Origin of the sequence: Paraburkholderia fungorum (assembly GCF_046027215.1) — a bacterium.
GTDB lineage: Bacteria > Pseudomonadota > Gammaproteobacteria > Burkholderiales > Burkholderiaceae > Paraburkholderia > Paraburkholderia fungorum_D.
In genome coordinates this window covers 1,206,802-1,264,472 of sequence record NZ_JAQQEN010000001.1, presented here as the reverse complement: position 1 = coordinate 1,264,472, position 57,671 = coordinate 1,206,802, and the positions used below count along the sequence as shown (strand labels likewise).

44 protein-coding genes (2 of these 44 only partly in view) are annotated in these 57,671 nt (G+C 62.0%); 9 read left to right on the top strand and 35 right to left on the bottom strand.

Translation table 11 applies throughout. The features are described 5' to 3' along the window. From PQR27_RS05685 to PQR27_RS05575, 23 genes are all read right to left on the bottom strand, one after another. Positions 1-300, bottom strand: the 5' end (the start) of a protein-coding gene (locus PQR27_RS05685; RefSeq protein WP_408522740.1) for a GlxA family transcriptional regulator. Its footprint begins 696 nt before the window's first position; the window shows 300 of its 996 coding nt (coding positions 1-300); its start codon is at positions 298-300; the stop codon falls past the left edge of the window. A gap of 739 nt (positions 301-1,039) precedes the next feature. Next, entirely contained in the window at positions 1,040-2,074 is a 1,035-nt protein-coding gene (locus tag PQR27_RS05680; protein ID WP_408522739.1) for an NAD(P)/FAD-dependent oxidoreductase, read from the bottom strand. Continuing rightward, complete coding sequence (locus tag PQR27_RS05675; RefSeq protein WP_408522738.1) at positions 2,044-4,563, bottom strand: hypothetical protein; 2,520 nt, start codon at positions 4,561-4,563, stop codon at positions 2,044-2,046. Before PQR27_RS05675 ends, PQR27_RS05680 begins: the two co-directional genes overlap by 31 nt. Before the next feature lie 435 nt (positions 4,564-4,998). Beyond that, on the bottom strand, positions 4,999-8,202 hold the full coding sequence (locus tag PQR27_RS05670; RefSeq protein ID WP_408522737.1) for a multidrug efflux RND transporter permease subunit: 3,204 nt from the start codon (positions 8,200-8,202) through the stop codon (positions 4,999-5,001). Between the two features lie 12 nt (positions 8,203-8,214). Continuing rightward, entirely contained in the window at positions 8,215-8,763 is a 549-nt protein-coding gene (locus tag PQR27_RS05665) for a GNAT family N-acetyltransferase (protein ID WP_408522736.1), read from the bottom strand. Between the two features lie 3 nt (positions 8,764-8,766). Continuing rightward, positions 8,767-9,348, bottom strand: coding sequence for a GNAT family N-acetyltransferase (locus PQR27_RS05660; RefSeq protein WP_408522735.1), 582 nt, complete (start codon positions 9,346-9,348; stop codon positions 8,767-8,769). A gap of 4 nt (positions 9,349-9,352) precedes the next feature. Further along, positions 9,353-10,714, bottom strand: coding sequence for a TldD/PmbA family protein (locus tag PQR27_RS05655; RefSeq protein ID WP_408525415.1), 1,362 nt, complete (start codon positions 10,712-10,714; stop codon positions 9,353-9,355). After that, positions 10,714-12,150 carry a TldD/PmbA family protein gene (locus PQR27_RS05650; protein WP_408522734.1) on the bottom strand — a complete coding sequence of 479 codons (1,437 nt, stop codon included), beginning with the start codon at positions 12,148-12,150 and terminating at the stop codon, positions 10,714-10,716. The genes PQR27_RS05655 and PQR27_RS05650 overlap by 1 nt, the downstream gene beginning before the upstream one ends. 25 nt (positions 12,151-12,175) lie before the next feature. After that, positions 12,176-13,804, bottom strand: a complete 1,629-nt coding sequence (locus PQR27_RS05645) for an ABC transporter ATP-binding protein (protein WP_408522733.1) — start codon at positions 13,802-13,804, stop codon at positions 12,176-12,178. Beyond that, a complete protein-coding gene (locus PQR27_RS05640) occupies positions 13,801-14,916 on the bottom strand; it encodes an ABC transporter permease (RefSeq protein WP_408522732.1) in 1,116 nt (371 codons plus the stop codon). The genes PQR27_RS05645 and PQR27_RS05640 overlap by 4 nt, the downstream gene beginning before the upstream one ends. Continuing rightward, complete coding sequence (locus PQR27_RS05635; protein WP_408522731.1) at positions 14,870-15,922, bottom strand: microcin C ABC transporter permease YejB; 1,053 nt, start codon at positions 15,920-15,922, stop codon at positions 14,870-14,872. The genes PQR27_RS05640 and PQR27_RS05635 overlap by 47 nt, the downstream gene beginning before the upstream one ends. Positions 15,923-15,930: 8 nt before the next feature. Continuing rightward, positions 15,931-17,856, bottom strand: a complete 1,926-nt coding sequence (locus PQR27_RS05630) for an extracellular solute-binding protein (protein WP_408522730.1) — start codon at positions 17,854-17,856, stop codon at positions 15,931-15,933. A gap of 253 nt (positions 17,857-18,109) precedes the next feature. Next, positions 18,110-20,851 carry a TonB-dependent receptor plug domain-containing protein gene (locus PQR27_RS05625; protein WP_408522729.1) on the bottom strand — a complete coding sequence of 914 codons (2,742 nt, stop codon included), beginning with the start codon at positions 20,849-20,851 and terminating at the stop codon, positions 18,110-18,112. Positions 20,852-21,146: 295 nt separating this feature from the next. Further along, positions 21,147-21,722, bottom strand: a complete 576-nt coding sequence (gene relB / locus PQR27_RS05620; RefSeq protein ID WP_408522728.1) for a type II toxin-antitoxin system RelB family anti-toxin — start codon at positions 21,720-21,722, stop codon at positions 21,147-21,149. Positions 21,723-22,033: 311 nt separating this feature from the next. Then, the gene (locus tag PQR27_RS05615) at positions 22,034-23,239 is read right to left on the bottom strand and encodes a tetratricopeptide repeat protein (RefSeq protein WP_408522727.1); all 1,206 of its coding nucleotides are present in this window, start codon (positions 23,237-23,239) and stop codon (positions 22,034-22,036) included. 9 nt (positions 23,240-23,248) lie between these two features. Next, positions 23,249-23,680, bottom strand: a complete 432-nt coding sequence (locus PQR27_RS05610; RefSeq protein ID WP_408522726.1) for an ExbD/TolR family protein — start codon at positions 23,678-23,680, stop codon at positions 23,249-23,251. Between the two features lie 9 nt (positions 23,681-23,689). Further along, the gene (locus tag PQR27_RS05605) at positions 23,690-24,112 is read right to left on the bottom strand and encodes an ExbD/TolR family protein (protein WP_408522725.1); all 423 of its coding nucleotides are present in this window, start codon (positions 24,110-24,112) and stop codon (positions 23,690-23,692) included. Between the two features lie 12 nt (positions 24,113-24,124). Next, positions 24,125-25,042: a MotA/TolQ/ExbB proton channel family protein gene (locus PQR27_RS05600; RefSeq protein ID WP_408522724.1), complete on the bottom strand. Its 918-nt coding sequence runs from the start codon at positions 25,040-25,042 to the stop codon at positions 24,125-24,127. A 77-nt stretch (positions 25,043-25,119) separates the two neighbouring features. Next, positions 25,120-25,782: an energy transducer TonB gene (locus PQR27_RS05595; protein WP_408525414.1), complete on the bottom strand. Its 663-nt coding sequence runs from the start codon at positions 25,780-25,782 to the stop codon at positions 25,120-25,122. Positions 25,783-26,788: 1,006 nt separating this feature from the next. After that, complete coding sequence (gene uvrA, locus PQR27_RS05590) at positions 26,789-32,695, bottom strand: excinuclease ABC subunit UvrA (RefSeq protein WP_408522722.1); 5,907 nt, start codon at positions 32,693-32,695, stop codon at positions 26,789-26,791. Between the two features lie 193 nt (positions 32,696-32,888). After that, a complete protein-coding gene (gene cuyB, locus PQR27_RS05585) occupies positions 32,889-34,400 on the bottom strand; it encodes a cysteate racemase (RefSeq protein WP_408522721.1) in 1,512 nt (503 codons plus the stop codon). A 964-nt stretch (positions 34,401-35,364) separates the two neighbouring features. Further along, positions 35,365-35,670 (bottom strand): single-stranded DNA-binding protein, encoded by a 306-nt coding sequence (locus tag PQR27_RS05580; protein WP_408522720.1) that lies wholly within the window; start codon positions 35,668-35,670, stop codon positions 35,365-35,367. A gap of 109 nt (positions 35,671-35,779) precedes the next feature. Next, the gene (locus PQR27_RS05575) at positions 35,780-36,703 is read right to left on the bottom strand and encodes a LysR family transcriptional regulator (protein ID WP_408522719.1); all 924 of its coding nucleotides are present in this window, start codon (positions 36,701-36,703) and stop codon (positions 35,780-35,782) included. A 198-nt stretch (positions 36,704-36,901) separates the two neighbouring features. Here PQR27_RS05575 and PQR27_RS05570 point away from each other — a divergent pair, with 198 nt between their 5' ends. After that, positions 36,902-37,585: a glutathione S-transferase family protein gene (locus PQR27_RS05570; protein WP_408522718.1), complete on the top strand. Its 684-nt coding sequence runs from the start codon at positions 36,902-36,904 to the stop codon at positions 37,583-37,585. A gap of 72 nt (positions 37,586-37,657) precedes the next feature. Then, complete coding sequence (locus PQR27_RS05565) at positions 37,658-38,107, top strand: VOC family protein (RefSeq protein ID WP_408522717.1); 450 nt, start codon at positions 37,658-37,660, stop codon at positions 38,105-38,107. 10 nt (positions 38,108-38,117) lie between these two features. Here PQR27_RS05565 and PQR27_RS05560 read toward each other — a convergent pair whose 3' ends face one another. Continuing rightward, on the bottom strand, positions 38,118-39,026 hold the full coding sequence (locus tag PQR27_RS05560; RefSeq protein ID WP_408522716.1) for a LysR family transcriptional regulator: 909 nt from the start codon (positions 39,024-39,026) through the stop codon (positions 38,118-38,120). 138 nt (positions 39,027-39,164) lie between these two features. On the opposite strand from PQR27_RS05560, the gene PQR27_RS05555 reads away from it, so the two are divergent. The 3 genes from PQR27_RS05555 to PQR27_RS05545 all read left to right on the top strand — a co-directional run bounded on the left by PQR27_RS05555 (position 39,165) and on the right by PQR27_RS05545 (position 41,496). Then, entirely contained in the window at positions 39,165-39,908 is a 744-nt protein-coding gene (locus PQR27_RS05555) for an SDR family oxidoreductase (protein WP_408522714.1), read from the top strand. Positions 39,909-39,975: 67 nt separating this feature from the next. Next, complete coding sequence (locus PQR27_RS05550; RefSeq protein ID WP_408522712.1) at positions 39,976-40,872, top strand: SDR family oxidoreductase; 897 nt, start codon at positions 39,976-39,978, stop codon at positions 40,870-40,872. Between the two features lie 78 nt (positions 40,873-40,950). Further along, on the top strand, positions 40,951-41,496 hold the full coding sequence (locus PQR27_RS05545; protein WP_408522711.1) for a cyclic nucleotide-binding domain-containing protein: 546 nt from the start codon (positions 40,951-40,953) through the stop codon (positions 41,494-41,496). A gap of 42 nt (positions 41,497-41,538) precedes the next feature. On the opposite strand, the gene PQR27_RS05540 is transcribed toward PQR27_RS05545, so the two are convergent. From PQR27_RS05540 to PQR27_RS05530, 3 genes are all read right to left on the bottom strand, one after another. Then, on the bottom strand, positions 41,539-42,564 hold the full coding sequence (locus tag PQR27_RS05540) for an aldo/keto reductase (RefSeq protein WP_408522710.1): 1,026 nt from the start codon (positions 42,562-42,564) through the stop codon (positions 41,539-41,541). Between the two features lie 91 nt (positions 42,565-42,655). Continuing rightward, positions 42,656-44,362: a tetratricopeptide repeat protein gene (locus tag PQR27_RS05535; protein ID WP_408522709.1), complete on the bottom strand. Its 1,707-nt coding sequence runs from the start codon at positions 44,360-44,362 to the stop codon at positions 42,656-42,658. 265 nt (positions 44,363-44,627) lie between these two features. Next, positions 44,628-45,185, bottom strand: coding sequence for a DUF4142 domain-containing protein (locus tag PQR27_RS05530; protein ID WP_408522708.1), 558 nt, complete (start codon positions 45,183-45,185; stop codon positions 44,628-44,630). Between the two features lie 414 nt (positions 45,186-45,599). On the opposite strand from PQR27_RS05530, the gene PQR27_RS05525 reads away from it, so the two are divergent. Together PQR27_RS05525 and PQR27_RS05520 are read left to right on the top strand one after the other, a co-directional pair. After that, on the top strand, positions 45,600-46,580 hold the full coding sequence (locus PQR27_RS05525) for a chemotaxis protein (protein ID WP_408522707.1): 981 nt from the start codon (positions 45,600-45,602) through the stop codon (positions 46,578-46,580). A 735-nt stretch (positions 46,581-47,315) separates the two neighbouring features. Continuing rightward, the gene (locus PQR27_RS05520; protein ID WP_408522706.1) at positions 47,316-48,095 is read left to right on the top strand and encodes a hypothetical protein; all 780 of its coding nucleotides are present in this window, start codon (positions 47,316-47,318) and stop codon (positions 48,093-48,095) included. Between the two features lie 33 nt (positions 48,096-48,128). On the opposite strand, the gene PQR27_RS05515 is transcribed toward PQR27_RS05520, so the two are convergent. Together PQR27_RS05515 and PQR27_RS05510 are read right to left on the bottom strand one after the other, a co-directional pair. Next, a complete protein-coding gene (locus PQR27_RS05515) occupies positions 48,129-49,202 on the bottom strand; it encodes an asparaginase (protein ID WP_408522705.1) in 1,074 nt (357 codons plus the stop codon). A 67-nt stretch (positions 49,203-49,269) separates the two neighbouring features. Continuing rightward, positions 49,270-50,190 (bottom strand): LysR family transcriptional regulator, encoded by a 921-nt coding sequence (locus tag PQR27_RS05510; protein WP_408522704.1) that lies wholly within the window; start codon positions 50,188-50,190, stop codon positions 49,270-49,272. A gap of 124 nt (positions 50,191-50,314) precedes the next feature. On the opposite strand from PQR27_RS05510, the gene PQR27_RS05505 reads away from it, so the two are divergent. Then, a complete protein-coding gene (locus PQR27_RS05505) occupies positions 50,315-51,226 on the top strand; it encodes a DMT family transporter (RefSeq protein ID WP_408522703.1) in 912 nt (303 codons plus the stop codon). An 82-nt stretch (positions 51,227-51,308) separates the two neighbouring features. Here the strand turns inward: PQR27_RS05505 and PQR27_RS05500 are convergent, their stop codons facing one another. The 6 genes from PQR27_RS05500 to PQR27_RS05475 form a co-directional block, all read right to left on the bottom strand. After that, the gene (locus PQR27_RS05500) at positions 51,309-51,932 is read right to left on the bottom strand and encodes a pyridoxamine 5'-phosphate oxidase family protein (RefSeq protein WP_408522702.1); all 624 of its coding nucleotides are present in this window, start codon (positions 51,930-51,932) and stop codon (positions 51,309-51,311) included. A 147-nt stretch (positions 51,933-52,079) separates the two neighbouring features. Next, positions 52,080-53,318, bottom strand: a complete 1,239-nt coding sequence (locus PQR27_RS05495) for an MFS transporter (protein ID WP_408522701.1) — start codon at positions 53,316-53,318, stop codon at positions 52,080-52,082. A gap of 427 nt (positions 53,319-53,745) precedes the next feature. Beyond that, positions 53,746-54,882: an acyltransferase family protein gene (locus tag PQR27_RS05490; protein WP_408522700.1), complete on the bottom strand. Its 1,137-nt coding sequence runs from the start codon at positions 54,880-54,882 to the stop codon at positions 53,746-53,748. 151 nt (positions 54,883-55,033) lie between these two features. Beyond that, entirely contained in the window at positions 55,034-55,303 is a 270-nt protein-coding gene (gene grxC, locus PQR27_RS05485) for a glutaredoxin 3 (RefSeq protein WP_408522699.1), read from the bottom strand. Positions 55,304-55,325: 22 nt separating this feature from the next. Then, a complete protein-coding gene (locus PQR27_RS05480) occupies positions 55,326-55,661 on the bottom strand; it encodes a DUF4148 domain-containing protein (protein ID WP_408522698.1) in 336 nt (111 codons plus the stop codon). Positions 55,662-55,937: 276 nt separating this feature from the next. Further along, entirely contained in the window at positions 55,938-56,918 is a 981-nt protein-coding gene (locus PQR27_RS05475; protein WP_408522697.1) for an AraC family transcriptional regulator, read from the bottom strand. Positions 56,919-57,082: 164 nt separating this feature from the next. Here PQR27_RS05475 and PQR27_RS05470 point away from each other — a divergent pair, with 164 nt between their 5' ends. Beyond that, on the top strand, positions 57,083-57,671 hold the 5' portion of the coding sequence (locus PQR27_RS05470; protein WP_408522696.1) for a dihydrolipoyl dehydrogenase. It continues 806 nt past the right edge of the window; only the first 589 of its 1,395 coding nucleotides appear in the window; its start codon is at positions 57,083-57,085; the stop codon falls past the right edge of the window.

Genomic DNA, 57,671 nt, shown 5'->3' with positions numbered 1-57,671 from the left:
CACGTCGAAGCCGCTGCCATAGCGCGCGTCGATGCGATCGGTCCAGATACGTGCTGACGAAGAACTGGCGACGCTGCCGCCGTCCATTGACAGGAACTGCACTTCATACGGAGGATCTTCGCCGGCCCGCGAACCCGAGAGTTCGTTGGCGGACTGGAACATCTCGACCACCGTGCCTGGCCCAAGCAGCCAGAAGCCGTCAAACAGCAACACGCCAATTCGCCGCGCTGCAGTACGCACGTTCAGATTCGGCGTATGTAACCAGGTGATCCTCGCAGTATCAAGGCGCATGTGCGGCATGATCTTTCCCCAAACTGTCGTAAGTTGTGGACCCCGCTGAACCGTCGGCCTGCCAATATGATTGAGATTGATTTATGACGGCTGAAAGCCGCTGGCAACATCGCTTAACGGATTAAGCCCGATGTTAGCGGAATACATCCCTATAGTAAATTTGAAAAACAAATCATTCCCGCGAAAATAGAATGTATGAAGAAATGGATTATGGTCTGTTTCATATGACAAGCCGCGCACACGCCGCTCGTGCGGTAGATCGTACCGGGCCCGTCGACCCACCAGGCCCGAAGTCCGCACACCACGCGGGTCTCAGGCCGGCGGTGCAGTAGCAGGAAGAACGCCGGCAGTGTCGGCATTGCCCGCGCCATTCTGCTCATCGACATCCGGAAGTGTTTCAAACCTGAACTTGAAACCTCGCAAATAATGAAAGTTCAATTCGGCTTTTATTCGCAAATTGGGAATTTACCGGCTCTGTCAATGTGGTGAACCGCACATTTATCGCAACGTTTTCCTTTCATGTATTTCGAACTGAAATCAATGAGAATTAGGAAATGTTTCCATATTGAAACATTATCGCGTTTTAACATATGACTTAATTAGTTCGGAGCGCGCAGGAATGCAATACATCAGATGATTGGGTCGCAATCCATCGCACCGCACGTCGCACGCCCCTTCTCGCGATCATTCACATCACCCAACCCGGAGTCTGTCACGCCGCGAGCACCGCGACGAACCCGACGTGCGACTACCCGAACCCACCTACACCAAGGTCCCGATAGAAGCGCGCCAATTGTGCGGCATCGGTACTGAACCAGTCGGCAAGCCAGTCGTGGTACGCGTGCGCGGCGGCGTCCGCAGAGGCCTTGTCGGCTAGCACGGCGGCGATCAGATGCGCTGCAGTCACGCCCGACAGAATCGCTTTCAGCACGCCATGTGATGACGCCGGGTCGAGTACCGCAGCGGCATCGCCGACCATGAACCAGCCCGGTCGCGCGACGTCGCCTGCGATCCGCCAGGTGACGTCAGCGCCGCGCGACCGCCCTTGCGGTGCGAGGTGGCGCAGTTCGTCTGGCACCCAGTCGGCGGGCAACTTCTCGCCGTTCAACGACACCCGCATCCATTGATACGTGCCAGGTCGAAGCATCGCGGTCCATATCCAGCCCGATGCATCGCCGTTCATTTGCGGCGCGGCATCGCGCTGCGGACACGAACCGTTGGCATATCCATACCGCGCGATCAGTTGCGGCGAACGCGGCGCTGCATCGATCCCCAGTTGCCGGCGCAGCCACTGCGCGCGGCCGCTCGCGTCGACCACGACGCGTGCCGTCACCGGGGCACCATTCACGAAAACCCCTTGAACTACCCCCTCCTGCATCAGTAGTCCGGAGACCGCGCAAGGCTGACGCACGATCGCGCCCGCTTCGGCAGCACGCGCCAGCAGCATCGCATCGAACGCGATTCGCTGCACCTGGAAGCCACGCCACGCTCCTTGCATGTCCTGCCCGAACATTTCGAATCGACGTGCACCGTTCCAGTCAATCCAGATTCCCTCATGACGCGCGCCGGTGACCGACGCGAGCCGTGCACCGCTGATACCCAACTGTTCCAGCACCGGCTCGATGCCAGGGTGCAACGTTTCGCCGGGACGCTCGCGCGTGAACCGTTCGCGCTCGAAAAGCAGCACCCGCAGCCCGCGCGCCACACAGGCGATTGCCGCCGCACTGCCCGCCGGGCCGCCGCCGACAATCACTACATCGGTATCGTATCGTCCAGTTTCCATTGCCCGCCGCGTTCGATGAGGACGAGTCTGCCGTCCGAATAAGCCGTTGCTTCTTCTTCGATATCCACCAGCACGTTGCGCAAGCACCCCGCATCCGCATGACGCTCACCCCAGCGGAACATCTCGAAGCGGTAATGGCGGCGTGCCAGGTCGATGCTAGCGCCGGTCTGCGCGGCGATGCGGACCAGTTCGGGATCGGCCGGCCCGACCGCAATAAACGAAAACACCGCCCATGCTGCCTTGTCCCGCAGCACGCGGTTCACGTCGCCAGCCACGCCAGGCTGAGGACGAACGCCGAGGCTCCAGTACACCGCGGCCATTGCCAACGCACGCGTCTGAAAATCGACGAGGTCGATGCGCGATGTCAGCAAGGCCGTCATCCGGTCTTGCAGATCGATATGGTCGATCCGGCGTTCGTCGTCGTAGACGACGACCGGCCGCCCCTGGAACGTGCCGCGGCGCGGTCCGCGCACGCCGTCCCACGGCAGGAAGCGATTCTTCAACGGTCCATCGGGGACCGGCACCATGCCGAGCTCCTCATCGGTCAGCGGAGCCGCGGACGGCCACGGATAGGAAATGCCGCTCAACTGCTTATCCGGCTGATATTGCCGGGTCGCATCCGGCGCGACGCCGGGCCAGTAGGCGCCGAGACCAGAGCACAGTTTGACGTCTTCGATGAACGGCGACCCGAGCCCATGACTCACAAGAAAACGCTTCAAGGTGCCGTCCGAACCGCGGCGCACGCCCATACTGGCGTCCCAACCCGGATCGAAGACGCCGACCGAGCCATCGGGCAAACCGACCTTGTCAAAACGAATCGCCCCATTGGTGGTTTGCCGTGTCGCGCTTTCGGGAGCATCGTCCAGGCGCTGCGGCATCGAAACGATCGCACTGACCGTGTCGTCGTCGATTCTGAATAGTCCGCCCTCCAGTTCGACGTTGCCGGCAATACGCGTTTGCGACAACGCGAGCGGCGGGATAGCCCACAATGCATCACGCAGCGGTGTGGGAACTTCATTAGTCCACCACAGCATCAGATCGCGCTGACTCAGCTGAGGCAGGAAGTCCGGCAAACCGATCATCGCGAACGCGGACGTCGACGCGAAAATACCGTGATAGGCGAGCTCCGGACAGGTCGACGCGACCCAGCCGTCACCGCTGAAGTCGACGTAGTGCTGTGCCTCGTAGTTGCCGCGGGCGATGATCTGCATCAAGTCAGGTTGATCGTTCAGATTGTCGATCCGGTCGTCGAGAACCCGATGGCGCACATTGACGAATTGCGGCGCGGGCCGCGCCGTCATCTGTTCCGCATCGTCGAGATATTGCGGAGAACTCAAACGCTGCGCGCCGGGCAGTATGAGCAGCGACGAGATCTGAAGATTGCCGGGATACGCCGAATAACGCGGATCGACCGGGAACGTGAGCCGCTCCCCCCGGTAGCGTGCTTCCTCGACCAACCTGTTCGGCCGCGGCATCAGCACGCCGGGGCCGTACTGCGCGCTCTTCGCCAGCGATGCGATCATCTCGTCGCGGATCGTAAACGGAAACTCGTCCAGGCAGTCACCCGACCAGTTGTTCTGCAGTCCTTGCGCATCGAGAAAGCGATGGAACGCCGCGAGTGTGTCGTTGCGCATGCGACACATTCGCAGGATCTGCAGATCCATCCCGACAATGCACTCCGGGCCGCTGAACAGCTTGTGCACCGGCACCCAGAAGTCACGGGCATCGTCGCCGTCGGCCGGGTCCTGCGGCCCGAACCGCGCCATCCCGCCCGGGTCGATCGTCCTACGGACCGCCAGGTAAGTCGAGAAGCGCCGCGGGACAACATGGACATCGAACGGACGGCTCTCGTCGTGGCCCACGAAACTGCGCAACGCCGGGTCATAGTGCGGTTCAAGATCGCCGATCCGGGCGACGCCCGTGCGCGAAAAGCACAATTGCGCGCGCAGACCGTTGACGCCCATCGGCGCATTCCGGTAATGCGTCGCGAAGGTCGATACGGCAATCGGCCATGCGCCGCATTCGGCGCGCAACTCGTTCAGCGAAACGCGGCGTGCCGCGAAAATATAGTTTTCGAGCGTATCGATGTCAGCAAGTGTCGGATACGCGGCGAGCGCAGCACTATCGCGCCCCACGACGACCGACGGCGCCGCAAGCGCGTGGTAGAGCAAACTGAAATCTGGCTGCCCCGGCACAATCGCAGCGCAGCCCGCCGCGGCGAAATCGCCGAAACCAGCAAAGCCACGGTCAATCGACGGCAACGGTTTCACGAGCTCCGCCTCCAGGTCGGACGCCATCAGGTCGAAAGCACCGCCGGTCACGTCGAGCAGCATCTCGCGCCATCCTGCCGCACTGAGACGCTGACACATCGACCGAACTCGGTCGATAAGCGGAGCGGCCGGCGCGGCCCGGGTCTGATAGTCAGGGGATCCCGCCAGCGCAAGCGGATCGCAAATCCCGGAATCCAGCCCATTTCGACGTGACTTCATAAATGTATATTCCTAAGTTTCAAGATGGAACAACCCGCTTTGAGCCGCTTTTCCCGTAGAACGAAGGTGCCGGACAACGCATGACATACGTCTCAAAATTATTGAGAATCATGCGTTGGCGACACACGCTACGCTATGCGGCAAGGCGACGCTGACCTTATGCTGCACAGATAGTCGATCCCCATTCCGGGAAAATGGCGCAGAGGAAAAATGGCACGGTACGCACGTGGCGGATCTCCTTGTTTTCGCAACGGAGAGCGACAGGGTCTACGCTAGACGCACGTGATACGAGGCAGAGAGAGGAAGAAGGGTTTGCGAGGTCAGCCGGCAGCGTGGTAGCGGCAACGACCTCTCTGTGACACAAATGTCATGCACTGACGTGCCGGGTGCTGAAAAACCGCCACCCGGCGTTCCAGCATCCCACGCGCCCGAATGTCAGGACGACTCCATGCTTCGATCGGAAAGAGTCTGCCCCTCCCTCGCCGACTTGCGCTCGCGCCGCTTGCGCTTCAATTGCGCGAGCCGCCGCCTGCCATGCGTGAGCGATACGATTGCATGGAACGCGACAGGGGCGAACACGAGCCCGAACAGCGTGGCAGCCAGCACCCCGCCGAACACGCCAGTACCGATCGAGCGGCGGCTTTCCGCGCCTGCGCCGCTGGACACCACCAGCGGCACCACGCCGAGCAGGAACGCCGCCGAGGTCATCACAATCGGCCGGAAGCGCGCCGCCGCGGCCTCGGTCACGGCGCGCGTCAACGGCAGGCCACGCTGATGCAGATCGCGCGCGAACTGCACGATCAGAATCGCGTTCTTCGCAGCAAGGCCAATGACGGTAATCATGCCGACCTTGAAGTACACGTCATTGGGCATGCCGCGCAGCAACACCGCGGCCACGGCACCGATCACGCCGAGCGGCACGACCATCAGAACGGACAGCGGAATCGTCCAGCTTTCGTATAAGGCAGCCAGCGCCATGAACACTGCGAGCAGCGACAAACCGACCAGCAAAGGCGTCAGTTTCGCGGCCACGGTTTCCTCGCGCGCGGCGTCGACCCACGCATAACCGACGCCGGCCGGCAGCGAAGCGGCGAGCCGCTCCATCTCGGCCATCGCGGCTCCGGAACTGTAGCCGGGCGCCGCGCGGCCGCTCACGTCGAGCGACGGATAGCCGTTGTAGCGTGTCAGCATCACCGGGCCGATGGTCCAGTGACGCGCGGCGATTGCCGAGAGCGGCACCATCCCGCCCGTCGAGTTCGGCACCGCGAGCGCCAGGAGATCGTCGTCCGTCATGCGCGTGGCGGCGTCGGCGGCGATCATCACACGGCGCATCCGGCCGCCCGTTGGGAAGTCGTCGATATAGGTCGAGCCGAAGGTGCTGCCCAGCACCTCGGCGACACGCTCGAACGGCACGCCGAGCGCGTAGGCTTTCGCGCGGTCGATTTCGAGTTCGACACGCGGCGCGTCGGGCAGATCTTCAGAATGCACGGAGGCCAGCACCGGGCTCGCCTTGCTCTGCGCGAACAGTTGCTCGCGCGCGGCCTTCAATGCATCGAGGCCGATCCCGCCACGATCTTCGAGCCGGAATACGAAGCCGTCGGAATGCCCGAGACCGGGCACCGAAGGCGGCAGTTGCGCTTGCACGTCGCCGTCAAGAATCTTGCCGAACTTCTCATTGATCCGGTCGCGCAACTGGAGCGCATTGGTCGCGCGCTTGCTCCAGTCTTTCAGTTCGACGAAGCCCATCGCCACGTTCTGCCCGCTTCCCGTAAAGCTCCAGCCGATCACGCTCGTCACGTTCGCGATAGCCGGTTCGGTGTGCAGCACCTGTTCCATGCGTTTGACCACCGCGAGCGTGCGCTCCTGGGTCGCGCCGGCCGGCAACTGCACCATCACCTGCAACTGGCCTTCGTCCTCGCTCGGCAGGAATCCGCCGGGCATGTGCCAATACATCAAACCGCACACGCCGACCAGCACCGCATAGATTGCCAGCATGGGACCGATGCGGCGCAGCGTGCGCGCGGTGAGCCCGCGATAGCCGCTCGCGGCGCGCTCGAAACCGCGGGCGAACCCGCTCGCGCCGCGCGCGGCGAGGCCGGGCAACCCACGGCGGGCGTCGCGTTCAGGAACCGAATGTTTGTGCGGCTTCAGCAGGTTCGCGCATAACGCGGGCGTCAGCGACAGTGCGAGGAACGACGACACCAGCATCGATGCAATCATCGCCACCGCGAACTGCCGGTAGATGCCGCCAACGCCGCCCGGGAAGAACGCCATCGGCACGAACACCGCCGTCAGCACCGCGGTCACGCCGATGATCGCGCCACCGATCTGCGACATTGCCTTGCGCGTGGCCTCGCGTGGCGGCAGGCCTTCGTCTTCCATCACGCGATGCACGCTCTCCACCACCACGATCGCATCGTCGACGAGAATGCCGATCGCGAGCACGAGGCCGAACATCGTGAACACGTTGATCGACAGGCCGCACGCATACATCGCGAGAAACGCGCCCATCAGCGTGACCGGAATCACCACCGTCGGCACCAGCGTATAGCGCAGATCGCGCAGGAACAGCCACATCACGAAGAACACCAGCACCACCGCTTCGGCCAGCGTAACCAGCACTTCGTGAATCGCGATCTGCACGAAATGGGCGTTGTCGAACGGAATCTCGACGGCGACGCCCGGTGGCAGACCTTTCGACAATTCAGCGAGGCGCGCGCGAATCGCATTCGAGGTCTCGAGCGCGTTGCCGCGCGGACCGAGTTGAATGCCGACGGTCGCCGCAGCCTTGCCGTTCAGGCGCGACCAGTACGAGTAATTATCGCGCCCGAGTTCGACCCGCGCGACGTCGCGCAGGCGCACCGCCGAGCCGTCGGGCCGCGCCTTGAGCACGATCTGGCCGAATTCGGCGGGCGAAATCAGTTGCCCCTTCACGCTCACCGAGGCAGTCAGTTGCTGCCCCGGCACGAACGGCGCATCGCCGAGCGTACCTGCGGTGACCGTGGCGTTCTGCGCGGCGATGGCCTTGTTGACTTCGGCTGCACCGAGCCCGTACTCGCGCAGTTTCATCGGATCGAGCCAGATCCGCAGCGCTTCGTCCGCATCCCACAGTTGCGCGGCGCCGACCCCAGGCGCGCGCTTCAGTTCGCGCAGCACGTAGCGGCTCAGATAGTCGCTCAGCTGCACGGAGTCGCGCGTGCCGTCGGTGGAGGTCAGCGTGACCAGCATCAAAAACGTGTTGGCTGCCTTGAATACCGTAATGCCCTGCTGCACGACCGGCTGCGGCAGGCGCGATTCGACCTGCTTGAGGCGGTTCTGGACGTCGACCAGCGCGAGGTCGGGATTCGTGCCGGGCGCGAAGGTGGCGGCGATTTCGAGTTCGCCGAGATTGTCGCTGGTGGTTTCGTAGTACAGCATGTTGTCGGCGCCATCGAGACTCTCTTCGATGATGCTGCCGACGTTCGCATCCACGACTTCAGTCGACGCCCCCGGATACGTTGCGCTGATCACGATGCGCGGCGGCGCAAGACGCGGATATTGCGCCACCGGCAGTTGCGGAATGGCGAGCGCGCCTGCCACGACAATGGCAAGCGCGACGATCCATGCGAAGACCGGGCGGTCGATAAAAAAGAATGGCACGCAAAAGTCCGTTCAGATTGCTTCGAAGCACGGCGCGTCGACGAGACGCGCCATATGGAGCGCGTCGGCCAGCACGCCGTCGCGCATCGCATAACCGCGCGAGCGGCCCTCTTCGACGAAGCCGAACTTGCGATAGAGCGCGATGGCCGGAGTATTGTCCACAAACACGGCGAGCTCGATACGGCGCAAACCGAGTGCGCCGTCGGCGCTTTCGGTCAGCGCCCGCAGGAGCGCGGAGCCGACGCCGCGCCCATGATACGCGTCATGCACCGCCAATCCTATCTCGGCACCGTGCGCGCGGCTCGGCCGAAAAACCGTCAGTCCGGCATGCCCCACCATGCGGCCATCCAGCCAGGCGCATACGCTCAGCGTGTCCTTGAGACGGCGCTCATGCCAGCCACGCAGCTTTTCAGCGGTACGGTAGCCAATTGCGAGCGTGCCGCGACGCACGCCAGGCTGAATCATGATGTCGGCAAACGCGTCGATGTCACCGGGTTCGAGCGCTCGTACGGTGATGCGGTTCTCCGCGACGGCGCCGCTCTGCAATGTGGGATCGCTCATGGTCTACTCCGTTGCACATTGGAGTGGCGGGTGCGCGGAGGCAAACGGCGGCGCGTCACTAAGCCGCGCCATCAAATAGCAGTCGATCAGCACGCCGCGACGCAACACCGCGCCACGCTGGCGCGCTTCGATCTCGAAGCCGAACTTGCGGTACAACGCGAGCGCCGCGTGGTTATCGGCGAATACGTGCAATTCGACACGGCGCAGGCCGAGCCAGTTGTTCGCCACATCGAGCAATTCGGTCATCAGCGCATGGCCGATACCGCGCCGATGCCACGCGTCATGCACGCAAATGCCGAGCGATGCGGCATGCGCGCGACGCCCCTTTGAAGGCGTGAGTTCCGCCTCACCCACCAACGTATCGCCGATTGCTGCTGCGATCACGATCTCGTTGGGCTCGAGTTTTTCAATGTACTCACGCGTGCTGGCGAGAGACTGGAACGGTGGGTGCGGATTGCCATTCACCACTGCAGGCAGTTGCTGCATCGCGTGAAACTGCTCGGCGTCGCTTGCGAGCAATGCGCGCAGTTTCAGCCCCTCGGGCCAGCTCCCAGTTTTATGGTTTGTTTTTCTGCCTTGATCCATAGGCTTATAGCGTCAATTCAAACGACCTCGCCAGAATGCCGGGCAATTGCACGCCGCCCGTTGCGCGCTCGCCCCACGTCGAGTCGCTCAGCAGCAACTCGGCTTGTGCGCCGAGTTGTTCGAGTTCGTCGCCGAGCAGGCGGTACAGACTATCGTCGAAACGCATTGCTTCGAGCGGCGCGACGATCTGCCCGTTCTCGACCCAGAAGGTCGCAAAGCGCGTCATGCCGGTCAGCCGGCAATTCATCCGGTCCGAGAAGTTCACGTACCAGAGATTGCCGATGTATAGACCTGTACCGAGCTTCGCCAGCACGTCCTCTTCCAGCAGATCGCCCGCCTCCATCGCGAGCGCCGCAGGCGACTCGTTCGCCAGCGCGCCGTTGGGCGTCAATCCATACTCACGCGCGCTGCGTGCGTTGGTCAGGCATCCTACGCTACGGCCGGCCTGAATCAGCGCGACGCTTTCGCGCAGGTAGCCGTCGTCGTTAAAGCCTGGCGTGATGCCGAGATTCAGGTCTTCGCTCAGGCTCACACGCGGATCGAGCGACACTTCGCCGGTGTGCAACTTGTAGAGCTCGCTGCGTGAACTCGCTTGTGCCCGTGCGGAAAAGCCGCTCCATGCGGTCACGCCGAGCAGTTCAGCCAGTGCCGCAGGCGCCAGATACGAGCGATAGCGCCCCGGTGCCAATGCACGCGGCGTGCGCGCCAGAACGGCAAGCCGGGTGGCCGCCTGTTCGACCTTGCGTGCGAACGTGACGTCGTTCCAGTCGTCGCCGGCGTAAGTCGTTTTGATCGCGCGGCCACTCGGGTCATACAGCGACCAGCTGAAATTGAAGTTATCGACTTCGTACCAGCCGCGGCTACCGCTAGTGGAAGCAAAACCGCGCACGATCGTGCCGCCCGCATAAAAGCCCACGAAATCGAGACCTCTTGCGCATTCGGCGACCGTGTGCAACAAGCCTTGCGGATCCGGCAGCCTGCCGGAACGCTGCGTGGCGCGCTGCCATTGCGACGCATCGAACAGCAGGTGCGGATCGTCCGCCGCGTCGCGCAAACCTTCACGCAAGGTAGCGAGCGCCGCGCTCACTTCTTCGAGATCCTGCTGCAAGTCGCCGCAAACGGTGAGCGTCGAATAGGCCTGACGCGCGCCGTCGATCAGACGCAAGGTCAGCTTGCCTTGCGACACGCTGCCGATCTGCCGAACCTTGCCAGCGTTGAAGCGGATAAAGTCGGACTGCTCGCCGGCAAACGAACTCAGCGTGGTTTCCGCGCCTTGCTGCGAGCGCTCGATGGCATCGGCGAGCGACGTGAAATGCCGCTGCCAGTCGAGCGATGCACCGGCTCGCGAGGACATGAACTGGCTCATCATGCGCCTCCGAACACGTCGATGTTGCTGAACACGCAGGCCGGCGATGCGTGACCGACGCGAATGATCTGCGCGGGTTCGCCCTTGCCGCACATGGAAGTGCCATACACCTCGCGCGTGCCCGCATTGCCGACGGCGCTCAGACTGCGCCAGAAATTTGCCGAGATGCCGCGATAATTCGGCTGCTTGACGATCTGCGTAAGCTTGCCGTTTTCGATCAACTGGCCGAACTCGCAGCCGAACTGGAATTTGTTGCGGTGGTCGTCGATCGACCAGGACGTATTGGTGCGCATCAGGATGCCGTGTTCGATGTTGCCGATCATCTCCTCCAGCGAACTGTCGCCGGGTTCGATGTTCAGGTTGGCCATGCGGTCGATGGGCGGCCGGTTCCAGTTCGATGCGCGCGAGTTGGCCACGCCCGGCATATGCGCGCGTTGCTGGGACAGCGCGCCGCCAAGCGGCCGCTCGAGCACACCGTCGCGAATCAGATATTGCTTGTGCGCTTCGGTGCCGTCGTCGTCGAATGCGTACGAGGCGGCTTCCTCGCGCAACTCGGGGTCGAAGGTCACGTTGAGCAGTTCCGAGCCGTAACGGTATGAGCCGAACATGTCCTGCTTGACGAAACTCCAGCCCGCGAAGTTGCGCTCGTCGCCGAGAATGCGATCGAGTTCGAGCGGATGACCAATCGACTCGTGAATCTGCAACATCATCTGATCCGGCATCAGCAGCAGGTCGCGCTTGCCCGACGGACAATTCGGCGCGGCCAGCAGTTGCAGCGCCTCGTTCGCGACACGCACGCCCGACCCCTCGAAGCCAAAGCGCGCCAGCACCTCGATGCCGCCCTGCCCGAGCGTGCCGTAGTTGCCGCCGAGCGTGCGAACCTGGGTATCGCCATTCGCATGCGCGGCCACGCTCAATTGCGGCATGACGAAGCGGAACTGCTGGTCGATCCGCACACCGTCGCCGGTGATGTACAACTGATCGGTGTGCGTGATCTGCACCGCCGCCACGCGCTCGACGATGCGTGAATCCAGCTTCGCGCTCGCGCATTCATGGCCCAGCAGATCGAGCCAATCGGCTCGCGCCGGCAAACCCTGGAGCGCATTGGGCGAAGCATATTGACCACTGACCGAAGGACGCGCCACCTCGCGGTGGTCGATCAGCGAGAGTGCCGCGCTCGCCTCGGCACGCGCGGTGGCGATATCCAGCGCTTGCTGCAGACCTGCCGCGGACAGATTCGCCGTGGCGGCATAGCCCGCCCCCGCGCCCACCCACGCAATCAGCATCGCACCACGATCGCGCACCGTGCGCAGCGGCTGCGCGATGTCGTTGCGGACTTCATGATCGTCGATCTGTTCGTCGACAATGCGCAGCGACCAGAACGCCGCGCGGCTCGTAAGCGACCGGGCGGCTCGCGCCCAACGTTCGTCAATCATTCGAGGTTCTCTGATGAGTCCGTGTTCAGCCCGCCGCCGGCAGGACCAGCGACGAGGCTAGTAGCGACTGGGTATAGGGGTGCGACGGCGCATGCAATACGTCGAGCGTGTTGCCGGCTTCGACAATGCGTCCGGACTTCATCACGATCACACGATGCGCCATGGCGCGCATCACCGCCAGATCGTGCGTAATGAAAAGATAGCTTAGCTTGTACTTCTTCTGCAGATTTGTCAGCAGATTGAGCACCTGCTTCTGGATCGACACGTCGAGCGCGCTGGTCGGCTCGTCCAGCACCAGCAACTCCGGTTCAACCGCGAGCGCGCGCGCAATCGCAATACGTTGGCGCTGACCGCCGGAAAACTCGTGCGGATAGCGCAGCATCGAATCGCTGGGCATGCCCACTTCTTCCAGCAGACTCGCCACGCGCGCGCGCCGGGCTCTCGCATCCACCTCCGGCCGATGCACCGCCAGTCCTTCGCCGATGATCTGCTCGACCGTCATGCGCGGCGACAGCGAACCGAACGGGTCCTGAAACACCACCTGCATGCGTGCATACAGCGCTCGGCGCGAGGTGGCGGTCTTCAGCGTCGACAACGGCATCTCGTCGATATGAATATGCCCTGCGGCGGGCTGCTGCAAACCGAGTACCGTGGCCGCGAGGGTCGACTTGCCCGAACCGGATTCGCCGACGATGCCCAGCGTTTCACCGCGCCGCAGGCTCAAATCGACATCCTGTACCGCGCGAAACGCCGAGTGCCTGAACATCGAGCGCCAGCCTTTGCCGGAGGTGCGGTAATCGACCGCCAACCCCTGCACCTTGAGCAGACGCCGCGCGCCGGCTTCGATCGGTTCGACCGCGCGTTGCGGCTCGCTGTCCAGCAAGCGCTTCGTGTACGGATGCTGTGGATTGCCGAAGAGTGCCCCGGTCGTATTGGTTTCGACCAGCACGCCCTTTTCCATCACCGCGACACGTTGCGCGAAGCGCCTGACCAGGTTCAGGTCGTGCGTAATCAGCAGCACGGCCATGCCGCGTTCGGCCGCTTCCTGCTCCTGCAACGCGATCAGAAGATCGACGATCTGCTGGCGCACGGTGACATCGAGCGCGGTGGTCGGTTCGTCGGCAAGCAGCAGACGCGGACGGCAAGCGAGCGCCATTGCGATCATCGCGCGCTGCCGCTGGCCGCCTGAGAGCTGATGTGGAAAGCTGTCGATGCGCCGTTCCGGCTCGGGAATGCCGGTGCGCCGAAGCAATTCAATGCCGCGCTCGCGCGCCGCGTTCGGCCGCAGGCCTTCGTGCAAGCGCAAGCTCTCGGCGATCTGCTTGCCGATCGTGAAGAGCGGATTGAGCGCCGTCATCGGCTCCTGAAACACCATGGCTACATCGGCGCCACGAATCCCGCGCATCTGCTGCTCGGTTTTTTGCAGCAGATCTTCACCGTCGAGCAACATGCGTCCGCTCAATTGCGCCTGGTCCACGAGGCGCAAGATCGACAACGCGGTCACGCTCTTGCCCGAGCCCGATTCGCCGACCAGCGCAACGCGCTCGCCACGCGCAATCGAGAGACTCAGTTCATGGACCGCGACCTTGTCGCCGAAACGCACGGAAAAGCGGTCGATTTCCAGCAGCGGCCTGCTCACTGTCGTGTCGCTCATCGCGGACCTCCGCCGAAAGCCGAACCGCGCGAACGCGTATCGAGCGCATTACGCAACGCGTCGCCCATGAAAGTCAGCAGCAGCAGCGTGATCACCAGCGCGGCAAACGCGGAAATCGAAATCCACCACGCGTCGAGGTTGTTCTTGCCTTCCTGAAGCAATTCGCCGAGGCTCGGCGTCGGCGGCGGCACACCGAGGCCGAGAAAGTCGAGGCTCGTCAGCGACAGAATGGCCGCACTCATACGGAACGGCAGGAACGTGATCACCGGTGTCAGGCTGTTAGGCAGCACGTGGCGCCACATGATCTGCCAGTTCGAGAGGCCCATCGTGCGGGCCGCTTTCACATAATCGAGCGAACGATTACGCAGAAACTCGGCGCGTACATAGTCGGACAGCACGAGCCAGCCGAACAGGGACAGGAGAACGAACAGCAACCACAAGGTCGGTTCGAAGATCGACGCGAAGATGATCAGCAGATACAGGTCCGGCATCGAACTCCAGATTTCGATCAGACGCTGCCCGATCAGATCGGTGCGCCCGCCATAAAAGCCCTGCACCGCACCGGTCAATACGCCGATCAGCACGCCGGATACGGTCAGCGCCAAGGCCATCAACACCGACAAGCGGAAACCGTACAGCAGCCGCGACAGCACGTCACGGCCGAACTGATCCGTGCCGAGCCAGTTGCTCGCCGAAGGCGGCGCCGGATACGGATGCGCGGCGAAGTAGTCGATCGTGTCGTAGTGGTAATGATTTGGCGGATAGATCGCGAAGTTGCCATTCGATTCGAGCCGCGAACGGATATACGGATCGAGATAGTTCGCGCGGGCCGGAAAATCGCCGCCGAACAGGGTCTCCGAATAGTCCTTCACGATCGGGAAATAGTAGTGACCGTCGTAGCGCACAAGCAACGGGCGGTCGTTCGCCAATACCTCGCCAAGCAGGCTGATCACGAACAGCGTGGCGAAGATCACGAGGCTCCAGTAACCGAGCCGCTGACGTCTGAAACGCAGCCACGTGCGCCGCCATGGCGATGGCGACGCCGCGTGCGTCACGCCCGCCGCCTCAGCGGTCCAGGCGGTTGAATTGGATGCGGGGGTCGACAATGACATAGCAGACGTCAGCGATGAGTTTGGTTACGAGGCCGATCAGCGTGAACAGGAAGAGCGAACCCAGCACGACCGGATAATCCCGGCGAATCACCGAGTCGTACGAAAGCTGGCCCATACCGTCGAGCGAGAACAGCGTTTCGATCAGCAGATTGCCGTTCAGGAAGGCACCGACAAACGCCGCGGGCAAACCCGTGAGCAACGGAATCGCGGCGTTGCGCAGCACGTGCTTCCACAACACGTCGCGCTCGGGCGCGCCTTTGGCGCGCGCGGTCAATACATACTGACGGCCGATTTCTTCGAGGAAAGTGTTCTTGGTCAGAATCGTGACGATCGCGAAGTTGCCGACCACCGAAGCGGTAACGGGCAGCACGATGTGCCACAGATAGTCGAGCGTTTTGCCGAAGGTACTGAGTTCGCTGAAGTTATCCGAGGTGAGCCCGCGCATCGGAAACACCTGCCAGAACGTGCCGCCGCCAAACAGCATCAGCAACAGCACGCCGAGCACGAAACCGGGGATCGCATAGCCTGCCAGCACCAGCACACTCGTCACGGTATCGAAGCGCGAGCCGTTACGCACCGCTTTCGCGATCCCCAACGGCACCGAGATCAGATACGTCAGCATCACCGTCCATAGACCGAGTGTGATCGATACTGGCAGCTTCGACTTGATGACATCCCACACACTGTCGTGCTGGAAGTACGACTGGCCAAGATCGAAAGTCGCATAGTGCTTGAGCATCAGCAGATAGCGCTCGAGCGGCGGTTTATCGAAGCCAAACTGTTTCTTGATCTGTTCGATCTGCTGCGGATCGACGCCCTGGCTGCCGTGATAGCCGCCACCGCCCGCCCCCGCCTCTCCGCCACGGCCAGCGCCGTGGCGGAGTTGCGTCATCACCTGTTCGACCGGCCCACCCGGCACGAACTGCGTGACGACAAAGGTGAGCGTAACCACGCCGATCAGCGTCGGCACCATCAACAGCAAACGTCTGAGAATGTAGGCAAGCATGCTGTTCCTCAATGGGCCGCAGCCGTGGTGGCCGTTGTAGCGGCCGCGGATTGGCCGGCCGGCGCTTTTCCGTACCAGTAGTCGATCACCCAGTCTTCGTATTGATACGAGTTCGGCACGCGCTTCGGGTAGCCCAGGGTCGTCTTGTAGCCGATGCGTGCGCCCGGTGCGTAGTACTCCGGCACCAGATAGAACGAGTAGATCAGGACGCGGTCGAGCGCGCGGGTCGCCGCCTCGAGATCGTCGAGATTGGTGGCGGAAAGCGCGGAGCGAATCAGCGAATCGACGGCCTTCGAGCGAATACCCGCGTAATTCTCGGAGCCGACTTCGGAGGCAGCCGCACTGCCGAAGCGGCGCGTCAGCTCGGCGCCCGGAATTGTCACCGGCGGATAGATAAAGGTGGTCATGTCGTACTCGAAATTGTCCAGGCGCTTCTGGTACAACGCACTGTCGATTTCGCGCATGTGGGCCTGAATACCGAGCATGCCGAGCGCCTGCATATACGGCAGGATCAGGCGATCCATGCCCGGCTGGTCGTCCATGATCTCGATCGTCATCGGCTCGCCATTTGCATCGCGCAACGCGCCGTCGCGAAAGTGCCAGCCGGCCTGCGCGAGCAGATCACGCGCCACGCGCAAGTTGCCGCGCAAGGAATCCGGTGCAATCGTCGTGGGTTGCCTGAGCATCGGACCAAACACTTCCGGCGGCACGCTGGCGCGCAGCGGTTCGAGCAATGCGAGCTCTTTCGGACCCGGCGTGCCGGTCGCGCCAAACGGACTCGCCGCGAAATAGCTGTTGGTGCGCCGGTATTGACCGTAGAACATCATCCGGTTCATCCAGTCGTAGTCGAATGCCATCGTCAACGCGCGGCGTACGCGCGGATCCTGGAACATCGGCTTGCGCAGATTCATCAGCATGCCCTGCATCTGCGCGGGGCCGTCGGCGAAATCGCCTTTTTTCAGCAGCCCGTTGTCGAAATTCTTGCCGACATACTTACGGGCCCACTGCGTCGCGCTGTATTCCACGATGACGTCCGCATCGCCCGCCTTGAAGGCTTCGAGCTGCGTATAGTGGTCGCGGTACAGCTTGAAAGTGATGTGCTGGAAGCGGAACATGCCGCGTCGTGACGGCAGATCCGCAGCCCAGTAGTCAGGATTGCGGCGATAGGAAATCTGCTTGTCGTTCTTGCGTTCATCGATCAGATACGGGCCGCTGCTGATCGGCGGCACGGCGGCGATCTGGTCGAATGGCGCTCGTTTGCCATTGGCCTGCATGCCCCACTTCGGCGAGAAAATCGGCAGGTCGCCGGCAATCAGCGGTGCATCGCGTTCGGGATGCCTGAATTCGAAGCGGACCGTGGCTTTGTCGATCACAGTCGCGCTTTTGATGACCGAGAACTGCGCGTTGAAAAGCGGCGACGCCTGCGGGCTCGTCAGCGTATCGAACGAATATTTGACGTCGGCGGCGGTGATCGGGTCGCCGTTGCTAAAGCGCGCGGCGGGATTGATATGGAAGGTCGCTGAACTCAGGTCGGCGGCAACCTCGACATCGTCCGCGATCAGCGGGTATTCGGAAGCCAGTTCGTCCCAGCTACGCTGCATAAGCGTATCGAACATCAGATTCTGAATGTCGGGCGCCGGCGCGCCACGCACCAGAAACGGATTCAGCGAATCGTATGTCTGCAGTTCGTTGTAGTTCTCGAAACTGAGCGTGCCGTTAGCCGGCGCATCGGGATTCGCGTAATCGAAATGCGTGAAATCGGCGGGATATTTCGGCTGGTCGTATTGGGCAATCGACGGCTTCGCCTGCGCCGGAGCCGCGCTCAAACTCAGACAGAGGCTCAGTGCGACCAGCGATGCGGCGCCGACCGTCAGCATCGGCTGGCGCGGAACCGTCCACAGAGTGCGCGGCCGGCGAAACTTCACAAGTCTCATCTTTAGAATGCGAGAGAACGCACGCCGGCCTCGAGCCCGCGCGCGGTACGTCGAATCGGCGCGACCGGCGGCCTGACGCCGCCGGTCGCGTTGCTTACTGCGCTGGCACAGCCGCCCTGATGATCACGTCATTGAACACCAGAACGCCAGGATATGTCTCCAGGAAAATCGAGCCGCTCCGGCCCCGATGACCGGAAGCCGGAGCGGCCCACCCATCAGACGGACTGCGGGTGAATCACAAACCTCAAAGACGTCAGAAGCGGTACGTTGCACCGACCTGGAAGAAGCGGCCAATGTTGGTATAAAGCGACTGATCGTAACCCGTGATATCCGGGGTGGCTTGCCACTCGACGTCGAACGGCGGCTTGCGATCGAAAATGTTGTTGACGCCGCCGTAGATCGTCCAGTTCTTGAAGCCGCGATAGGTGGCCACGAGGTTGAACTGGCTGTACGACGCCACCGACAACGTACCGCCGTCGCCGAATTCCGCTGCCACCGCGTTGGTGTACGGGCCCGTGTACTGCCACGTCAGCGTGGTGGTGAGCTTGCGGTAATCCCAGCTCAGGCTCGTATTGCCCTTCCAGCGCGGATTACTTGCGCCGAACGGTTGCAGCAGCGCGAGGTTGTTGCCGGCGAAGTCCTGCGTCGGCGCACCCGGGGTGTTCAGCTTGAAGTGCCACACGTAGACCCAATCGCCTGCCAACGTGAACGTGCCGTACTTCGTGCCGACCGACTTGCGGAAGTTCATGTCGAAGCCGTCGGTGTCCAGCGAGCCGAGGTTGACGAACTGTTCCTTGAGGTAGGCCACCGTGCCGTCCGGATTGCGGATCACGGTCGACGGGTCATTCGCATCCATCACCGCGTTCGGGTCGTTCGTGCCGATCACACCATCGATGTGAATCTTGTAGAACGCCGCGCCGATATCCGACGACGCATCCGGCGAGAGCTGGAAGCCGATGTTGTAGTTCTTCGTATGCTCAGGTTGCAGCGCCGGATTGCCGTTGACCTGTTCCGTCGTGAAGTGCTTGGTCGGCACGCCGCTCGGGTCGTTCGGGTCGACCAGGTTCTGGTGGGCCAGATACGTTGCCTGCGAGTTTTCCACCAGCGTCGGGGCACGGAAGCCGCGGCTATACGATGCGAAAGTCGTCAAGGCCTGCACCGGCTGGAAGCGCAGTGCGAAGCTCGGCGAGAACGCACCACCGAAGTCGCTGTAGTGGTCGTAACGGCCCGCTTGCGTGAACGTCAGGTTCCGGATGATCGGAATATCGACCTGATAGTAGACGGCGGCCACGTTGCGCTCGCCGTCGACCGTCTGCACGTTGGCCGGCGCGGTAATCCCAAGCGCGCTATACGTGCGCGAGTTGATCAAGTTGCTTTCGTGACGGAATTCCGTACCGAAACCGACACCGACCGGGCCACCCGGCAGATTAAACAGGTTGCCCGTCGAGGTCTTCGCCGTGACGCTGTCGAGCTTCGATATTGCCTGCTCGTAGTCGTTCTGGAACACACCGTTCAAGCCGTTCGGCGTGGACGCTGGGTTCGAAAAATTGAAAACGCCGTTCTGCAGAATGTTCTCGACGCCCGCTACGTTCAGGACGTTGCCATAGGTCGTGTCGACGATGCTCTGCGAGTGGCCGTAATCCGCGGACCAGTCCCAGTCACCGAGATTCGCCGTAGTGTACGAACCCTTCACGCCGGTCATCGCGCGCCAGAACGTCGACACCGTATCGGCCGACACCGTGTTCGGGAAGGTGTAGTTGATCTGCGCCGGTGCGCCGAACGGGTTGAATGGATTGCCCGCCGCCACAGTGCGGTTCAGCGGCAATGCCGAGCCGGTGGCCGGATTGAATGCGTTGGTCTGACTGCTCAACACCGCCGGACCTTCGTTCTGCAGCGTCTCGTTGCGGCTCACCCACAAGTCGCCGTAGGCCTGAACGTCGTCGTTGATCTTGAAGGTACCGTGCACTTTCGCGTTCAGGCGCGTTGTCGACGGTATGAGCGAGGTCTGGCTCGCGGGATTCGACTTACACTCCGCGCCGCCGTCCGCCGACACGCTGCCGGGAGGGCAAGGGTTCAGCGCTACCTTGCTACCGTCGGGGGCGGTCCAGAACGACTGTTGATTCGGGCCGAGCGGGCCAGCGATGCCGCCAGGGAACTGACTGAAGTCCTGATTCGCCGTCATGGCGCGATCGGCGAGCGAGGAGCCGCTGTCGCGATAGTAGCTCGCTGCAGCCGTTACGTTGAAGCGGTCGCTATTCAGATCGCCGAAACCGCCGAGCACGCCGAAGTTGCCCTGCGCGTCGCCCGGATGCTCCGCCTTACCGAGTTGGCCGTCGAACTGCAAGCCCTGGAAGTCTTTCTTCGTGATGATGTTGACAACGCCTGCAATTGCATCCGAACCATACACCGAGACCGCACCGGTCTTCACGACGTCGATGTGGTCGATCATGTTGAGCGGGATCGAATTCACGTCGAAGAACGTGTCGGTGAAGTTCACCGCCTTGCCGTAATTCGCCACCCGTTGTCCGTCCACCAGCACCAGCGTGTACTTCTCGCTCAGACCGCGCAACGCAATGCCGCCACCGCCTTGCGCGGAGCTGTTCATCGTCGATTGGCTCCAGCTGCTCCCCGAGTTCGCGGACATGCCGCGCAGGAAGTCGGCCACGGTCGTATAACCGCTTTGCACGATTTCCTTCGGCGTGATGGTCTGGACTTCCGTGTTGCCGACCTTGTCCGACGTGCGGATCAGCGAGCCGGTCACTTCAAATTTCTTGAGTTGCTGAACCCCTTTGCCGGCCGGCGTTGCGGTGTTGCTATCCGCGGCCGGTGTGGCAGCAGTGGCCGCTGCCGGCGTGCTTTCCGTCGTCGCGCCTGCCCCAGTGCCGGTGGTGGCCGGCTGGCTTTGTGCAAACGCCGGCACGGCGATTGCGGCTGACAATGCCAGTTCAGCCCAGATTATTCTTCTAATGGCCAGCGCCAATGCCCTTTGTTTCATTTTTCCCCTTCTCGCTCGTCAGTAAGGCCACAGCAGTATGTGAAGAGTGGTCCCGTGACCTCTCCACTCGATATACGGCGATCTCGCGCCGCGCTCCGTTAAAGCAACGTCAAATAACTCAGTGTCGGACTACTAATTTATTGAAATCGAGATACGTAGTTCTTTGGAAATTCCTACTGCCACGCGAGTGGGTTCCGCTATGCACCGGCCTATCTTTCCCAAATCGCGGGTTACAACTTAAGTGATGCTTACAAATATCGAGTGACTGCTCTTCAACAAAGCGTGACCTGCGGCATTAAAACAATCTTGGCGTCCCTACCCACACGACCATCGCTTCTTCACGCGCGGTATTGGACCAGGAGTGCGGCACCGTAGACTCGTAATGCGCGGTGTCACCTGCCTGCAATACGAACGTTGTACCTTCCAACGTGAGCGATATCTGGCCGCTCATCACATACAGGAATTCTTCACCGGCATGCGTCGTGACCTCCGACGGGTTCTGCCCCACCGGCATCCTGACGAGGATCACTTCCAGCTTGCTGCCGACCGACAGGTTCGTCAGCCTTCCAAATAAATTGGCCGTTCCGTCGAATCCGAAGTACTTCAACTCGCTTCCTCTGCGCACCGACTTGTCTTCAGTCGGTGTGTCGACGAAGTACTGCACCGTGACACCTAAAGCCCGAGCAATGCCCACTAGCGATGTGATCGATGGCGTTGCATGCCCGCGCTCGACCTGCGACAGAAAGGGCTTGGAAATTCCCGCAGTGGTTGCCACTTCATCCAGCGTGCGCTTCAGCCGTTGGCGGAGCGCGCGGATTTTGTTTCCTATAGAGACCGCAACGTGTGCCTTGTTATCGAGTGGCAAAACCATAGCAAGACAGAATTCCGTAGTCAAAATTAGTTTGATAAGACCAAACTATGTTTCATTGAGCGCAACATCCTCCCGAAAAAATGCATGATGTGCGTGGTTGGATGTCGCCAAGGACGACTGGATCAATACGTTTTCCGTGAGACTTCCGTGCGCGAGGCGAGCCGCATCATGGTTGCGTACGCAACCACGCGCGGCTCCTGCAGTCGATCTGTATGTCGTCCGGCGATCAAGCGCCTTGCTCGTCGTTGTCTTTGCCTGCATCTCGCCAACGCGCTTCGCCGGATGGAATAAATCGGGCACCGGGCGTTTTTCTATTTCGACGCCACCAGTACCCACAGGCGGGCGAGATCCGCCGAACCATCCGTGCCCTTCACGGCGCGGAAAGTTTGCACTGCACGCGCCTTATCGCCCGCTACGTAGTACGCCTCGCCGAGATGCAGTTGGGCCTGGTCCAGGTGGTCGATTCCACCCTTCGCAATTGCTGCATCCATTGCTGCGAGACCTTGCTTGGTCTGCCCCGCGAATACCTGGTTGAAGCCGGCGTCGACCGGCGCCACCGGATTCGCCGAATCGACCGGCGCTTGCGCCCGTTTTGCAGCAAGCGCCTGCAAACGCTTCTCGCGATCCGACTGCGCGTCGTGCCCGAGAACGCCCGACGAAAAGCCCTGATCGATGACCTGCTTGCCTTCGGCCGTGGTGCCCGCCACGATCGCGAGTTGGGTCATCTCCATGTAGTCGTCGGCGGTGGCAAGCGAGCCGGTCGCACGGCGCAGCCGATAGGTGTCGATATCAAGTGCCGACGAATAGCCCGGCTTGCTGCGAATCGCGGAGAACAGATCGGACCAGTACGACTGCTTCGGATGGTAGGCGACCAGTTTCTCGAGCGAGCTGCGATAGGTCGCGTCGTCCTTCACGCGTTGCGCGCACGTGCCGAGCAATTGCAGTTGCGACTCGTCGGGTACGCGGCCGGCACGCACTTCAGCATCGACTGTCGGTTTAAGCAGGCTCACCACATTGCCGCAATCGTTCGACAGGTAGTACGACTGGACCAGCAAGGTCCGCATGTCGGGATCGCCGCCACCCGATTTCAGATAGCGCTGCGCGACCTTCGCGGCCTGCGTGTAATTCTTCTGCTGGAAGTAGATGCCTGCCAACGCCGCGCTGGTGCGTTGCTCGTCCGCGCCCGCGAGATGCCCCGAACTCAGCAGGGTTTCATACGCCTGGGCAGCCACTGCGGAATCGCCGGCGGCAGCCGCCGCCGCGCCGCGCATCTGTTCGATCATCGTGCTTTCATAGACCGTCTTGCCGGGCACGGCGGCAGCCTGATCGATCTTCGTCAACGCATCCCTGTACTTGTGCGCGCGATACAGATCCTGTGCGGCATTCAGCGGCTTCGCCACATCCGGCCGCAGCGAATCGGCGGCATGAGACGCGAGCGGCAGCGCGACGAGCGCCGACAGCCCGCCAATAGCGGCCGCAATCACGGCGCGCTTGAAGCGTTGATGGATCGTTAGCATTCCACTTCCTTATTGCATGTACTGCTCGTTGCCGATCAGGCCGATTTTGGTCGCGCCCAGTCGTTGCGCGGACGCCATCACCTGTGCAACGTCCTTGTACGGCACCAGTTTGTTCGGCCGCAGATGAATCTCGGCCTGCACCGGTTCGGCCGCCACTTGCGCGAGCCTGCTTTCGAGCGCCGCGCGATCCGGCACGGGCTGACCGTTCCAGGTCGTGGTGCCGTCGAAGTCGATATCGATCTGCACCACTTCCGGCTGCGTAATCGCTGGCGGCGGATTGCCGACCGGCAAATTCATCTTGATGGCATGCGTCTGGATTGGAATCGTGATGATCAACATGATCAGCAACACCAGCATCACGTCGATCAACGGCGTAGTGTTGATATCGACCATCACATCCGGTTCGGCGCTGCCGCCACCTGAAGATACGTTCATTCCCATGATCGCTTCCTAGCCGCCGCGCGCGGGCGGCTCAGTGATAAACGAAACCTTCGCGATACCGGCGCGCTCGCACTCGGTAATGACCCGGCCGATGAATTCATAGCGCGTGCTCTGATCGCCGCGCACGTGCACTTCCGGTTGCGGCATCATGACCGACACGGTTTTCAGGCGTGCCAGCAGCGTAGGCGCATCGACCTGCTTCTCATTCCAGAAGAAATCGCCGTCGCGATTGACCGCGATGACGATACTTTTGGGCGTCGTTTGCAGCGGCTGGATCGTCTCCTTCGGCAGTTGCACCGGCACCGTATGCGTCACCACCGGAATCGTGATCAGAAAGATGATCAGCAGGACCAGCATCACATCGACGAGCGGCGTGGTGTTGATACTGGAGATGACCTCGTCGTTGTCTTCCTGCCCAACGCTCATTGCCATGACGGACTCCGCTTATTGGGCCAGCGATGCTTCGCGAGCGACAGCGGCAGCAGCAGCACGTGCCGGGCGACGGCTGCCGGCGAGCAACACTGTGTGCAGTTGCGCGCCGAAGGCACGAACCCGCTCCATCACCGATTTGTTGCGGCGAACCAGGAAGTTGTAGCCGAGCACCGCCGGCACTGCTACGGCGAGACCAATCGCCGTCATGATCAGCGCCTCGCCCACCGGACCCGCGACCTTGTCGATCGACGCCTGGCCCGCGATACCGATTGCCGTCAGTGCGTGATAAATACCCCAGACCGTACCGAACAGACCGACGAACGGCGCCGTCGAACCGACCGTACCGAGGAATGCCAAGCCGTCTTGCAGACGATTCGACACATTGGTGATCGCGCGTTCGACCGACGTATCGATCCACGTGTTGCGGTCCACTGCTTCGAGCAACGCCTCGTCATGATGTTCGCCGGCCTCGATCGCGGTTTCGGCGATGAAGCGGAACGGCGACGATTCGTCGAGCCTCTTTGCGCCTTCGCTCAGCGACGGTGCGGTCCACAGTTGCTCGTCGGCGCTCTTCGCGCGGCGGTTGGCACGGAACTGCTCGACGAATTTGGTGATCATGATGTACCAGCTGCCCATTGACATCAGCACCAGCAGAATCAGGACGAAGCGAGCCACGAAGTCGCCGTTCTTCCAGAGGGCGCCGAGGCCATAGGGGTTGTTGACGGTTTCGGACGTGGCGGGCTGCGGCGGCGGCACGGCTTCGTCAGTGGCCGAGCCGGCCGTTTGCGGTGCGGCGGTGGCGGGCGCGGCAGCCGACGCGGTGGCGTCGCTAGCTTGCGCGTGGGCCATTTGCGGTGCCACAACGGTATCCACCGTGGTGACGGCGAACAACAGGGTTGCCGCCAATGCGGCGAGAGTACGCTTCTTCATGCCTGCTCCAAGTTCATTAGTACAACTTCTAAACCAAGACTGATAAATCGCTACCGGTACCGAACAGTCTGTGGGTTTCAGTTCAGGTTAAACGAGAACGGAACTTGCACACGGACAGCCTGGCCTTGGGAAACGCACGTGAACTGCTTGACCGCGTTGAAAGCTGCGCGATCCAACGAGGAATCGTCTGCGGACCTGGCAACCCGCTCATTCGTAATATGGCCTTGCGGGTCAACCACGAATTCGATGAGCACATCACCCGTCACGTTGTTTTCCTGGGCTTCCCGCGGGTAGCGAATCGACGAACGGATCTGATCCGAGTTCGGACACACCACGCCGACTTCCATGCTCACGGGCTTGCTGGGCGCTGGAGGCGCCGGCGGTGGGGGTGCCACGGCAGGCGCCGACACGACCGGTGCGGCCTGATGCGCGATAGTCGGTTGCGGCGGCGTCTGCACCTGCACTTCCGGCGGCGGCACGAACGGCGGCGGCGGCGGTGCGAACTTCGGCGGCGGCAGTTGCACGGTAGGCAACGGCGGTGGCGGAGGCGGCTTCACCGGCTCAATGATCTTCGTTTCAATAGGGTGCTGGATGACCTGCACGACCTTGGTGGCGAGGCCATTGATCAATGCGTAGATCAGCACGATGTGCAGGAGCAGAACGACTGCGATACCGCCGAACCGGCGTACTGGGTTTTGCTGCTTGCGCCCAAACTCGCGCGGGCGCCCCGGCCTTTCCATCCGGACCGTTGCTGCCGGAAATTGCCCTTCAACTTTCGTACCCACCTTTACTCCTCCGGCGTGAACCGTCCATTTCTGTAACTGCAGCGCGCTTACATACCGCAAACAACTTTCACATCAGTCGATCACACACATCGTCCCGGCCGTTGATTTGCAGTCCATATTTCAGGATGCAGAGACCGGACCGGGCCGATGACACGGGTACTGCCGTAGGACTTCGTAGCGGCGGCCCGATTGGAGCAGAACATCGATCTAAGTAGAACTACTAATAGATCAATTTCGACCCATTCAGTCGGCCGTTGCGTCAACGCTGGAGACAACTTCACTGGTCGGTTCCGTGGCTACGGAACTTTTCGCGCAAAGGTCACATGCGTTTCATGGGGGGCAAAGATATCAGGACAAAAAATGTACGGTCAAACTTTTTTTGATGCGGGCATACTTAGTTTAGAGCTATTACTCTAATTAGAACCTCATTAGTGTTGCTTCAAAAGAATAAGTGCGTGTCGAGCAGATACGAGCGTGCTTCCGTCGACTCGATAATTGGGACGCAGAGGCTGAAGCGGCATGCCAGAACGCACCCTGAAGCGTCCGCGTGCCGCTTCAGTTGGGACGCGGAGAAGCCCGTCTGGCGGGATTTAGGCGGTGATTGGGCGACACCCTGAGCGAGTCGCGAACAGTCTGTTTAACGGGACTATCGAGTGCCGGGGACGACCGGCGGCGTGGCGGGGAGATAGCAGAAAGGGAAAAAGACGTTTAAAGATTTTTTAGCGTATTTGCGACACCTTAAATCCACAATCCAATTACGGGCTTTATACAAATTACAAATTAATTCCAATTGATTACATAAAGCCGACAAAGCGAAATGTGCAAGGCTTGGCGACGCCGCCGGGTCGCCAGGCCCCTCCGGAAAGTTCGAGTGACTGGTTGCCGCAAGGTTTGCGCGGACGCGCTCTCCATGCTCAGCGGCAACGCCGGCGCGCGCAACATCGCTTGCCTATTCCCGGCGTCAGCCGTTCGTTCCTTCACCCGCAACTGGCTCCGGCGCGCTTTGCTTTCGTGCGAGCACGGGCCGCAATGCGGCGCCGGTGTGGCTGGCCGCGACGCGAGCCAGTCCTTCGGGATCCGTAGCAGCGACAATGCTCCCACCACCCACCCCGCCTTCCGGACCGAGGTCGATGATCCAGTCTGCTTCCGCAACCACATCGAGATCGTGCTCGATCACGACCACACTATGTCCGCCGTCCGCGAGACGATGCAGCACGCGAATCAGCTTGGCGACGTCTGCCATATGCAGGCCGACAGTCGGTTCATCGAGCACGTACAGCGTATGCGGGGCCTTCTGACCTCGCCGTGTGATGTCGTCGCGTACCTTGCTCAGTTCGGTGACCAGCTTGATACGCTGCGCTTCGCCACCTGACAAGGTAGGCGACGGCTGACCGAGCGTCAGATAGCCCAAACCGACATCCTTCATCAATTGCAATGGATGCGCGATGTTGGAGATCGGCGCGAAGAATTCGACGGCTTCGTCGATCTCCATGGTCAGCACGTCACCGATGTTCTTGCCGCGCCAGGTGACCGCGAGTGTCTCGGGATTGAAGCGCTGCCCATGACACACGTCGCACGGTACTTTCACGTCCGGCAGGAAGCTCATGCCGATTGTGCGTACGCCCTGCCCTTCGCAAGCCGGGCAGCGGCCTTCGCCAGTGTTGAACGAGAAACGCGACGCCGTATAGCCGCGCGCACGCGCTTCGAGCGTGCCGGCGAACAGCTTGCGGATCGCATCCCACACGCCGATGTAAGTGGCAGGACAGGAACGCGGCGTTTTGCCAATCGGCGTCTGATCGACTTCGAGCACGCGGTCGATGCTTTCCCAGCCCGTGATCGAATCGCAGCCTTGCCAAGCATGCGTGACATTCAGTGGCGCGCGCGGCGCGCTGCGTGCCAGGACGCTCGAACGCCGGTTCGCCGCCGGCTGCTCCTGCGCCGCCGCTGAACGCGCGCGGCGCGTAGCCGGCGACGACAGAACCGAGCGCCCCACCGCATCCAGCAGATTGGCCATCAGCACATCGCGCGCCAGCGTCGATTTGCCCGACCCGCTCACGCCGGTCACGGCTACCAGCCGCGAAAGCGGAATGCCGACCGTCACGTTACGCAGGTTGTGCAGTTTGCCGCCATGCACCGTCAGCCAGTTTTCCGGCACGGCCGTCGCGCGTTTGGTTGGCGCGATTACTTTGCGACGCGGTTGCAACGGATGCACGATCGGCTGCGCGAGGAACTGGCCGGTCAGCGAATCGGGCTGCGCCGACAGATCAGCCACGCTGCCCTGCGCGATGAGCGTACCGCCGCGCTTTCCCGCGCCCGGCCCGATATCGATGATGTGGTCAGCACGCCGGATCGTATCTTCGTCATGCTCGACGACCACCAGCGTATTGCCCTTCTCGCCCAACTTGCGCAAGGCGTTCAGCAGAATCTGGTTATCCCGCGGATGCAGACCGATGGTCGGCTCGTCCAGCACGTAGCACACGCCTTGCAGGTTGCTGCCCAGTTGCGCGGCAAGCCGGATACGCTGCGCCTCGCCACCCGACAGACTCGGCGCCGCACGATCGAGACTCAGATAGCCGAGTCCGACTTCCTCGAGGAACTGCAGACGACTGCCGATTTCGCTGACCACGTCGCGCGCGATTTCCGCATCGCGGCCGGTCATCTCCAGCGTGTCGATCCACTTGCGCGTATCGGACACCGTCCATTGCGCGATATCGACAATTGCCTGTGCCTCGAACGTGACGGCACGCGCGGTCGGATTCAGGCGCGTACCGGCGCAATCCGGACACGGTTCGTCGACGAGGCCCTCTGGCTCCTGCTCCTCGGACGGCAAACTTTGTTCGCGGCCGCGATTGTCCTCGACAAGCACCGTATCGTCGTACGCGGCGCGTTGTTCGCGCGTCAGCGAGAGACCTGTACCGACGCAAGTGGTGCACCAGCCATGCTTGCTGTTGTACGAGAACATCCGCGGATCGAGTTCCGGATAGCTCGTGCCGCACACCGGACAGGCTCGCTTGGTGGACAGCACCTTCACCGAACCGAGTTTTGCCGTGGTACGGCCGCCGCTGATTGCGTCGTGCAGACCGTCGAGCGGCGCCAGCAGATGCATCACGCCCTTGCCAATGTCGAGCGTCTGGTCGAGCGCCTCGCGCAGCGCGGTTTCGTTGTCCGCCGATACGACGAGGTCGGCCACCGGCAACTCGATCGTATGTTCGCGGAAGCGGTCGAGCTTCGGCCACGGGTCCACCGCCACAAACTCGCCATCCACACGCAGGTGCGTGTTGCCGCGCGCTTTGGCCCATTTCGCGAGATCCGTATAGACGCCCTTGCGATTCACGACCAGCGGCGCCAGGAAGCCGACATGCTGGCCCTTGTGATCGCGCAGCAACTGCGCAGCGATCGATTCGACACTTTGCGATGTGACTGGCGTGCCGTCGTGAATACAGTGCTGCAGACCGAGCTTCACATACAGCAGGCGCAGGAAGTGCCACACCTCTGACGTGGTAGCCACCGTGCTCTTGCGGCCGCCGCGCGACAGGCGCTGTTCGATTGCGACCGTGGGTGGAATGCCATAGACGGCGTCCACTTCTGGTCGCCCGGCCGGCTGCACGATGGAACGCGCATAGGCGTTCAGCGACTCGAGGTAACGGCGCTGCCCTTCGTGGAACAGAATGTCGAAGGCCAGCGTGGATTTGCCCGAACCGGACACGCCGGTAATCACGTTGAACTTGCCGTGCGGAATATCGACGTCGAGCGCTTTCAGATTATGCTCGCGCGCATTGACGATGCGCACCACGTCTTCACCTTCAATCGCCCGGCGCGCACGCGCCGCGCTCAATGCCTTCTGCAATGGGATACCCTGCGCGGCCGGTTCGGCCGCCGCGCTCATGGCGCGGTCGTAGTGCAGCAGCGCCTCGCCGGTGTGCGATTCCGGGCACTGTTTGACGTCTTCCGGCGTGCCCGCGCATAGCACGCGGCCGCCGCCGTCGCCGCCTTCAGGGCCGAGGTCGATCAGCCAGTCAGCCGCGCGAATGACGTCGAGGTTGTGCTCGATCACGATCAGCGAGTGGCCGCTCGCGAGCAACTTGCCGAACGCCTGCATGAGCTTGGCGATGTCGTCGAAATGCAGCCCGGTGGTGGGCTCGTCGAACATGAACAGGCGTTTCGCGATCGCCTGTCTGGCACCGCGCGCAGTGCGCGCCTGCGCCGATTCCGCAAGGAAACCGGCGAGCTTGAGACGTTGCGCCTCGCCACCGGACAAGGTGGGCACCGGCTGGCCGAGCTTCACGTATTCGAGACCCACGTCGACAATCGGCTGCAGCACGCGCAATACTTCGGCATCCTTCGCGAAGTAGGTACTGGCCTCGCTCACGGTCAGTTCGAGCACGTCGGCAATGCTCAGTGCGCGCGCCGGCTCGCCACGCCCGATTTTCACTTCGAGCAGTTCAGCGCGATAGCGCCGCCCATCGCAATCCGGACAGCGCAGATAGACGTCGCTCAGGAACTGCATTTCGATGTGTTCGAAGCCCGAGCCGCCGCAGGTCGGGCAGCGCCCGTCGCCCGAGTTGAAGCTGAACATGCCAGGACCATAGCCGCGTTGCTGCGCGAGCGGCGCCTTGGCGAACAGCTTGCGGATTTCGTCGAACGCACCGACGTAACTGGCGGGATTCGAGCGCGCGGTTTTACCGATCGGCGACTGATCGACGAAGACAACATCCGTGACCTGGTCAGCGCCGCTCAGGCTGCGGAACGCGCCGGGCGATTCGGTCGCGAGGCCGAAGTGCCGCGCCATGGCCGGATACAAAACATCCTGCAGCAAGGTGGATTTGCCCGAGCCCGACACGCCCGTCACGCAAACCAGCCGTTGCAAGGGAATCTCGACGGTGACGTCGCGCAGGTTATGTTCGGTCGCGCCTTCGAGCACGATGCGCGGCGTGCCTGCATCCACCGGACGTTGGGACCAGTGCGCCGCGTCCGCCACGTGCCGCCGCCCGCCCAGGTACTCGCCGGTCAGCGTGCCGGACGAACGGATCGCTTCGGGCGCGCCGTCGTAAATGATCGATCCGCCCCGCTCGCCCGGCCCTGGGCCCATGTCGATGAGGCGATCCGCCGCCAGCATCACGGATGGGTCGTGCTCGACCACCACGAGCGTATTGCCGGCGTCGCGCAGGCGATGCATGGCTTCGACAATCCGGTTCAGGTCGCGCGGATGCAGACCGATACTCGGCTCGTCGAGCACGAACAGCGTTTTGGTCAGCGACGTGCCGAGCGCAGTGGTGAGGTTGATCCGCTGCACCTCGCCGCCCGACAGCGTGCGGCTTTGCCGGTCGAGCGTCAGATAGCCCAGGCCGACGTCGCATAGATATTTGAGGCGTGTACGCACTTCGGCGAGCAGGAGCTTGAGCGCGTCGTCCAGTAATGCGCTCGGCAGACTGATCTGGTCGAAGAAACGCCGGATGCGCTCGATCGGCAGCAGCATCAGATCGTGCACGGTCAAACCCGGCAACGCTTCGAGCTGCTTGCGCTGCCAATCGACGCCGCGCGGCATGAAGCGCTTTTCGGGTGTGAGCACCGCGTCCGCGTTCTCTTTGCTGCCGAGGCGCCACAGCATGGATTCCGTTTTCAGACGCGCGCCGCCGCAGGTTTCGCACGGCGTGTAGCTGCGGTATTTCGACAGCAACACGCGGATATGCATCTTGTACGCTTTCGATTCGAGATACTCGAAGAAGCGTTTGACGCCGTACCAATGGCTTTGCCACTTACCGTTCCAGTCCGGCGAGCCGTTGATGACCCAGTCGCGTTCGGCATCTGTCAGTTCGCCCCATGGCGTGCCGCGGCGAATATCGGCTTTCGCCGCGTAGCGCATCAGATCGTCCTGACACTCTTTCCAGGCCGGCGTCTGCATCGGCTTGATCGCGCCGTCGCGCAGCGTCTTGCGTGCATCGGGGATCACCAGACCGAGATCGACACCGATCACACGGCCAAAACCACGGCAGACTTCACACGCGCCATAGGCCGAGTTGAACGAGAACAGTGCCGGCTGCGGGTCGGCATAACGCAGGTCGCTCTCGGGGCTGTGCAGACCGGTGGAGAAACGCCAGATTTGCGGCTCGGCCGCCTTTGCCTCGGGGGCCTCGAGGACTTCGGGCGTTTCTGGTGCTGAAGGCAGCACGTAGATATTGACGCGGCCGCCGCCGCGTTTGAGCGACGCCTCGATCGCTTCGACCACCCGCTGTTTGTCGGCCTGGCGCACGCGGAAGCGGTCTGCTACCACGTCCAGCAACTTGCGCTTGCCGGTGGGCGAATCGACTTCGCGCTGGGCCTGCACGCGCGTGTAGCCGCTTGCCGAGAGCCACTGCTCCACTTCCTGCTCCGAGGCGGATTCGGGCAATTCCACCGGGAAGGTGACGACCAGCCGCGGATCGTGCTCCGCGGTACGCTCCAGCAGTTCGGCGTAGATCGTCTCCGGTGTGTCATGCCGCACCTGCTGCGCCGTCTTGCGGTCGAACAGTTCGGCCGCACGTGCGTAGAGCAGCTTCAGGTGGTCATTGAGTTCCGTCATCGTGCCGACGGTGGAACGCGAACTGCGCACCGGATTGGTCTGGTCGATCGCAATGGCCGGCGGAACGCCATCGACCCGGTCGACCTGCGGCCGGTCCATGCGGTCGAGAAACTGCCGGGCATAGGCGCTGAAGGTTTCGACATAGCGCCGCTGCCCTTCCGCGTAAAGCGTATCGAACACGAGACTCGATTTGCCGGAACCGGAAGGGCCGGTCACGACTGTCATTTCGCCGGTTCGTATGTCGAGATCGACGTTTTTCAGATTGTGCTGACGCGCGCCGCGAATGCGGATGATTCCATTAGATGCCAATTTATCCGACCGTCTGAATGAGTGGGCCACCTCTCACGGACGCCTCGCGACCGCGCAAGTTCGCTGCGCCTGAGCCGGCGGGAAAACACGCCAAAGGCCAGGTCGCAACGGGATACTATACTGTATATTTATACAGTTTTCCATGACACCACATAGGGTCAACAGCAGCGCGCCGTGAATCGGCAAACCGTCTCTAACCGTAGGCACTTTCCACATTGAGCCGGCTCACCGAAGCGACTGCGGGCTCCTGCGCGGATTCTGCCGCCCCGCTCCCGGACAACGCATAAGCCACGCAGCGCTTTGCCAGCGCCTCGGTCGGATCGACCAGCCGCACCACGAGTCCGCCTGGCCTGGCCAGCGTCGCGCCGCGCAGCAGTAGCGGCAACTCGGTGCAGCCCAGCACGATCACCTGCACGCCTTGCGCGACCAGGTCGTCGACGGCCGCAGCAACGTCGTCGCTGCACTCGCCCGACATGAAGCCCGCCTTCGTGCCGGCGGGCCCGTAAATCGCGTTCATCAGTCGCGCCTGCGCTGCCGGGGCGGGTGCAACCTGCAGAAGGCCGCGCGCTTCGAGCGCCTGTTCGTAGACGCGGCTCGCGAGTGTGCCCGAGGTCGCGAGCAGGCCGACTTCGCGCAGATTCGGGAACGACGCGCGCAGGTAATCCACCGTGCAGGTCAGCATATTGACGATCGGCACGTTCAAGGACGGCTGAATCCGTTCGAGGAACGCGTGCGCGGTATTGCACGGAATCGCGATGATGTCGGCGCCGCCCGCCTCAAGCGTTTTGCAGCCGGCGTAGAGCGCGAGCGTGGGATCATCGCCGTTGCCGAGCAGCGCTTTGGTGCGGTCCGGGATCTGCGGATTCTGCTCGACCATGACCTTGATGTGCTCCTGATCGCACGTAGCCGGCGTGTTACGCACCAGTTTTTCCATGAAATCGACAGTTGCCGCCGGGCCGACGCCACCCAGGACGCCGATTTTGAAGTGCCGCTTCGGCTGCGGATACTGCGCTGCCGCCACGTAGCGGGCGTAGACCAGATTGGCATCGACGAGCGGCACCTCCAGCGTGCCGAGTGCGTGCGCAACCAGGGCGATCTCGGTGAGACCGGGCAGAATGATTTCCGCGCCTTGCGCGATGAGGTCCGCGCAGGCTGCGCGTAGCAATTCGATCGGCCGGCCATGGAGGTGACCGCTTCTGATGCCGTCTTCGCCATATACGGCGCTTGTCACGCGATCGACGCCTTGCTCGTTGCGCGGATGCAGCACATCGAAACGAGTGGCATCGAAATAGCGTTCGAAGAGACCGTTATCGCGGATGGTGTCGGATGTCAGCACACCGATGCGATTCGCTGACGGGAAGGCTTGCCGCATGTGCGCCGAGAGCGCGGCCATGATGTCGGCCACCGGGATCGTCAGGTTCGCGGTGAGTTCGTGGATGAAGGTGTGGCTGAGGAAACACGGCAGGATGATCGCGTCGACGCCGCGCTTTTCGAAGGCGCGGATGGTGTCGAAGACGTGAATTTTGAATAAGGCGCTCGCCGTGGTGATTGAGGGCTGGCTTTGCCAGGATCGCTGTTCGAAGATGAGGTCGAAGCGCTCCGCGGGGTGGGGCTCACCATAGGTGGTGATCATCTTGCTCAAGACGTCCGCGCTTGCTAGCGGTGATGCGGCGGTTACTACGCCTAGCGAATGGTGATGGTTCATGGTGACTTCCCCCTTCTGCCGTTTTTTCAATTCGTATTGATATTAGGATGATTTTAGGCCGGTGGTGGCCGGCAGGTGGCGGGATTTTTGGTTTTTTTGTTTGCCTGTGGTATTGGGGTTTGTTTCTGGTTTTATTTCTTTATGCCTGCAGTCGGGTTTAGGCTTATTCTGTATGCCTACGGCGTTGGCCTTTCCTTGTTTTCTTATTGGTCTATTAGTGTCGCCCCTGTGCGGGGCAGCACCTACTTTTCTTTGCCGGCCGCAAAGAAAAGTAGGCAAAAGAAAGCGGCTCAAACCGCTGACTCTTAAGTGGATCCCCTGGCTTGGAGGGTGTAGTGGCTCCGTAGAGATTGGGCCTGCGCACCTGCTCTCGTGAGTGACCAGGCCGTCATGCTTCCGGCGGCGCTGCGCGCGCCGGGGCGGTACTTCTTCAAACCACCCGCCGCACTTTTGCGTGCGGTTTGCCCGTCGCGGTGGCTCGGGGTTGCATGGCTTAACGCGAGTTGCGCTAGCAAGCCGGCTCTCAGTCTCTCCATTGAAGCGCTAGCTGAGCTGCCAACCTCCGCGCCGGCGCACCGGCACTTCCAAAACACTCGGTCTTTTCGGCGTCTCGCCGAGGCGAAGCCGATGGCCCCCACCGCGCGCAAACGAAGCGCCCGGTTTCCGTGGCAGACCCAACCGCGACGCACGCAGTGCGGAGTGGGAGCGGATGATGGCTGTGTCACTGGCGCTTATGGACCGAGGTGTGATCCGTGAATCGGACCACCTGCCCCTCCAAGCCAGGAGACCCACTTAAGAATTAGCGGTTTGAGCCGCTTTCTTTGCTTACTTTCTTTGCGGCGGCAAAGAAAGTAAGTGCCTGCCCCGCACAGGGGCGACGCTAATAAACCAATTACAAATCAAGGAAAGGCCAACGCCGTAGGCAAACAAAAAAACACCACAACCAAAGCCAAAACCCTGCCTCTCATTCCTTCTCTTGATAAGCAACCAAAACCCGATGGGCGACCATATCAACAGCGGGTTTAACCAATCCATTCTTATCGGTCCAAACCTTGGGCGTCAACGCCCCACTAATAGCGACACTATCCGCATCAGCGAGCGCCAGCAACGCGCTTTGCACTTCATCATCAAACGCAATCACATTGACAAAAATCGTATCGCCATCATTGGTGGCGGCCCTCACCTTGCAGGTCACAAACCGCTTCCCATTCTGCCCCGTGCGAATCTGCGCCTCGCCATACAACCGGCCGCCCACCAGTCCATCGATCATCACCCTGCTCCAGTTATCCCTACCCGCTGCAAAACACCAACGTCTTGCACAACCCCTATGATCCCACGATAAACCGCGCCGCCCGGCAAAAAACACCCCACCATAAACTTCACCCCCCAACCGCCATATCCACACCCCGTACCAGCCGCTTCGCCAACCGCGGTTGCCGCAACTGCTCAAGCCACCATTGCAACGCACGCCCTTCGTGATCGCCGCGCCACGCGACATACAACACATTCGGCTCGCGTGGATCGGCCGTCACCTTCTCCACCAGCTCGCCATTCTTCAACAACGAAGCTACCCGCTGCCGCGGCAACCACCCCACGCCCAATGCATCGCGCTGTGCAAGAATCTTCGCCCGCATGCTCGGCACGGCCAGCGATGCCTGCCCGCCAATCACGCCGTAAGCCCGCCCCGCGGTCGTGCGCGACGAATCAGCCACCACCACCGCACGATGCTCGAGAATCCGCTCGCGCCTCAACGGGCCCTCGACGCTCGCGAGCGGATGGCGCGGCGATACCGCAAATACCCATTCCATCACGCCAAGCTCGAACCAGCGCAGGCCTGGAATGGCCGGCGGCTCGTTGGTCGCGCCCACGATCAGATCGGCGCGGCCATCGCGTAATGCCTCCCACGTGCCGCTCAATACCTCATGCGTGAAGCGTAAATTGACGCCGGATTTGAGCGCGTCGAAAGTGCGCACCACCGGCATCAACAGTTCAAACTCCAGAATCTCGTCGGTCACCACCCAGAGCCGGTCCTCCCAGCCGCTCGCTATCTGCCGTACACGCTGCGTCATACGCGACATGTCCAGCATCAGCCGCGCGGCTTCGTCGGCGAGCAACTGGCCCGCCGGCGTCAGTTGCAGCCGGTAGCGGCGGCGATCGAACAGCAATGCGTCAAAACGCGTCTCGATCTGCCGCGCGGCATGCGAAACCGTCGACGGCGCCTTGCCCAGCCGCGCCGCCGCCCGCGACAGGCTGCCGGTCTCGCGAATCGCCTCCAGTAAAGCCAGTTCGTCTTCTGACAACATGTTCTATTCCTTCGAACGAGTGCGACAGAAAAATGGTACGGCAAGGCATCCAGACAAGTCCACCATAGCAACATCGCAGCACAAGGCAGTCTCCGGCAGTCAAAAATGCCAATACGGAACGCCTTCGAAAAACCCGCATGAGCAGCACGCGCGGTAGCGACCCACCTCGTTCCAACCGACTCAACTCAAGGAAACATCATGCTTCAGTTTTACTTCCACCCCTCGCCGAACCCGATGAAAGTTGCGCTGCTGCTCGAAGAGCTGCAAACGCCGTTCGAGCTGATCGCGGTCGACACCTTCAAGGGCGAGCAGCATGATGCCGCATTCCTGAAGATCAATCCGAACGCGAAAGTCCCGGCGATCGTCGACGACACGGTCACCGTATTCGATTCGCAGGCGATCCTGCTGCATCTCGCGACGAAATACGACCGATTCCTGCCGGACAACCCCGCTGAGCGCGCGCAGGCGTTGTCGTGGCTGATGTTCGTCGGCACCGGCCTCTCGCCGTTCTCGGGTCAGGCGGTGCACTTTCTGCACCATGCGCCCACGCCGCTGCCGTACGCGCGCAATCGCTATCTGAAAGAGGTGGAACGTCATTACCGCGTGCTCGACGCACGTCTCGCCGAAGCAAAATATCTGGCGGGCAACACCTACTCGATCGCCGATATGGCGCTGTGGGGCTGGGCCAGTTTCGCCGGCTACATCCTGGGCGAAGCGGGACTCACCGGCTACCCGAACGTGAAGCGTCTGTTCGACGAAATCTCGGCGCGCCCGGCCGCGGCGCGCGCGCATGCGCTGAAAGACAAGCTCACGCTCAAGGCTGAATTCGACGAGGAAACGCGCCGCGCGCTGTTCCGCGACACGGCCGACCTGACTGAGTAACACGCGCTTTCGCCGGCCACTTGCCGGTGGCCGGCAATCGTCGAAAGCATCATCGAACAAGGAGTGGATGTTATGGAAACAGGTTCTGTTGCGAAGCAGCCCGTCAGCGGTTTGCGCGTTAACAATATCGCGCTCGCCACCGGCGATCTGAACGCGACGATCGCGTGGTATGAAGCCGTGCTGGGTTTCGTGGTGACCGAGCGTGGCCGCTTCGACGCGGTCGGTGCGGACTACGCCATGATCGAAGCGGCCGGCGTGCGCATCGAACTGGTGTCGCGCCCGCACGCCGAGCATCAACGCGTGGATCGCACACCGCCGCCGCATCATCTCGACGTGCTCGGCCATAAGGCCATCGTGTTCGAAACCGACGATCTGGCCGCCGCCACGGCGACCTTGGCGCAGCATGGCGTCGAATTCGTCTGGGCCAATCAGCCGCTCAATGCAGAACGCAGTTCGACCATGCTGCGCGATCCGGAAGGCAATCTGATCAATCTCTTCGGACCACGCCGCGAGTCCGCCTGAGTTCGCACGCTCATGGCGAAGCGTCAGGTGCACCGGCCGCTTCGAAGATGTCGCGCAGCCACTGCGCAAACACCCGCACGCGCGACGACAGCTGGCGATTCTGCGGATACAGCACGGAAACCGGCATCGACGGCGGCGGATAGGCCGCGAGGATAATCTTCAGCCGCCCCGCGGCCAGCTCCTCAGCCACACGGTACCGAGGCACCTGCACGATGCCGAGACCGGCCACCGCCGAGCCGGTGTAGAGGTCGGCGCCGGTCACCGACACCGCCGACTGCAGATACACCGCCCGCTCGCGCGCGTCCACGGTAAATTCGAGCGGCACCGCCTTGCCGGTCGCGCTCGACAGATAATTGACGGCCCGATGCGCGGACAATGCCGCCGGATCGGCCGGCTCGCCATAGGCTTCCAGATACGCCGGGCTCGCGACCGTCACTTGCGGCAATTGCGCGACGCGCCGTCCCACCATCGACGAATCCTGCAGATTCCCCGCCCGCAGCACGCAATCGACCCCTTCCCGCACCAGGTCGACCAGCCGGTCGTCCTCGCCGATCGTCAGTTCAATGTCGGGAAACTGCGCCAGAAACGCCGGCAGCGCGGGCACGACGAAGTGCCGCGCCAGCGTGCCCTGCAGATTCACCCGTAACAGCCCCTTTGGCGCGAGGTTCGAAAACGAGCCCTCCGCCTCTTCCATATCGGCAATCAGCCGCACGCAACGGCGGTAATACGCCTCGCCGTCATGCGTCAGGCGCACCGAGCGCGTGGTCCGTTCGAGAAGCCGCGCGCCGAGCCGCTGTTCCATCCGCTTCATCAGGTTGGTGACGGTGGCGCGCGGGATCTGCAGGTCGTCCGAGGCACGCGTGAAGCTTTGCCGCTCCGCGATCCGCACGAACACCCGCATTTCCTCGAAACGATCCATGTTGAGCGCCTTTGCGACCACCCGCCGGTTAATTGTTAAAGTAAATGGAATGATTATGGCAAGTGTAGCCCGATTATCTTCGTGGAGAAAGGGTCCATGATTCGTCTCACTCACCCACCACTCAGAAGGAAACGAATCATGAACACGATCAGAAACGCTCGAGTCGCTATCGTTACCGGCGCATCCCGCGGCATTGGCGCAGCAGTTGCGCAACGGCTCGCCCAGGATGGCTTCGCGGTGGTCGTCAACTACGCGTCGAGTTCGGCAGAAGCCGATGCGCTCGTCGCCGAACTCACGGCTGGCGGCGCTAAAGCCATCGCGGTGAAGGCCGACGTGTCGAAAGCCGATGACGTGCGCCGCATGTTCGAGACCACCGAACAGCAACTCGGCAAGGTCGATGTCCTCGTCAACAACGCCGGCGTACTCAAAACCGTGCCGCTCGCCGACACCAGCGACGCGCTCTACGACCAGACCTTCGACATCAACGTGCGCGGCACCTTCAACACCTTGCGCGAAGCCGCCACGCGCATGAACAGCGGCGGGCGCATCGTCAACTTCTCGAGCACCACGCTCGCGCTGAACATGCCCGGCTACGCGATTTACAACGCCACCAAGGCCGCCGTCGAATCGTTCACGCATGTGTTCGCCAAGGAACTGCGCGGCCGCAACATCACCGTCAACGCGGTCGCGCCCGGCCCGATCGCCACCTCACTGTTCCTCGACGGCAAGACCGAAGAACAGATCCAGACCTTCGCCAACATGGCGCCGCTGCAACGCCTCGGCCAGCCGGACGATATCGCCTCGGTGGTGGCGTTCCTCGCCGGTCCGGACGCGGGTTGGGTCAACGGCCAGATCCTGCGCGCCAATGGCGGCATCGCTTGAGCACGGTTGACGAATTCGCACCGCAGTTTGAAAAGCCATATCGCTTCCATCGAATCGGAGAAGAGACATGCAGAAGAAAGTTATCCTGGTGACGGGCGCCGGCACCGGCATCGGCAAGCTCACCGCGCAATCGCTGGCTCAAGCCGGCCATATCGTCTACGCGACGATGCGCGATGTCGAAGGACGCAACCGGCCGCGCGCCGATGAATTGCGTGCGCTCGCCAACGCCAAGGACATCCAGTTATATCCGCTCGAACTCGACGTCCTGTCGCAGGCATCCGCCGATGCCGCCGCCGCGACGATCGTCCGCGCACAGGGCCGTCTCGACGTGGTCATGCAGAACGCCGGGCACCTGGTGGTCGGCCCGACAGAAGCATTCACGCCGGAAGAAATGGCGAAAGTGTTCGACACCAACTTCTTCGGCGCGCAGCGCGTGAATCGTGCGGTGCTGCCGCACCTGCGTGCGCAGGAAGCGGGCTTGATGCTGTGGATCAGCAGCACCACAACCAAGGGCGGCTTTCCACCGTTCATGGGCCCTTACGGCGCCGCCAAGGCCGCGATGGATTCGCTGGCGGTGACGCTCGCGTATGAGATCGCGCGCTTCGGCATCGAAACCTCGATCGTCGTGCCCGGCGCATTCACGCGCGGCACCGCGCACTTTCCGAGCGCAGGCAAGCCCGCCGACACCGACCGGGCCGCGGCCTACGCACGCTACGAAGGTGTGATGGATCAGATCGGCGAGCGTCTCTCCGAGCTGACGCCGGACGACGCCGATCCGCAAGCAGTAGCCGATGAAATCGTGCGGATCGTCGCGCTGCCTGATGGCGAGCGGCCGATGCGCGCTGTGATCGACTTCGTCGGCGACGGCGCGCGCGAAGTGCTCGAAGTGTCGGAGCGCGTGCGGATCGACTTCGCGAAACGGATCGGCATGGGTGATCTGCTCGAGGCGAAGATCAGGCGCTGAGCACGATGACGAGGGAGCGTCGAGCATCATGCACGAACCCTGACGCTCCACCGTTCCTATGGCACCTTGGACACGTTGATGAAATCCACAATCCTGATCGCTTGCGCCGCGCTGCTGCCGTTGCTGACCGCCGCGTGCGATGCGCAATCACAGCCACCGGGCGCATCTGTCAATACGCGGAGCACCGAAATGAAGCCCTCAGTCACGTACCTGCACTTGCTGAAACACACGCCCTTCTTCACTGGCCTCACGACCGGACAACTTCGCTGGGTAATCGGTCATTCGCATGAATGGGAAGCGCAAGCAGGCACCGTCGTCGCGCAATGCGCCGGTGGCCCCGGCGGCGATCTCGGCATGTGGATATTGCTGGACGGCGGCTGGCAGCTCGAATCCGGCGGCCACGCGTATCCGGCGGGTCATGCGAGCGCGGGGAAATGGTTCAGCTCGGACGTGACAGACCGGCCATGCCGTCTGGTCACCAACGAACATAGCTATGTGATGAAAATCGAGCGCGCCGACTTCGACGCGATGCTCGCGCAGGGTTTCGCGTTCGGCCCGCATCTCGATGCAGGCCACCGTTACTATGATGAAGTATTCGCCGCTCCAGCCGAACTCGTCAAATGAGGTCGGGCCGGAGCGTCTAGTGGAACAGCGCTTATGCCGCGCTTACACCGCCGTGGGATTGCGTTCGACGAATCCTTCCTGATGCCAGTACGGATAAGCGGGACGCACGGCACTCGCCGCGTCGAGTTTCGCGACCTGTTCGGGCGTCAGATTCCAGCCGACCGCGCCGAGGTTTTGCCGCAATTGCTCTTCGTTACGCGCGCCGATCAGAACGGTCGACACCGTGGGCCGCTGCAGCAGCCAGTTCAGCGCGATCTGCGGCACCGTCTTGCCGGTTTCGTCGGCCACCTCGTCGATCGCGTCGAGTACGCGGAACAGGTACTCGTCCGGCACTGGCGGACCCATGTCGGCGGTTTTATGCAAGCGGCTCGTCTCGGGCAACGGCTGGCCGCGTTTGATTTTGCCGGTCAAACGTCCCCAGCCGAGCGGACTCCACACCACCGCGCCCACGCCCTGATCCACGCCGAGCGGCATCAGTTCCCATTCGTAATCGCGGCCGATCAGCGAGTAGTAGGTCTGATTCGCGACGTAGCGCGGATAGCCGTAACGGTCCGCAACGTCCTGCGATTTCATCAGATGCCAGCCGGAGAAATTCGACACACCCGTATAGCGGATCTTGCCGGCGCGCACGAGATCGTCGAGCGTCGACAGCACTTCGGCGACGGGCGTTTTCGCGTCGAAACCATGCAACTGGAACAGATCGATGTAGTCGGTTTGCAAGCGCTTGAGCGCTGCATCCACCGCCTGAATCAGATGAAAGCGCGACGAGCCGACATTGTTCGGACTGTCGTCGAAGCGGAACGTCGCCTTGGTCGAGATGATGGCTTTGTCGCGCTTGCCCTTCAGCGCTTCGCCGAGCACCGATTCAGACGCCCCTTTCGAATAGATGTCCGCGCTGTCGAACATGGTGACGCCGGCATCGAAGCAGATGTCGATCAGACGACGCGCCTCGGCAACGTCAGTCGCGCCCCACGCTTCGAAGAACTCGCCCTTGCCGCCAAACGTTCCCGTGCCGAAACTCAGCGCCGGCACCTTGAAGCCGGACGCACCCAGATGTCTGTATTCCATTGATGAATCTCCATGGCTTAGCCGTTAATAAACGGACAATCAGTCTACGCGCGTCTGGAGAAACGCGTTGGCGGCCATGCCGGCGCAGCGCCTAGGCGCTCAGCGTGGCCAACGCGTCGCGCGCCGCGAGTATCACGCTGTCCCAATCGCCCAGCGCGGGCTGGCGGAACAGCGTGGCGCGCGGATACCAGGGCGTGTCGGTGCGCTCCAGCATCCAGCGCCAGCAGGTGTCGAAGCGATTCAGAATCCACACAGGTTTATCCAATGCACCGGCCAGATGCGCCGTGGACGTATCCACCGAAATCACCAGATCGAGGTTCGCCACCAGCGCCGCCGTGTCGGCGAAGTCACCGAGTTCTTCGCTGTAGTCGACGATGTTTTGCGTCGACGCACCGTGCGCAAGTTGCTGCGCGGCTGGACCTTTCTGCAGGCTGAAGAAGCGTACGTTCGGCACCTCGAGAATCGGTGCCAGCCGTTCGAACGTGATCGAACGGCGCGCATCGTTCTTGCGAAGTTCAGCGACATGCGGACGATTGCCACCGGCCCATACGAGCCCGACTTTCAGGCGGCCGTCCGCTGGTACGTCGATCCGATCGCGCCACTGCTGTGCCGCTGCTGCATCGGCGAACAGATAAGGCGTGCCGGACGGAATGCTCGCGAGGTCAGTCCTGAATGCCAGCGGCAGACTCAGCAACGGACAGTGACAATCGAACGGCGGCAGCGCCTCGCCCGCTTCGATCAATTGATCCACGCCGTCGAGCGTGGCCATGAGCCGCATCAACTCCGACGGCACTTCAAGCACGACTCTTGCGCCGAGCTTCGACACCAGCGCGGCGTAGCGGCAAAACTGCAGCGTGTCACCAAGTCCCTGCTCCGCGTGCAACAGAATCGTCTTGCCGTCGATCGAAAAATCGCCCAGCCAGAGCGGTTGCGCAAAGACACGCTTGCTGGCCTTGATACGCTTGCGCTCCCAACGCCATTCGTACTTCTGCCACCCCGCTTCAAACCGGGCCATCTGCAGCAGACACAGCGATTCATTCCAGTGCGTTTCCGCCGCGGCGGAATTCACAGCAAGTGCATGCTCGTAGCTCAGCAGCGCTTGCGCGTGCTCATTGAGATCGATCTGGGTCAGGCCGAGATTGTTCCAGGCATCGGCGAACCGAGGGGCAAGTTCGAGCGCGCGCCGGTAGCTACGTTCGGCCTCTTGCGGCTGATTGAGGTCGCTGAGCGCATTGCCGCGGTTACTCCATGCGTCGGGATAGTTCGGCTGCAACGCAAGCGCATGATCGCAGCTTGCCAATGCATCAGCGGGACGGCCGAGGTCGCGCAACACGCAGGCACGGTTGTTCCAGGCTTGCGCGAAATCCGGCGACAGGGCGATTGCGCGATCAAAGCTGGCGAGCGCTTCGAGCGGTGCGTCGAGACCCGTTTGCGCGTTGCCACGATTGTTCAAGGCATCGGGGAATTTTGGCTGCAAGGCGAGTGCGCGATCGGCGCTCGCGAGTGCCTCGCCGAAACGCTGCGACACGTTGAGCGCATAAGCGAGATTCGAATGGGTCGGCGCCTGTTTTACATTGATGGCGACCGCCTTGCGGAGCAATTCGATGCCTTCCTGCACGCGTCCCCCTTGCAATGCCAGCGCGCCGAGCAATTGCAGGGCATCGAAATGGCGCGGCTTGAGTTCGAGAATCTCGCGGTAGAGTTCTTCGGCCTCGGCGAATGCGCCGTTGTGCTGTAGCGCGACAGCTTGCCGAAGCATGTGCTCCAACTGTTGCGGCAAATTGGCAGGTTTGCTCATACGGTGAGCTTTGATTGAATGCGTCTGGAATCGGAAACGTTTTCGGATTGTCTGGGACGTAGCGGAAAGCCGCGTATGCCGGGTCCGAACAACGATGCCGATTATCGCCGAAAAGAACGCACTCGATTGGCTTTACGGATGCTGCGTGAACAGCGGTACTGCGTTAAAGATCCATGCTGGCTGTTTTGCAGCAGTGCGATGAGGCGCGTCACGCCGCAACGTGACGCGCGTGATGTGGCTTACTGCAGTGGCTTATTGCAGCGGCTTACTGCGCGGCGAGGTGCTTACGCTTGGCGAGATCCTGAGCCATGGCGTAATGCTCCTGGATCGTCGGCAGTGCCTTCCTGGCTGCGTCCTTCAACTGCTCGTCGCGACCCGATGCGATTTCCGCCTGGAATGCCGAGAGCGCTTTCTGTTCGCCGGCGAGTGCGACCTGCTCGATATAGGTCTTGTCGAAGTCCGCGCCGCGCAGATTGTTGATGCTCGCGAGCACCGCCGCGTCGGGATCGTTCTTCGGCACGTCGACTCCACGCGGGCTGGCCGCGCGCAATGCGTCGGAGATTTTCGCGTTATCAGTCGACACGCGTTCGGCGAAGGCCTTCACGTCCCGGTCGGTAGAGCGCGAGGTGGCGATGCGCGCGGCGTCGCGTTGCGTGGCCACGGACTTCGTTGCGTCGGCGATGAAGGCCTGGTCAGCGGCATGCAGACGACCGGCGTCCGCCGCCGGCGCGGCTGGCGAAGTTTGAGCGCTGGCTGCGGTGGCGACGACCAGAAGACCGGTCATGCAGGCACTGGTGATGGCGGCGAGAGGCAAGCGGATCATATGTTCTCCTTGGAGTGTGAATGCGAAACAACACTGAGGCATGCGCGCTTCGGCCACTGCAGGTCATTGCGGTGCGAGCTTGCAATTTGCTTGCAGGTGGCTGACAACACCACGCTTTACCGCTGTGCATTCTAGGAGTCGCCTTGGACAGCATGTGAAACGACGCTGTCGCTTCTGTAACCTTAGGTAACCTTCATATGAATCGACGCGGAAGTGTTATCGGGTCGCGCGCGCTTTCCGATCTGCCGCGCGTGCGTGTGTTTGCACGGGGCCAGCAGGAAGCTCGTGTAAACCTCTTGAAATTGCTGAATTTTCTGGCAGTCGAGCCGATAACAGAAAGGTAGGGCGCGCGCCAGGGCCCAACGTAACGTATGCATGGCGCACCACACGCACCGTAATCCCTGGAGAGTTTTGATGGCAGTAGACCACCGCGCGAATGACGAACGCAGCAATCTGACGAGTTCGAACAAGTTCGAGTTATTGCTGTATCGGCTGGGGGCGGTTCCTGGCAGCGACGCGCATGAGCTTTACGGCATCAACGTCTTCAAGGTGCGTGAAATATCGACAATGCCTGCGGTCACGCCGATTGCCGGGTCGTCGCCTTATGTGATGGGTGCGGTGGACATTCGGGGGCAGATTATTCCGGTGATCGACTTGCCGCGGCTGATGGGTTGCGAGCCGACGCGCGGGTTGAACATCTTGCTGGTGACGGAATTTGCGCGTTCGACGCAGGCGTTTGCCGTGGAGGAAGTGGACGACATCGTGCGGCTGGAGTGGAATCAGGTGCTATCCGCGGAGGGCGCGGCGGGGGGCAATCTCGTCACGAGCATTGCGCGTATCGACGGCAACACGGGCGACTCGCGTCTCGCCCAGGTGATCGATGTCGAGCAGGTGTTGCGCGATGTATTTCCGTCGCAGCATCCGGGTGTCGACCCCACCTCCGTGGGAGAGGCGTTGGGGATTCGGCCTGGCGCGAAGATACTTGCCGCTGATGATTCCGGTTTTGCGCGCAAGCTGATCGAGCAGGCGTTGACTGCGATTGGCGCCGATTACGTGATGACGAAGACGGGCGAAGAGGCCTGGAATACGTTGCAGCAGGTTGCGCGGGAGGCGCAGGCCAACGGCTCGCGGGTGAAGGATAGTATTGCTTTGGTACTGACCGATCTCGAGATGCCGGAGATGGATGGGTTTATGTTGACTCGCCAGATCAAGGCTGATGAGCGCACACGGGATATTCCAGTGATTATTCATTCTTCGCTGACTGGCGCCGCGAATGAGGCGCATGTGAAGAATGCTGGAGCGAACGGTTATGTCGCTAAGTTTGCAGCCGGTGAGCTGGCTGCGGCTATTCGGAATGCAATTGGGAGTGTGACTTCGTTGGATGTGGTTGTTTGAGGTTTTTTTTGCCTTTAGCGGCGGCATTTCCTTGTTCTTGCTTCTTGGGCCTTTCCTTGTTTGCTTATTGGTCTATTAGTGTTCCCCCTGTGCGGGGGGGCACCTACTTTTCTTTGCCTGCCGCAAAGAAAAGTAGGCAAAAGAAAGCGGCTCAAACCGCCAATTTTTAAGCGGGTCCCCTGGCTTGGAGGGGATCGTGGCTCCGTAGAGATTGGCCCTCCGCACCTTCTTGCGTGAGTGACCAGGCCGTCATTCCTCCGGCGGCGCCGCGCGCGCCGGGGCGGTACTTCACAAAACCAATCCGATTGGTGTTTTCGGCGCTTCGCCGAGGCGAAGCCGATGGCCCCCACCGCGCGCAAACGAAGCGCCTGGTTTCCGTGGTGAACCCGTCCGCGACGCACGCAGTGCGGAGTGGGAGCGGATGACGGCTGTGTCACAGACCGTTATGGACCGAGGTGTGATCCGTTTATCGCACCACAATCCCCTCCAAGCCAGGGGGCCCACTTAAATGTTGGCGGTTTGAGCCGCTTTCTTTTGCCTACTTTTCTTTGCGGCCGGCAAAGAAAAGTAGGTGCCGCCCCGCACAGGGGCGACGCTAATAAACCAATAAGAACACAAGGAAAGGCCCAAGAAGCAAGAACAAGGAACTGCCACCGCCAGAGGCAAAAAACAACACCAACCCAAAATCTATGGGACCATACAAACCCCCAACCTCGCACGGAGTGCAAAAAGAAGATGCAACCCCTTGCCCCACTCCACCCCCTGCGTCCCTTCCTGAAAAACTACGTGTGGGAACACGGCCACATCGGTACTCGCTATCTGAACTGCGCCACCGGCGCAATCTCCTTCGACGATGGTAAGAAATCCCGCTTCGCGGAAGAAAAATACATCTACGTCCCGCTAGGTAAAGATACCCGTGACGACCCATCGGCCACCGGTCCGGCAACCCAGGACGCGGCCGTCGCCCGCCTGCTCCATGCAGCCCAACTCGGCAAACCCGAGGAAGCCGGCTCCGCCGCCGAAGTCCAACGCGCCGTCAGCGATTGCATCGACCTCGCCATCTTTAGCGCCTACCAGCACGACGCTCAACAAGCCTTCGACCGCTACACGCAAGAAGCCATGTTCGACGACGAAATCCGTGCGGCGCTCGTCAGCGATATTCGCCGCGTCTATGTGCCCATGCGTGAACAACTGGCACTCTACGACTTCACCGTGCTGCACGGCCTGCCCACGCCGCTCCTCTTCAGCGATTCACCCTTCATCGACTGGCGCGTGCGCGTCAAACCCGCCATGCCGTTCGTCTCGCTACCGCTCGGACCGTATGCGCTGCTGGTCGGCACGCCGTCGGGAAGAACCAGCCGGGCCGCGCCGCTCGCGTGGAAAACCGCCGTATCAATGGGCGCGCTGAAAGATCACAACCGCCTGATGGTCGAGCGCGCCCGTCTGTGGATCGTCGCCACCAGCGACGATCAACTGATAGCGATACAGGACCGCTTCAAGCAGGACGACGCATAGCGCGCGTCGCCCGGTATCCCTTCATACCGGGCTCTACCGATGCGATTCGAGCGCGAGCGAAAACGCCAGGTGGCCGATTTCGACGCCCATGGTGTTGAGCATTCGTGGCGCGTGAAAACCGTTAAGCCGTGCACGTTGCTCCGGTGTGCCAATGTCGAGTCGCACGAGCAATTCGGCTGCCACCGCGTAGAGCACACCGAGGTTGCCGTCCTCCACCTTCACTGCAATACCAAGCGCTCCCTCGGCGCCCAATTGCGCCGTCTGCTGCGACGCACGCACGCCAATCGCGTAGCTGCCATCGGCGCCTACCTTGCCGACGAGTTCGCCGTCGAATGCCCGCATCAGCAGCGTACAGAAACGCCCCTCGCCCGCTACCAGCTCAGGGTGCGCCGTCATCGCACGGTAAATGCGCGCCAGCGCAGCCGTCCGCGGCGAAACGGACGACGAAGCAGAAACCGCATCGTGCGCGGCAGCGAGCTTCGCGAACAAGCGGGCGAGGCGATCGAGCGCGAACGCGGGCGTCGGCAGATTGCAGCCGTCAGTTGCCCACTGCACCGCTTCGTCCGGTAAATCGCATACGTGCGCCACGGTGTGCTTCACGCGTACCTGCAAAGGATGTTCCGGCCGCTCATAGCCGTCGATCGCCGCGCCGATGGATCGCGCGCCCGCCAGCATCCCGGCGTGCTTGCCCGAACAGTTGCTGCACACGGCGCCCGGCTTGAAGTCGCGCTTCAACCAGTCGACATACACGGCGTCGGATAAAGGAGGATGCCCGCCGCAGCGCAGATCCGCTTCGCTGACCTGCGCTTTCGCCAGCATTTGCCGCGTGCGCTCGATATGACGCGCCTCGCTACTGTGCGAGCCGCACATCAGCGCAAGGTCGGCTTCGTCAAAACCGAAGCGTTCGAGCGCGCCCGTTTCAACGACCGCCAATGCCTGCGCAGGCTTCGCGGCGGAGCGCGCCAGCGTCACGCGCGACGGATCGCCGAACGAATACAGCAGGCGACCGCCCGCGTCCACCACCGCAACATGCGCGACGTGCGTGTTCTCGATCGATTCGCCACGATAGACAGTCGCCGCGACTGGCCCGGTTTCGTGCAAGCTCATTTTCGTTCTCCTCCTGATCGCGGAGTCGTCGCGATCGTTATGCGTCGCTTGAAAAAGGAACCGGCATTCAGGCCGGCTCGCGGATATGCTCGACAAGGTAATCGATCAACGCCCTCACCTTCGGCGGCAGGAAGCGACTGGGCGGATAGAGCAGCCATACCGACCCCACGTACGCGCGTGCTTCGAGATTCCAGTCCGGCAGCACCTGCAGCAGTTCGCCACTCAGCAAGGCATCGGTCGCGGCAAATTCAGGCAGGCTCGCAATGCCGAAATCCTGCTGCGCCGCTTCGAGCCGCGCGCCCGCATGATTGGCGATATAACGCCCTTTTACATCGACAGTTTGCGTCTCCGTGCCGCGGCGAAAACGCCAGCGATTGTCGTCGGCGGTCTCACCGAGGTAGATGCAATCGTGCTTCATGAGATCGCGCGGCTGCATCGGCGTGCCGCGCGAGCGCAAATAAGCGGGCGATGCGCCGAGCAACCAGCGCACCGATCCGAGGCGTCGCCCGGCCAGCCCTTGCGGTGGATGTTCGGTGAGGCGGATTACCAGATCGACATCGTCGGCGAGCGGATCGACGTTGTGATCGGTGAAAAGCAATTGCAGGTCGACTTCGTCGTAGGCGCGCAGGAAGCCGGGGATCAGCGGATGAATCACGGTCTTCGCGAATGCAGTCGGCGCGCTCACACTCACCTTGCCTTGCGGTCTGCCGGCCAGTTGTCCGGCCGCGTCGATCGCCCCCGACGCGGCGCTCACCATGTCGCGACAGAATCGCACGACCTGGGCGCCCGATTCCGTGACCCGCACCGTGCGCGTGGAGCGTTCCAGCAGCCGGGTGGCCAATGCGTCTTCGAGCCGCTTGATCTGGCGGCTCACGGTGGACGGCGTACTGCCGAGCTGCCGTGCCGCGACTGAAAAATTGCCGGCGTCGACAACGCGCGCGAAAACCGCCATGTCCGGCAGCAAGGCAAAAAGGTCGGTTGGGGTCATCGGGACAGACTCGCGAGCAATGGGGCGATTAATGCGTTTGTGACATAAAAGCTGTGCGCGGCAACCCGATTATCATCCTCCATGCAAAGTTAGACAATATGCGCTCATCTGCTCGAGGTCCGCCATGTCGAAACAAGAACGCCTGCTCCTGCTGTCCGATCTGATGCTGCTCGCGGTCGCCGTGGTGTGGGGCACGAGTTACGGCGTCGTCAAAAGCGCGCTGGTGTTCTATCCGGTGCTCGGGTTGCTGGCGATGCGTTTTGGCATCACCTTCGTGATCCTGTCACCCACGCTGCGCCACTTGCGCCGCGCCGATGCCCGCACGCTGCGCGGCGTACTGATTGCCGGCGCGTTGCTACTCGGGATTTTTTTGTGCGAGACCTTCGGCATCCTGCTGACGCGCGCCGCCAACGCGGCGTTTCTGATCAGCCTGTGCGTAGTGCTGACGCCGCTCGTCGAATGGCTGCTACTGAAGCGCCGGCCGAGCCGCATTGAATGGGCGGCGGTTGCGCTCTCGCTGTTCGGCGCGTGGCTGCTGGCAGATGATGGCGCGCTGAGTTTCAATCCCGGCGACGCGCTGATTCTGCTCGCCGCGCTGCTGCGCGCATTGAATGTGTGCGTGACCAAGCGCGTGATGCGTGATTCAGCGTTGCCGCCTTTGTCGGTGACGGCGGTTCAGTCGGGCGTGGTGGCGTTCGGTAGCGCAGCGGTGGCTCTAATGTTCGCGCCGCAGCAGTGGCAGGCGCTGCCGTCGGTTGCCGAACACACGATGTTCTGGGCTTACCTCGCCTATCTGGTGCTCGCGTGCACGCTGTTCGCGTTCTTCGCGCAGAACTTCGCGATCAAGCGCAGCAGCCCGACGCGGGTGTCGCTGCTGATGGGCAGCGAGCCTGCGTTCGGGGCCCTCTTCGCGTGCATCTGGTTAGGTGAACGGATTTCGACGACGGCATGGGTCGGCGGTGCGCTGATCGTCGCGGCGTCGATTCTCGCGACAGTGCGCTGGACGGCCTTGCGTGTGAGCGCAGCGCGTGCCTGAAGAACCGCCCGTTCGCTGCTAAACGCCCGATTGCCGCGACGCGGTGGCGGCGCCCACATCATCGCTCGATGCGGGCTTCGGATCAGCCCCGCGCTGGTTCACGCAGCTGCGCGAGTTCCGCTTCCAGCGCCGCGATGCGCCGATCGCGCTCCTCCAGCGCGGCAGCGACGTCCGCCGCTTCGAAACGCTGCGGAATGTGCTTGCGACAGTTCCCGTCCCACGCACTGACCGTCATCACGATCACCTGCTCGCCGCGCGCCTTGTATCCTTCGGGCATTAGCCTGGCCAACAATTCAGGATCGTCTTCGACTACGCGCGCTTCGCCCCAGATCTTGATACGCTGCCGGGTCGCGTAATCGATGAGGAAAAGATACGCCTTCGGGTTGTCGGCGAGATTGCCGAGCGTGATGTATTGACGATTGCCCACGAAGTCCGCGAACGCGATCGTGTGCTCGTCGAGCACATGAAGAAAGCCGGCGGGACCGCCGCGGTGCTGGATGTACGGCTGCCCTTCCTCGTTCGCGGTGGCGAAGAACACGCTCGTCTGGCTTTCGATAAAACCCGCGATCTCGGGTGTGATATGCGTCTGCCAGCCGTACTCCTCCTCCATCCGTGCGTAAGCTTCACGCGAGCCATGGCGGCCCTGGATAGCCTTCACTGTCGGCGTGAAGGCGATGTCGCTTGAATAGAGGTGGGGGCGGATCATGGAACGGCTCCTTTGCGCGGATCACCTGATATGGTGACATGTGTAAAGCTACCGGTTTCCATGGGCAAAGAGAATCCTGTGAAAGCGGGAATCACCCTTTCAGAAATTGACCACCCCACGTGACTCCTCGTTCACGGGTTGGGCCTATCAGCTACCTGGCGCCAGCGCTTCTTCGCGTTCCAGCGAGCGGGTGCGTTTGAGTTCGGGGAAGAATCGCATCCATAGCAACGCGACGACGATCGTCGCCGCGCCGCCCACCAGTACCGCCGGTTGCGCGCCCCACCACCCTGCCGTGACACCGGATTCGAATTCACCCAGTTGATTCGATGTCCCGATGAAAAGGGAATTGACCGCGCTCACGCGGCCGAGCATGGCGTCGGGTGTACGTAGTTGGACCAGCGATAACCGGACTACTACGCTGATCGTGTCCGAAGCACCCAAAATCATCAGCGCGAACAGCGAGACAAAAAAGTTGTGCGACAGACCGAACACGATGGTCGCCGCGCCAAAGGCGATCACGCCGCCAAACATCGCGGCGCCGGGCCGGTTGCGCAGCGGGAAATGCGCGAGCCAGATGGTGCCGGCGAGCGCGCCGATGGCGGTACCCGAGCGCAACAGACCAAGCCCGAGCGGGCCTGTGTGCAAGATATCGCGCGCAAAGACCGGCAACAGCGCGGTGGCGCCGCCGAACAGCACGGCGAACAGATCGAGCGACAGTGCCCCAAGGATGACGGGCTCCTTGCGGATGAAGGCGATGCCGGAGAACACCGATTCGATGGTAACCGGCGCGCGACTCATCGGCTTGGCTTGCAGGGGGATGGCCCACACGGCCGTGGCGGCGGCCGCGAATGACAGCATGCAGGCAAGGTACGCCGCGCCCGGACCAATGCCGTATAGCAGGCCGCCTAATGCGGGGCCTGCGATCTGCGCGGTTTGATTCGCGGACGTCGCCCACGCAGTCGCCTTTGGCAATTGCGTGCGCGGCACGACGCCGGGCAACAACGAGGCGACCGCGGGGGATTCGAAGGCGCGCGCGGCGCCGACGCATGCGGCCAGCACGTAGATGACTGGCGCACTGATCCAGCCACCGAAGGTGCCGCAGGCGAATGTCAAGGCGGCGACGCTTTCGAGGCTTTGGCAGATTGCCGCGATACGGCGGCGGTCGTAGCGGTCGGCGACGTGGCCGACCACGAGTGTCAGCGCGAACATCGGCAGGAATTGCGCGAGGCCGACGAGACCTAGTGCGAAGGCGCTATGCGTGAGGGCATAGATGTGCCAGCCCATTGCTACGGCGAGCATCTGGAAAGACAGCGATGAGAGGATGCGAGTGCACCAGAAGCGGCGGAACGCCGGGTGTTTGATCAGGGGGCCGGTGGGGTCAGGCATGGGGGGTTGGTCTCTGCGAGGCTGGCGGGGAAGGGGCGGAGCCGGTGGGCGGCGGGTAGTTTAGTTCATGTTTGGGGGTTTGCTTTGGTCTTGTTCTCGCTTTTTTGGCTTTTCCCTGCTCTGGCTTTTTTGGCCTTTCCTTGTTTTGTTATTGGTCTATTAGCGTCGCCCCTGTGCGGGGCGGGCACTTACTTTCTTTGCCGCCGCAAAGAAAGTAAGCAAAGAAAGCGGCTTCACACCGCCAATTCTTAAGTGGGTCCCCTGGCTTGGAGGGGCTCGTGGTCCGATTGACGGATCACATCGCGGTCCATAAGCACCTGTGACACAGCCGTCATCCGCTCCCACTCCGCACCACGTGCGTCGCGGATGGGTACACCACGGAAACCATTGGCTTCGTTTGCGCGGGGTCGCCAGTAACGGCGGCCGATCAGCCTGGTTGGCAGTCGCGGCTGTTCGTGCCGGGGCGATCCTTTGCGCGTGCCATGAATGGTCGCTCGAACAGGGCGTACGTCACGAAGCTGAGCACGAACAGGCCAATCAGCGATGCCACGGCCACCGGTAACTTATTACCGGACGTCTTGTAATTATTCCAGTCGCTCCAGACTTGCACGTAGAGCCAAAACACCGACACGACGACCAAATGCCACATGTAGAGGCCGTAGCTGACCTCTCCTAACAGACGTAGCGGTTTGAGCGACAGCGGCGCTCGATGCCCCAACAACACGGCTGGAAAGCCAATCATGCACAACGCGAGCTGCGCAAGTCCGTAGGCAGGCTCATGTACGTGCAATGAAACGGCGAACGCTATGGCGCCGATGACGGTCAGCGCTATCTGCGTAATGGCGCCTGGCTTGATCTTGTGCTCCATCAGCCCACATGCCATTCCAGGTAGAAAGAACACCCACGGTGCAAGGGTTCCGTTGTACTGATAGGCCGCACATCCCACCGCGATGGATGACGCGGCCACCGCCCATAGTGGACGCATCAGCAGCGTAGCAATGAACGGCACCAGCAAATAAAACAGCCATTCCCAGCGTAGCGTCCACATTTGACCAGCCTGCCCGCCAATCGACATGCCCGCGACCGAAGGAATGTCGCCACCCGTGAAGCCGTAGGCATAGCTACTCACCAAATCCCGGAAAGTTGCCTGTGGCGCGTGCGGGATTGATCTTGCAATGCAGAGCGTGACGGCGATCGCGGCAGTCATCGCCACCAGATAGAGCGGCACGATGCGCCTGACCCGCGAGGAAATGAGCGCATCGATGGCGATGGGTCCGTTCATGGCTTTGCGCATGAACAGGAATCCGGTGATGCAGAAAAAAATCTGTACACCGACCGCGCCCAGCGCATCGCAGAGACGAAGACTGACAGGCGCGCCCATCACCAGCCCCGCGTGGGGCACGTAGTGCGCGCAGACGACCATCAGCGCGGCAATCGCACGCATGCCGTCGAGATGAGTAAAGCGGCCTGGCTTAAGTTGGATTTTGAAGAGCCAGCCGAGCGGCACGGCAAGCAGAACGGCAGACCCGAACACGGCGGCGATTGCTAGGGCGGTGGTTTCCAATTTTCTTTCTTCAGAAGGCGTGTAGCCGCTGAAGCAAAGAAGATGCCGCGCCGGTCAGATTCGGTATGAGCTCACCTGAACCGGGCACCGATTGACATCAACCGTCACCGTCCCGATCGGGCCTCTTCTCCCGATCGGCTGGTCTTGCTCATCATCCGTTCCTGGCGGGCTCGCCGAGTAGCGCATCGAGCTGGCCCGCTCCTTCGAGCGCGTTCAGATCGTCGAACCCGCCAACATGCGTCGTTCCGATGAAAATCTGCGGCACCGTGCGACGACCGGTTCGCTCAGCGAGTGACGCCGCCGCGGACCGGTCGCCCGCGATGCTGATTTCATTGAACGTTACGCCCTTATCACGAAGCAGCGCCTTGGCGGCGATGCAATACGGACATGTCGGCGTTGTATAGATCGTTACTGTGTTCATGAGAGTGACCCTCCGTAAGAAGTTAATTGCCCCGCTCATCGACGCTTTGCGAGTCCGACACAACATGGACGCGCAGGTGGCGCAGACCAGCGGCAAAACTGCCTGCGCTCGACGTACCGTACGATTCCTGATTGGATGCCTTGATGGCTGCGCGATCGGCTACGTGCGTGAGTGCCACATCGGCGGCTGCGTCGGGATAGTGCGCATCGCTCTGCGGATATTGGCCTGCCTGCTCAGCTGCGACGAGCTCTGCGCGAACCTGAGCGCGGGTCGTCTGCGCGTTGGCCATTCCAACGTGTGCAAGAAGCGGGAGGCTCAGGAAAGATGCAACGAGAACAGCCTGGATAGTGCGCTTCACGATGAAGCTCCTTGAACAAAGTGCCGTCGGCGACGGGATGGCTCAACTATAAAAGTCAGCTCCCTCGGCGCGAATGGCGCAACGGCTCATCAAGATGCTCGATCGGCTCAATGCTTAACCACACCGACATTTTTCTTGCACGGGTTTTCCTGCCCGGTCGTTTCTTTCCACGAACGGGTTTCCCGTCAGCGACCGCCCACGAAGGGCGTCTGCCGGGACAAAGCGAAATGGGGGAATTGAATGGATGCGCCGCGCAGTCTCGCACGCGGCGGGGGTCTAGGATGCCTGAACGTTGCCGCCTGCCGCGCGATACCTCGCGGGCGTCACACCGATGAGGCGTTTGAAAATACGCTGGAATGCGGCATCGGACTGATAGCCGACCATTTCCCCGATCTCCGCAACGCCGAGACCGGTTTGCAACAGGGTGCGGCCGGCGAGTGTCATGCGCACTTCCGTTAGCACGTCCGTAGCGGAACGTCCGATCGCCTCCTGAAACTGACGCACGAACGTGGCCCTCGACATATTGCACAACGCCGCGAACTGATCGAGCGTCCAGGGCTTTTCAGGGGACTCGAACATGGCCGTCACGGCTGCCTGCAAACGCGGCCGCCCCGCCAGCGCAAGCAGGCCGTGCGGCGGCCGCGGCCCTGCGCTGGCAAAGCGCAACATCAGTGCGAAAAGCGCAGCTGACAGATGACTGATGAGCGTCTCGCTTCCAGGGCCTTCATCGCTCGCCTCTTCCCGCATCAGCTCGATCAGGCGCGCGAGGCGCGTACCCGCGACCGTCTGCGCGGCGCCATCCACGTCGCCATCGATTCCATTGGCCCCGTTAATTTGGGTGTGCGCGCTACGGACAACGAGCCGGTCCGGCAGATGGTCACGCAAGAGGCGGTCAGGCACCGCGCCGACAAGAAAGCGACCGCAGAGAATGTCGGCGTGCGCGCCGGAACCTTCGTTCTCTGCAATCACTAACGACACACCTTGCCGCATGACGAGTGGAGACTCGGACTCTCCACTGCCATCGTGAATCCGGTGCGCGCCGCCGGCCGGAAACACAATGATATCGCCCGCCACCAGTTGTTCGGGCGGCCCATCTCCATACTCCAGCACGGCGTTGCCCGACAGAAGCACGTGATAAGGGATTTCGCGGACGGCGGCATTGCCCTGGGATATTGCCCATGGCGCACCGAAGTGACAACGCACGTCCAGAAGTCCACTAACTGGAATCAGGGAAAGGACTCGACTGAGCAGATCCATATGAGCCGCTTGAGCATATTCTTGCGCCTGTTGAGCCTTAGCACCGTGGGCGCATCGACATAGAGTAGCTGCAACGAAAGCAGAACGATTCTACCTGAGCGCCCGCGGGCCTGAGCGAATGCACTGTCCTGCTTCCACCGCACTTATCCCCTGTCGAGGCAATCATGAAAACTGTTCAGGTCGATGTCGCTGTGATCGGCGCCGGGAGTGCCGGACTGCCGGCCTATCGCGCAGCGAAGGCGGCTGGCGCATCCGCCATTCTGATCGAGGGCGGGCCGCACGGCACCACCTGCGCCCGCGTCGGTTGTATGCCGTCCAAGCTGCTCATCGCGGCCGCCGAAGCGGCGCATGCCGCGTCGCATACGGCGCCCTTCGGCGTGCACATTGACGGCGTGGTACGCGTCGATGGGCGCGAAGTCATGCAACGCGTGAAGAGCGAGCGCGACCGGCTGGTGGGATTCGTTCTCGATAGCGTGAACGCGATTCCGTCTGAAGACAAGCTGACGGGCTACGCGCGGTTCATCGACGACGGCTTGCTTCAGGTCGGCGACCATACCCGCGTGCGGGCTCGCAGTATTGTGATTGCGACCGGATCCACACCTGTCGTGCCGTCGAGGTTCAAGGCGCTTGGCGAACTCGCCATCATCAACGACGACGTATTCGAATGGTCGGACCTGCCGCGCAAAATCGCGGTTGTGGGGGCTGGGGTGATTGGTCTCGAACTGGGGCAGGCACTCGCTCACCTCGGCGTCG

Bases quoted from the DNA above. Each gene is read 5' to 3' on its own strand.
- PQR27_RS05680 (WP_408522739.1), bottom strand. From the start codon at position 2,074: ATGGAAACTGGACGATACGATACCGATGTAGTGATTGTCGGCGGCGGC.
- PQR27_RS05675 (WP_408522738.1), bottom strand. From the start codon at position 4,563: ATGAAGTCACGTCGAAATGGGCTGGATTCCGGGATTTGCGATCCGCTT.
- PQR27_RS05665 (WP_408522736.1), bottom strand. From the start codon at position 8,763: ATGAGCGATCCCACATTGCAGAGCGGCGCCGTCGCGGAGAACCGCATC.
- PQR27_RS05660 (WP_408522735.1), bottom strand. From the start codon at position 9,348: ATGGATCAAGGCAGAAAAACAAACCATAAAACTGGGAGCTGGCCCGAG.
- PQR27_RS05655 (WP_408525415.1), bottom strand. From the start codon at position 10,714: ATGAGCCAGTTCATGTCCTCGCGAGCCGGTGCATCGCTCGACTGGCAG.
- PQR27_RS05650 (WP_408522734.1), bottom strand. From the start codon at position 12,150: ATGATTGACGAACGTTGGGCGCGAGCCGCCCGGTCGCTTACGAGCCGC.
- PQR27_RS05645 (WP_408522733.1), bottom strand. From the start codon at position 13,804: ATGAGCGACACGACAGTGAGCAGGCCGCTGCTGGAAATCGACCGCTTT.
- PQR27_RS05640 (WP_408522732.1), bottom strand. From the start codon at position 14,916: ATGTCATTGTCGACCCCCGCATCCAATTCAACCGCCTGGACCGCTGAG.
- PQR27_RS05635 (WP_408522731.1), bottom strand. From the start codon at position 15,922: ATGCTTGCCTACATTCTCAGACGTTTGCTGTTGATGGTGCCGACGCTG.
- PQR27_RS05630 (WP_408522730.1), bottom strand. From the start codon at position 17,856: ATGAGACTTGTGAAGTTTCGCCGGCCGCGCACTCTGTGGACGGTTCCG.
- PQR27_RS05625 (WP_408522729.1), bottom strand. From the start codon at position 20,851: ATGAAACAAAGGGCATTGGCGCTGGCCATTAGAAGAATAATCTGGGCT.
- relB (WP_408522728.1), bottom strand. From the start codon at position 21,722: ATGGTTTTGCCACTCGATAACAAGGCACACGTTGCGGTCTCTATAGGA.
- PQR27_RS05615 (WP_408522727.1), bottom strand. From the start codon at position 23,239: ATGCTAACGATCCATCAACGCTTCAAGCGCGCCGTGATTGCGGCCGCT.
- PQR27_RS05610 (WP_408522726.1), bottom strand. From the start codon at position 23,680: ATGGGAATGAACGTATCTTCAGGTGGCGGCAGCGCCGAACCGGATGTG.
- PQR27_RS05605 (WP_408522725.1), bottom strand. From the start codon at position 24,112: ATGGCAATGAGCGTTGGGCAGGAAGACAACGACGAGGTCATCTCCAGT.
- PQR27_RS05600 (WP_408522724.1), bottom strand. From the start codon at position 25,042: ATGAAGAAGCGTACTCTCGCCGCATTGGCGGCAACCCTGTTGTTCGCC.
- PQR27_RS05595 (WP_408525414.1), bottom strand. From the start codon at position 25,782: ATGGAAAGGCCGGGGCGCCCGCGCGAGTTTGGGCGCAAGCAGCAAAAC.
- cuyB (WP_408522721.1), bottom strand. From the start codon at position 34,400: ATGAACCATCACCATTCGCTAGGCGTAGTAACCGCCGCATCACCGCTA.
- PQR27_RS05580 (WP_408522720.1), bottom strand. From the start codon at position 35,670: ATGATCGATGGACTGGTGGGCGGCCGGTTGTATGGCGAGGCGCAGATT.
- PQR27_RS05575 (WP_408522719.1), bottom strand. From the start codon at position 36,703: ATGTTGTCAGAAGACGAACTGGCTTTACTGGAGGCGATTCGCGAGACC.
- PQR27_RS05570 (WP_408522718.1), top strand. From the start codon at position 36,902: ATGCTTCAGTTTTACTTCCACCCCTCGCCGAACCCGATGAAAGTTGCG.
- PQR27_RS05565 (WP_408522717.1), top strand. From the start codon at position 37,658: ATGGAAACAGGTTCTGTTGCGAAGCAGCCCGTCAGCGGTTTGCGCGTT.
- PQR27_RS05560 (WP_408522716.1), bottom strand. From the start codon at position 39,026: ATGGATCGTTTCGAGGAAATGCGGGTGTTCGTGCGGATCGCGGAGCGG.
- PQR27_RS05555 (WP_408522714.1), top strand. From the start codon at position 39,165: ATGAACACGATCAGAAACGCTCGAGTCGCTATCGTTACCGGCGCATCC.
- PQR27_RS05550 (WP_408522712.1), top strand. From the start codon at position 39,976: ATGCAGAAGAAAGTTATCCTGGTGACGGGCGCCGGCACCGGCATCGGC.
- PQR27_RS05545 (WP_408522711.1), top strand. From the start codon at position 40,951: ATGAAATCCACAATCCTGATCGCTTGCGCCGCGCTGCTGCCGTTGCTG.
- PQR27_RS05540 (WP_408522710.1), bottom strand. From the start codon at position 42,564: ATGGAATACAGACATCTGGGTGCGTCCGGCTTCAAGGTGCCGGCGCTG.
- PQR27_RS05535 (WP_408522709.1), bottom strand. From the start codon at position 44,362: ATGAGCAAACCTGCCAATTTGCCGCAACAGTTGGAGCACATGCTTCGG.
- PQR27_RS05530 (WP_408522708.1), bottom strand. From the start codon at position 45,185: ATGATCCGCTTGCCTCTCGCCGCCATCACCAGTGCCTGCATGACCGGT.
- PQR27_RS05525 (WP_408522707.1), top strand. From the start codon at position 45,600: ATGGCAGTAGACCACCGCGCGAATGACGAACGCAGCAATCTGACGAGT.
- PQR27_RS05520 (WP_408522706.1), top strand. From the start codon at position 47,316: ATGCAACCCCTTGCCCCACTCCACCCCCTGCGTCCCTTCCTGAAAAAC.
- PQR27_RS05515 (WP_408522705.1), bottom strand. From the start codon at position 49,202: ATGAGCTTGCACGAAACCGGGCCAGTCGCGGCGACTGTCTATCGTGGC.
- PQR27_RS05510 (WP_408522704.1), bottom strand. From the start codon at position 50,190: ATGACCCCAACCGACCTTTTTGCCTTGCTGCCGGACATGGCGGTTTTC.
- PQR27_RS05505 (WP_408522703.1), top strand. From the start codon at position 50,315: ATGTCGAAACAAGAACGCCTGCTCCTGCTGTCCGATCTGATGCTGCTC.
- PQR27_RS05500 (WP_408522702.1), bottom strand. From the start codon at position 51,932: ATGATCCGCCCCCACCTCTATTCAAGCGACATCGCCTTCACGCCGACA.
- PQR27_RS05495 (WP_408522701.1), bottom strand. From the start codon at position 53,318: ATGCCTGACCCCACCGGCCCCCTGATCAAACACCCGGCGTTCCGCCGC.
- grxC (WP_408522699.1), bottom strand. From the start codon at position 55,303: ATGAACACAGTAACGATCTATACAACGCCGACATGTCCGTATTGCATC.
- PQR27_RS05475 (WP_408522697.1), bottom strand. From the start codon at position 56,918: ATGGATCTGCTCAGTCGAGTCCTTTCCCTGATTCCAGTTAGTGGACTT.